The 54,272-nt window shown below is 57.2% G+C and carries 67 protein-coding genes and 2 pseudogenes (1 of these 69 running past the window's edge); 15 read left to right on the forward strand and 54 right to left on the reverse strand.

The genetic code is table 11. The annotated features are described in order from the left end of the window. From D3D01_RS25085 to D3D01_RS18935, 3 genes and pseudogenes are all read left to right on the forward strand, one after another. Positions 1–117 (forward strand): annotated as a pseudogene (locus D3D01_RS25085) (TrmB family transcriptional regulator); the annotation flags it as partial. Positions 118–343: 226 nt separating this feature from the next. After that, positions 344–562 carry a HalOD1 output domain-containing protein gene (locus tag D3D01_RS18930; RefSeq protein ID WP_233563501.1) on the forward strand — a complete coding sequence of 73 codons (219 nt, stop codon included), beginning with the start codon at positions 344–346 and terminating at the stop codon, positions 560–562. 269 nt (positions 563–831) lie between these two features. Continuing rightward, positions 832–1,185 (forward strand): helix-turn-helix transcriptional regulator, encoded by a 354-nt coding sequence (locus D3D01_RS18935; RefSeq protein ID WP_199725463.1) that lies wholly within the window; start codon positions 832–834, stop codon positions 1,183–1,185. A gap of 117 nt (positions 1,186–1,302) precedes the next feature. Here the strand turns inward: D3D01_RS18935 and D3D01_RS18940 are convergent, their stop codons facing one another. After that, positions 1,303–1,656, reverse strand: coding sequence for a hypothetical protein (locus D3D01_RS18940; RefSeq protein WP_233563503.1), 354 nt, complete (start codon positions 1,654–1,656; stop codon positions 1,303–1,305). A 312-nt stretch (positions 1,657–1,968) separates the two neighbouring features. After that, entirely contained in the window at positions 1,969–2,136 is a 168-nt protein-coding gene (locus D3D01_RS24240) for a hypothetical protein (protein WP_199725465.1), read from the reverse strand. Between the two features lie 206 nt (positions 2,137–2,342). Between D3D01_RS24240 and D3D01_RS18945 the strand changes: the two genes are divergently transcribed. The 3 genes from D3D01_RS18945 (at position 2,343) to D3D01_RS18955 (ending at position 4,970) form a co-directional block, all read left to right on the forward strand. Then, the gene (locus D3D01_RS18945) at positions 2,343–2,945 is read left to right on the forward strand and encodes a PaaI family thioesterase (RefSeq protein WP_121513329.1); all 603 of its coding nucleotides are present in this window, start codon (positions 2,343–2,345) and stop codon (positions 2,943–2,945) included. 72 nt (positions 2,946–3,017) lie between these two features. After that, entirely contained in the window at positions 3,018–3,929 is a 912-nt protein-coding gene (locus tag D3D01_RS18950) for an alpha/beta hydrolase (RefSeq protein WP_121513330.1), read from the forward strand. A gap of 108 nt (positions 3,930–4,037) precedes the next feature. Then, positions 4,038–4,970 (forward strand): ketopantoate reductase family protein, encoded by a 933-nt coding sequence (locus D3D01_RS18955; protein ID WP_121513331.1) that lies wholly within the window; start codon positions 4,038–4,040, stop codon positions 4,968–4,970. A gap of 122 nt (positions 4,971–5,092) precedes the next feature. Here the strand turns inward: D3D01_RS18955 and D3D01_RS18960 are convergent, their stop codons facing one another. From D3D01_RS18960 to D3D01_RS18970, 3 genes are all read right to left on the reverse strand, one after another. Beyond that, on the reverse strand, positions 5,093–5,500 hold the full coding sequence (locus D3D01_RS18960; protein ID WP_121513332.1) for a nuclear transport factor 2 family protein: 408 nt from the start codon (positions 5,498–5,500) through the stop codon (positions 5,093–5,095). A gap of 76 nt (positions 5,501–5,576) precedes the next feature. Then, positions 5,577–6,986, reverse strand: a complete 1,410-nt coding sequence (locus D3D01_RS18965) for an FAD-binding oxidoreductase (RefSeq protein ID WP_121513333.1) — start codon at positions 6,984–6,986, stop codon at positions 5,577–5,579. A 213-nt stretch (positions 6,987–7,199) separates the two neighbouring features. Then, a complete protein-coding gene (locus tag D3D01_RS18970) occupies positions 7,200–7,619 on the reverse strand; it encodes a nuclear transport factor 2 family protein (protein WP_121513334.1) in 420 nt (139 codons plus the stop codon). 241 nt (positions 7,620–7,860) lie between these two features. Here D3D01_RS18970 and D3D01_RS18975 point away from each other — a divergent pair, with 241 nt between their 5' ends. After that, complete coding sequence (locus D3D01_RS18975) at positions 7,861–8,169, forward strand: YbjQ family protein (protein ID WP_255410443.1); 309 nt, start codon at positions 7,861–7,863, stop codon at positions 8,167–8,169. 194 nt (positions 8,170–8,363) lie between these two features. Here D3D01_RS18975 and D3D01_RS18980 read toward each other — a convergent pair whose 3' ends face one another. Then, positions 8,364–8,849 (reverse strand): hypothetical protein, encoded by a 486-nt coding sequence (locus D3D01_RS18980; protein ID WP_121513335.1) that lies wholly within the window; start codon positions 8,847–8,849, stop codon positions 8,364–8,366. Beyond that, on the reverse strand, positions 8,842–9,714 hold the full coding sequence (locus D3D01_RS18985; RefSeq protein WP_121513336.1) for a ParA family protein: 873 nt from the start codon (positions 9,712–9,714) through the stop codon (positions 8,842–8,844). The genes D3D01_RS18980 and D3D01_RS18985 overlap by 8 nt, the downstream gene beginning before the upstream one ends. A gap of 493 nt (positions 9,715–10,207) precedes the next feature. On the opposite strand from D3D01_RS18985, the gene D3D01_RS18990 reads away from it, so the two are divergent. Further along, a complete protein-coding gene (locus tag D3D01_RS18990) occupies positions 10,208–10,882 on the forward strand; it encodes a helix-turn-helix domain-containing protein (RefSeq protein ID WP_121513337.1) in 675 nt (224 codons plus the stop codon). Then, positions 10,879–11,574 (forward strand): hypothetical protein, encoded by a 696-nt coding sequence (locus D3D01_RS18995; protein ID WP_121513338.1) that lies wholly within the window; start codon positions 10,879–10,881, stop codon positions 11,572–11,574. Before D3D01_RS18990 ends, D3D01_RS18995 begins: the two co-directional genes overlap by 4 nt. Positions 11,575–11,657: 83 nt before the next feature. Here D3D01_RS18995 and D3D01_RS19000 read toward each other — a convergent pair whose 3' ends face one another. The 4 genes from D3D01_RS19000 to D3D01_RS24245 form a co-directional block, all read right to left on the reverse strand. Further along, the gene (locus tag D3D01_RS19000) at positions 11,658–11,930 is read right to left on the reverse strand and encodes a hypothetical protein (protein ID WP_121513339.1); all 273 of its coding nucleotides are present in this window, start codon (positions 11,928–11,930) and stop codon (positions 11,658–11,660) included. 156 nt (positions 11,931–12,086) lie between these two features. Then, on the reverse strand, positions 12,087–12,521 hold the full coding sequence (locus D3D01_RS19005) for a TRAM domain-containing protein (protein WP_121513340.1): 435 nt from the start codon (positions 12,519–12,521) through the stop codon (positions 12,087–12,089). Between the two features lie 76 nt (positions 12,522–12,597). Next, complete coding sequence (locus D3D01_RS23545; RefSeq protein ID WP_147439954.1) at positions 12,598–13,059, reverse strand: hypothetical protein; 462 nt, start codon at positions 13,057–13,059, stop codon at positions 12,598–12,600. Beyond that, positions 13,052–13,345 (reverse strand): hypothetical protein, encoded by a 294-nt coding sequence (locus D3D01_RS24245; protein ID WP_199725475.1) that lies wholly within the window; start codon positions 13,343–13,345, stop codon positions 13,052–13,054. The genes D3D01_RS23545 and D3D01_RS24245 overlap by 8 nt, the downstream gene beginning before the upstream one ends. 90 nt (positions 13,346–13,435) lie before the next feature. Here D3D01_RS24245 and D3D01_RS24250 point away from each other — a divergent pair, with 90 nt between their 5' ends. Further along, positions 13,436–13,609 (forward strand): hypothetical protein, encoded by a 174-nt coding sequence (locus D3D01_RS24250; protein ID WP_199725477.1) that lies wholly within the window; start codon positions 13,436–13,438, stop codon positions 13,607–13,609. Between the two features lie 47 nt (positions 13,610–13,656). On the opposite strand, the gene D3D01_RS19015 is transcribed toward D3D01_RS24250, so the two are convergent. The 5 genes from D3D01_RS19015 to D3D01_RS19035 form a co-directional block, all read right to left on the reverse strand. Then, positions 13,657–15,021, reverse strand: coding sequence for a site-specific DNA-methyltransferase (locus tag D3D01_RS19015; protein ID WP_121513342.1), 1,365 nt, complete (start codon positions 15,019–15,021; stop codon positions 13,657–13,659). A 96-nt stretch (positions 15,022–15,117) separates the two neighbouring features. Further along, the gene (locus D3D01_RS19020) at positions 15,118–15,576 is read right to left on the reverse strand and encodes a hypothetical protein (RefSeq protein WP_121513343.1); all 459 of its coding nucleotides are present in this window, start codon (positions 15,574–15,576) and stop codon (positions 15,118–15,120) included. After that, complete coding sequence (locus tag D3D01_RS19025) at positions 15,573–17,573, reverse strand: AAA family ATPase (protein WP_121513344.1); 2,001 nt, start codon at positions 17,571–17,573, stop codon at positions 15,573–15,575. The genes D3D01_RS19020 and D3D01_RS19025 overlap by 4 nt, the downstream gene beginning before the upstream one ends. Beyond that, entirely contained in the window at positions 17,566–17,769 is a 204-nt protein-coding gene (locus D3D01_RS19030) for a hypothetical protein (RefSeq protein ID WP_121513345.1), read from the reverse strand. Before D3D01_RS19030 ends, D3D01_RS19025 begins: the two co-directional genes overlap by 8 nt. A gap of 44 nt (positions 17,770–17,813) precedes the next feature. Continuing rightward, positions 17,814–19,835: a DEAD/DEAH box helicase family protein gene (locus D3D01_RS19035; protein ID WP_121513346.1), complete on the reverse strand. Its 2,022-nt coding sequence runs from the start codon at positions 19,833–19,835 to the stop codon at positions 17,814–17,816. A gap of 119 nt (positions 19,836–19,954) precedes the next feature. Between D3D01_RS19035 and D3D01_RS25090 the strand changes: the two are divergent. Together D3D01_RS25090 and D3D01_RS19045 are read left to right on the forward strand one after the other, a co-directional pair. After that, positions 19,955–20,405, forward strand: a pseudogene (locus tag D3D01_RS25090) (DNA polymerase I); the annotation flags it as partial. A gap of 842 nt (positions 20,406–21,247) precedes the next feature. Continuing rightward, positions 21,248–22,747: a Cdc6/Cdc18 family protein gene (locus D3D01_RS19045; protein WP_199725479.1), complete on the forward strand. Its 1,500-nt coding sequence runs from the start codon at positions 21,248–21,250 to the stop codon at positions 22,745–22,747. A gap of 415 nt (positions 22,748–23,162) precedes the next feature. Here the strand turns inward: D3D01_RS19045 and D3D01_RS19050 are convergent, their stop codons facing one another. Further along, a complete protein-coding gene (locus D3D01_RS19050) occupies positions 23,163–23,489 on the reverse strand; it encodes a hypothetical protein (RefSeq protein WP_121513347.1) in 327 nt (108 codons plus the stop codon). Positions 23,490–23,627: 138 nt separating this feature from the next. On the opposite strand from D3D01_RS19050, the gene D3D01_RS19055 reads away from it, so the two are divergent. Further along, positions 23,628–24,551: a MarR family transcriptional regulator gene (locus D3D01_RS19055; RefSeq protein ID WP_121513348.1), complete on the forward strand. Its 924-nt coding sequence runs from the start codon at positions 23,628–23,630 to the stop codon at positions 24,549–24,551. Between the two features lie 37 nt (positions 24,552–24,588). On the opposite strand, the gene D3D01_RS19060 is transcribed toward D3D01_RS19055, so the two are convergent. The 3 genes from D3D01_RS19060 to D3D01_RS19070 form a co-directional block, all read right to left on the reverse strand. Beyond that, the gene (locus D3D01_RS19060; protein ID WP_121513349.1) at positions 24,589–25,023 is read right to left on the reverse strand and encodes a PIN domain-containing protein; all 435 of its coding nucleotides are present in this window, start codon (positions 25,021–25,023) and stop codon (positions 24,589–24,591) included. Continuing rightward, positions 25,024–25,275, reverse strand: a complete 252-nt coding sequence (locus tag D3D01_RS19065) for an AbrB/MazE/SpoVT family DNA-binding domain-containing protein (protein ID WP_121513350.1) — start codon at positions 25,273–25,275, stop codon at positions 25,024–25,026. It abuts the gene before it with no gap. 74 nt (positions 25,276–25,349) lie between these two features. After that, positions 25,350–26,171, reverse strand: coding sequence for a hypothetical protein (locus D3D01_RS19070; RefSeq protein WP_121513351.1), 822 nt, complete (start codon positions 26,169–26,171; stop codon positions 25,350–25,352). A 229-nt stretch (positions 26,172–26,400) separates the two neighbouring features. Between D3D01_RS19070 and D3D01_RS19075 the strand changes: the two genes are divergently transcribed. Beyond that, a complete protein-coding gene (locus D3D01_RS19075) occupies positions 26,401–27,072 on the forward strand; it encodes a helix-turn-helix domain-containing protein (RefSeq protein ID WP_121513352.1) in 672 nt (223 codons plus the stop codon). Continuing rightward, entirely contained in the window at positions 27,069–27,764 is a 696-nt protein-coding gene (locus tag D3D01_RS19080; protein ID WP_092893729.1) for a nucleotidyltransferase domain-containing protein, read from the forward strand. Before D3D01_RS19075 ends, D3D01_RS19080 begins: the two co-directional genes overlap by 4 nt. A 122-nt stretch (positions 27,765–27,886) precedes the next feature. Here the strand turns inward: D3D01_RS19080 and D3D01_RS19085 are convergent, their stop codons facing one another. From D3D01_RS19085 to D3D01_RS19255, 34 genes are all read right to left on the reverse strand, one after another. Beyond that, complete coding sequence (locus D3D01_RS19085; RefSeq protein ID WP_121513353.1) at positions 27,887–28,816, reverse strand: ArdC-like ssDNA-binding domain-containing protein; 930 nt, start codon at positions 28,814–28,816, stop codon at positions 27,887–27,889. A 410-nt stretch (positions 28,817–29,226) separates the two neighbouring features. After that, positions 29,227–29,574, reverse strand: a complete 348-nt coding sequence (locus D3D01_RS19095; protein ID WP_121513355.1) for a hypothetical protein — start codon at positions 29,572–29,574, stop codon at positions 29,227–29,229. A gap of 77 nt (positions 29,575–29,651) precedes the next feature. Beyond that, positions 29,652–30,653 (reverse strand): DUF6610 family protein, encoded by a 1,002-nt coding sequence (locus tag D3D01_RS19100; protein ID WP_121513356.1) that lies wholly within the window; start codon positions 30,651–30,653, stop codon positions 29,652–29,654. 158 nt (positions 30,654–30,811) lie between these two features. After that, on the reverse strand, positions 30,812–31,348 hold the full coding sequence (locus D3D01_RS19105) for a hypothetical protein (protein WP_121513357.1): 537 nt from the start codon (positions 31,346–31,348) through the stop codon (positions 30,812–30,814). After that, on the reverse strand, positions 31,345–31,500 hold the full coding sequence (locus tag D3D01_RS24255) for a hypothetical protein (protein ID WP_199725481.1): 156 nt from the start codon (positions 31,498–31,500) through the stop codon (positions 31,345–31,347). Before D3D01_RS24255 ends, D3D01_RS19105 begins: the two co-directional genes overlap by 4 nt. Continuing rightward, the gene (locus tag D3D01_RS19110) at positions 31,500–32,186 is read right to left on the reverse strand and encodes a DUF6166 domain-containing protein (RefSeq protein ID WP_121513358.1); all 687 of its coding nucleotides are present in this window, start codon (positions 32,184–32,186) and stop codon (positions 31,500–31,502) included. The genes D3D01_RS24255 and D3D01_RS19110 overlap by 1 nt, the downstream gene beginning before the upstream one ends. 156 nt (positions 32,187–32,342) lie before the next feature. Next, positions 32,343–32,642 (reverse strand): hypothetical protein, encoded by a 300-nt coding sequence (locus tag D3D01_RS19115; RefSeq protein WP_121513359.1) that lies wholly within the window; start codon positions 32,640–32,642, stop codon positions 32,343–32,345. Positions 32,643–32,695: 53 nt separating this feature from the next. Further along, entirely contained in the window at positions 32,696–32,917 is a 222-nt protein-coding gene (locus D3D01_RS19120) for a hypothetical protein (protein ID WP_121513360.1), read from the reverse strand. Positions 32,918–32,966: 49 nt separating this feature from the next. Next, positions 32,967–33,242 (reverse strand): hypothetical protein, encoded by a 276-nt coding sequence (locus tag D3D01_RS19125; protein WP_121513361.1) that lies wholly within the window; start codon positions 33,240–33,242, stop codon positions 32,967–32,969. A gap of 23 nt (positions 33,243–33,265) precedes the next feature. Then, complete coding sequence (locus tag D3D01_RS19130) at positions 33,266–33,667, reverse strand: DUF6166 domain-containing protein (RefSeq protein WP_094557577.1); 402 nt, start codon at positions 33,665–33,667, stop codon at positions 33,266–33,268. A gap of 79 nt (positions 33,668–33,746) precedes the next feature. Then, on the reverse strand, positions 33,747–34,142 hold the full coding sequence (locus D3D01_RS19135) for a hypothetical protein (RefSeq protein WP_121513362.1): 396 nt from the start codon (positions 34,140–34,142) through the stop codon (positions 33,747–33,749). A 77-nt stretch (positions 34,143–34,219) separates the two neighbouring features. Further along, entirely contained in the window at positions 34,220–34,585 is a 366-nt protein-coding gene (locus tag D3D01_RS19140) for a hypothetical protein (protein ID WP_121513363.1), read from the reverse strand. A gap of 3 nt (positions 34,586–34,588) precedes the next feature. Next, complete coding sequence (locus tag D3D01_RS19145; protein WP_121513414.1) at positions 34,589–35,080, reverse strand: hypothetical protein; 492 nt, start codon at positions 35,078–35,080, stop codon at positions 34,589–34,591. A gap of 193 nt (positions 35,081–35,273) precedes the next feature. Next, the gene (locus D3D01_RS19150; RefSeq protein ID WP_121513364.1) at positions 35,274–37,310 is read right to left on the reverse strand and encodes an AAA family ATPase; all 2,037 of its coding nucleotides are present in this window, start codon (positions 37,308–37,310) and stop codon (positions 35,274–35,276) included. Further along, a complete protein-coding gene (locus D3D01_RS19155; RefSeq protein ID WP_121513365.1) occupies positions 37,303–38,238 on the reverse strand; it encodes a hypothetical protein in 936 nt (311 codons plus the stop codon). The genes D3D01_RS19150 and D3D01_RS19155 overlap by 8 nt, the downstream gene beginning before the upstream one ends. Then, positions 38,238–38,744: a hypothetical protein gene (locus D3D01_RS19160; protein ID WP_121513366.1), complete on the reverse strand. Its 507-nt coding sequence runs from the start codon at positions 38,742–38,744 to the stop codon at positions 38,238–38,240. The genes D3D01_RS19155 and D3D01_RS19160 overlap by 1 nt, the downstream gene beginning before the upstream one ends. Beyond that, the gene (locus D3D01_RS19165) at positions 38,741–39,547 is read right to left on the reverse strand and encodes a hypothetical protein (RefSeq protein WP_121513367.1); all 807 of its coding nucleotides are present in this window, start codon (positions 39,545–39,547) and stop codon (positions 38,741–38,743) included. Before D3D01_RS19165 ends, D3D01_RS19160 begins: the two co-directional genes overlap by 4 nt. A gap of 60 nt (positions 39,548–39,607) precedes the next feature. Then, positions 39,608–40,030, reverse strand: a complete 423-nt coding sequence (locus tag D3D01_RS19170) for a hypothetical protein (RefSeq protein ID WP_121513368.1) — start codon at positions 40,028–40,030, stop codon at positions 39,608–39,610. Between the two features lie 75 nt (positions 40,031–40,105). After that, entirely contained in the window at positions 40,106–40,768 is a 663-nt protein-coding gene (locus D3D01_RS19175; protein WP_121513369.1) for a DUF6735 family protein, read from the reverse strand. 68 nt (positions 40,769–40,836) lie between these two features. Next, positions 40,837–41,217 carry a hypothetical protein gene (locus D3D01_RS19180; protein ID WP_121513370.1) on the reverse strand — a complete coding sequence of 127 codons (381 nt, stop codon included), beginning with the start codon at positions 41,215–41,217 and terminating at the stop codon, positions 40,837–40,839. A gap of 106 nt (positions 41,218–41,323) precedes the next feature. Then, positions 41,324–41,512 (reverse strand): hypothetical protein, encoded by a 189-nt coding sequence (locus D3D01_RS19185; protein WP_121513371.1) that lies wholly within the window; start codon positions 41,510–41,512, stop codon positions 41,324–41,326. Between the two features lie 141 nt (positions 41,513–41,653). After that, positions 41,654–42,541 carry a hypothetical protein gene (locus D3D01_RS19190; protein ID WP_121513372.1) on the reverse strand — a complete coding sequence of 296 codons (888 nt, stop codon included), beginning with the start codon at positions 42,539–42,541 and terminating at the stop codon, positions 41,654–41,656. Positions 42,542–42,640: 99 nt separating this feature from the next. Next, positions 42,641–43,567, reverse strand: a complete 927-nt coding sequence (locus D3D01_RS19195; RefSeq protein WP_121513373.1) for a transcription initiation factor IIB family protein — start codon at positions 43,565–43,567, stop codon at positions 42,641–42,643. A gap of 225 nt (positions 43,568–43,792) precedes the next feature. Next, complete coding sequence (locus D3D01_RS19200) at positions 43,793–44,656, reverse strand: DNA-binding protein (RefSeq protein ID WP_121513374.1); 864 nt, start codon at positions 44,654–44,656, stop codon at positions 43,793–43,795. A 666-nt stretch (positions 44,657–45,322) separates the two neighbouring features. After that, positions 45,323–45,652 (reverse strand): hypothetical protein, encoded by a 330-nt coding sequence (locus D3D01_RS19210; protein ID WP_121513376.1) that lies wholly within the window; start codon positions 45,650–45,652, stop codon positions 45,323–45,325. A gap of 31 nt (positions 45,653–45,683) precedes the next feature. Continuing rightward, a complete protein-coding gene (locus D3D01_RS19215) occupies positions 45,684–46,196 on the reverse strand; it encodes a hypothetical protein (RefSeq protein ID WP_121513377.1) in 513 nt (170 codons plus the stop codon). Continuing rightward, complete coding sequence (locus tag D3D01_RS19220) at positions 46,197–46,499, reverse strand: hypothetical protein (protein WP_092893815.1); 303 nt, start codon at positions 46,497–46,499, stop codon at positions 46,197–46,199. A gap of 71 nt (positions 46,500–46,570) precedes the next feature. After that, positions 46,571–46,897, reverse strand: coding sequence for a hypothetical protein (locus D3D01_RS19225; protein WP_121513378.1), 327 nt, complete (start codon positions 46,895–46,897; stop codon positions 46,571–46,573). Continuing rightward, positions 46,897–47,187: a hypothetical protein gene (locus D3D01_RS19230; RefSeq protein WP_121513379.1), complete on the reverse strand. Its 291-nt coding sequence runs from the start codon at positions 47,185–47,187 to the stop codon at positions 46,897–46,899. Before D3D01_RS19230 ends, D3D01_RS19225 begins: the two co-directional genes overlap by 1 nt. A gap of 194 nt (positions 47,188–47,381) precedes the next feature. Beyond that, positions 47,382–47,870, reverse strand: a complete 489-nt coding sequence (locus D3D01_RS19235; protein ID WP_218124110.1) for a hypothetical protein — start codon at positions 47,868–47,870, stop codon at positions 47,382–47,384. A gap of 126 nt (positions 47,871–47,996) precedes the next feature. Beyond that, positions 47,997–48,431 (reverse strand): hypothetical protein, encoded by a 435-nt coding sequence (locus D3D01_RS19240; protein ID WP_121513380.1) that lies wholly within the window; start codon positions 48,429–48,431, stop codon positions 47,997–47,999. Between the two features lie 8 nt (positions 48,432–48,439). After that, on the reverse strand, positions 48,440–48,973 hold the full coding sequence (locus tag D3D01_RS19245; protein ID WP_121513381.1) for a sugar-specific transcriptional regulator TrmB: 534 nt from the start codon (positions 48,971–48,973) through the stop codon (positions 48,440–48,442). Between the two features lie 213 nt (positions 48,974–49,186). Further along, a complete protein-coding gene (locus D3D01_RS24260; protein ID WP_199725483.1) occupies positions 49,187–50,446 on the reverse strand; it encodes a hypothetical protein in 1,260 nt (419 codons plus the stop codon). Between the two features lie 322 nt (positions 50,447–50,768). Next, positions 50,769–54,272, reverse strand: partial view of a primase-like DNA-binding domain-containing protein gene (locus D3D01_RS19255; protein WP_199725485.1) — the 3' portion only. It continues 834 nt past the right edge of the window; only the last 3,504 of its 4,338 coding nucleotides appear in the window; its start codon lies beyond the right edge, outside the window; the stop codon is at positions 50,769–50,771.

Consider the following 54,272-nt stretch of genomic DNA (forward strand, 5'->3'; position numbering starts at 1 on the left):
GAACCTCGTGACGAAACCGCCATCTGGGGCACGGGTCAGACGAACAGCCTCGTCGTTGTGCTGAAAGCGCTGTTCACCTGGCAGCTCGACAACAATCGCGAGTCGACCAATGAATAGTCACTCAGATTCTCACAACAATGCTATCAAGGTCCGGATCGTAGGGATGGAAACTGAAGCCACGGCGGTTTCCTCCGCTGTTACTTCGTCTGACGACAACCGGTGATGGAAAATGCACGACGATACAGATGAAGGAGGTGACGCGGATCCGACCGACCACCCCGAAAGCACAGATCCAAGCTCCACTACGGTTCGTCATAACTGGAGGAAATCGGGCCGCCCCAGTGTGGCGATCGTCGGAGCAGTTGCGGCGGCCACCAACCAGGAAACGACTGACCTGCCACCGTTACAGGAGACGATCGAAGCCGATGCACTCGATACGCTGCTCGATGGCCAGTCGTCGTCAGTCGCAGCCTCATTCCAGTACGCCGGTACTGACGTCTCAGTGACCGGGGACGGCAGCATCGAAGTCCGAGCTGATGGACAACCTCGGGAATCGCAGTGATACCGACAACTACGGAGTGATCGATGGGTGTGGTAGCTTTGTGGGAACTACAGTACATCAATTCGGCTATGATGTCAAATCACCCACAACCATATCCCTCTGCGGAACCTATCCATAGTACGGAACACAGCACACACTGTGCGTTTAGCCCACCGGTGAGGGCTGCTTGAAACGGGAGTACCCGTTCGCAGTCATCCATTTCTCTTCGCGCAACGGTTGCGCGGAACGCATCACCAAGTGACGCGTTTCGCAACAAGAGCCATCTACAAATGTCGAGCAAAAAAAACGAAGGGGCTGGCGGCACGCTGAATGAACTGTTCGAAATACTCAGCCACGAGTACCGGCGTCGCATCCTTCTGGCCGTTGCCCAACAGAACCCGCGGGACGAGGACGACATCACATCGGAGACAGTCGCGGGAGAGCACGATGACGATGGCGACGCGCTCGAACATGTAAAGACGGGACTTCACCACGTACATCTCCCAAAACTGGCCGACGCGGGTTTCATCGACTGGGATGGTGATTCCGGGACTATCACACGCGGCCCTCGGTTCGAGGAGATCGAGCCGCTTCTCAGATTGATGCACGACCATCAGGACGAATTGCCCGAAGACTGGCCGTAGGTTCTACCAAAGCCGACGAGTAGTGTCTGCGTCCGCTGAAGCAGGCGTGCTGTAGGACTATGACAATCTGATTGCTCCACCGATCGTCGGAGAGAACGCTCTCAAGATGATCTGGAATTAGGAGATGCTCGTTGAGGTGTCTTCTCGATGGTCCTCAATCACTTCAAGCAGGGAGAGAACGTCTTGGAACTCTCGGCCTCGATGTACGGTGCCCTGGTCGGTGTCGTATTCGACCACGTTTGCTTCCTGCAACTTCGGCAGGTGAATGTGGTGGAGCTCGATACCTCGATGTTCTACAGAACCGTTACCGTCTGGTTGGAGTGAATCCGCCCCTCGCAGGTGCTGTGTGAGTTGGTCGACAGTCGTCCCGTCGGGGGTGTCAGCCACCCGGCGGAGGATCTGTCGTCGCTGCTGGTTGGTCAGCAGCTCTAGTGCTGTCTCGGTCGCTATCCGCTGTTCTGAGTTGCTCATGAGTAGTCCCACCATGTCCAGTCGGGACATCGGCTCGCACGAACATGGACTAGATACTTCACAGACCTAACAGATACCCGTGTCGTTAACCCGGATCCTCAAAGCACACAGAGGATTCGAGGTGTAATTGGCTACTTCTGGGTCATAATAATCTCAAAACCGTATGAACTGAGAGCGCCGGTCTCAACTACTGGCAGCTGGTAGGGGCGTGACCGATACAGAGGATGGATGCAACAAGCCACCGCTCTTTGTTTCACACCTGGGAGATGAATCGGAGGACTGGAAGCATATGCAGATACGTTGTCTCGTGAACTACGCTTCCCGCTGATCCCACATGAGACCGAGTGCCGCTCCGAGCGCCATCCCGACTCCGATTCCGAGACCGATATTATCTATGGCTACACCCACGGCGACACCGAGAGCGAGGCCGACGCCGACACCAAGCGCAACTCCCTGTCCAGTTGTTTCGGAGTCAGACACGGTGGGAAGAGAGTGCCGTCGGGGGATAAGCTTACCTTCCGCCACCCACGTTCGGTCGTGCCAGTCTCCCGTGACCGACTCGCGCGCTGTATGCAGCAACGGCTTTTTGATCTACTCAGCATCTGTCGGAACCGGCGTGACCGATACAGAGTGTAGACGTATCGTTTGAGCATAGGGTTATCTCTACTCATACCGTACAGGGCGAAATGAGTGAGAAAAGAGGCCCAACAGTCACTATCGAGTTTGAGCAAAACGAGTACGACCGGCTCAGGGAGGTGACTGATTCGCCAGCCAAGTTGATCTACGACTCAGCGATCCGGCGACTCGAACTGGAGGAGTCGATTGCGTTCACTCGTGACGGGGGGTTCCAGGGTCCAGAGGGATTCAGCAAGATCATGGATCCAGAGTATCCGACATGGCCGCTTGGCAGCTTCCTCGGGATTGAACTCCGCTCAATGGGTGATGGTGAATCGAAGTGGGTGCTCGAAGCGGGCCCGGAACACGCTAATCCGATGGGAACGATTCACGGCGGGATACTCTGTGATCTTGGGGATGCAGCACTCAGCACAGCGTACATGAGTACCGTCGACCCGGACGAATCGTTCACTACGGTTGACCTGACTGTGAACTATCTCCGGCCCGTCTGGAGTGGCCGACTGAAGGCTGTCGGACAGGTCGTCCACAAAGGTCGAACGATCGGGCTCGCAGAGTGTGACATTACGACTGAAGAGGGGGATCTCGTGGCACGTCTCTCTGGAACGTGTATGACTCTCCAGAACGAATCCGCGAACCGGATCGCCCCTGCCTGACCAGAGCAGACCCCACACGAACGTCGGCAGTGACCAGTCAACTATTTCGCCAACCATCACGTATCGTGACAGATGAAACGCGACGTGACGTTCGAATCCGCGGGAGCAGAGCTGAGTGGTTGGTTCTACTCGCCAGACTCGTCGCCACCGTGGCCAGTCGTCGTTATGGCTCACGGGTTCTCCGCCACCAAACAAATGGTCGCAGATCGATATGCCGAGGTGTTCACCGAGACTGGTGTGGCAGTGTTGTTGTACGACCATCGGGGCTTTGGGGAGAGTGGTGGCGAACCGCGACAGCAGGTCAACCCCTGGGTGCAGGCACGTGGGTATCGTGACGCAATCGCGTTTGCGACCACGCTCAAGAACGTCGATCCCGCTCGCATTGCCGTGTGGGGCGATAGTTACAGTAGTGGCGCTGCACTGGTTGTGGCCGCGCTGGATACCCGTGTCGCGGCGCTGGTCATCCAAGTGCCGGCTCTCGGAGACGAGGTTCCTTCGGACGATCCTGATGGCTCCGCTCGTGAATCGATGAAGCAGATGGTTCGCACCGGGTCTGTCGAACCGGTTGCAGATGAGATTCGTGGTCCGATGCCTGTCGTCTGGGATGACCAAGATCGACGTCCATCAGCGCTGAAACCTGAGACAGCGTTTCGATGGTTCAACGGCTACGGAACTCGCCCGGACACCAACTGGACGAACGAGGTCACCATCGTCCGGCCGAAAAGCCCACAGTGGCAGCCTGGACTGTGCGCTACGGACGTTACTTGTCCAGCCTTGTTCGTGGTGTCTCCAGAAGACGAGATGCCTCGCTCTGCACCCACCGTGGCACGTGACGCCTACGAGAGGCTTTCAGGGCCGAAGGAGTGGGTGGAGATTCCGGGCGGTCACTTCGGGCTGTTGTATTACCCGAGTGAGACGTTCGACCGGGCGTCATCGGCCCAATCGAGATTCCTCGTTGAGACGATACTAGCAGAAAGTGACTGAACGCAAACCACAATCGGAGATAGCATTGCGAATGGTTAACACGAGTCGGGCCGAAGATGACGGAATGATAGTAGATAGCTGTGTATCCGTGACTCTAAACGAAGGGCGATGAAAATCGCGGTCTACGGGACAGGGGGCGTGGGTGGGTACTTCGGCGGTCGTCTCGCACAGGCCGGTGCCGATGTCCACCTCATTGCGCGAGGTGACCACCTCGACGCGCTCCGGGAGGATGGGCTTCGCGTCAACAGCGTCTACGGTGATTTCAGCATAGACGTGTCCGCAACGGACGATCCCGCAGACATCGGTTCGTGTGAGTACGTCTTGTTCACCGTGAAATCCTTCGACACCGCGGCGGCCGCCCGCGAGTTGTCCCCGCTCCTCGACGACGACACGGCGGTTATCTCACTCCAGAACGGCGTGGACAACGAAGGGAAAATCGCCGCCGAAATCGGACACGAGCATGTTATGGGGGGTGTCGCCTACATTTTCTCGACCATCGCCGAACCCGGCGTCATCGAGCACACGGGCGGACCGACAAGTTTCACTATTGGCGAGCTGGACGGCGTCCGCAGCGACCGTGCGGAACGCCTTCTGGAATGGTGTGACCGTGCCGATGAGATGGACGCGGAACTCTCGGAGGCGATTCGGACAGACCTCTGGAAGAAGACCGCGTTCATCTGTGCACACGCCGGGATGACCGCAGCGGTGCGACTCCCCCTCGGCGAGATCCGAAACCAGCAGGCATCATGGGAGATGTACCGACGAATCGTCGACGAGGTGTGCAGCGTCGGTCGGGCGACCGGTATCGAGTTACCCGAGAGAACCGCCACCGAGTGGGTGGAGTTCGCTGCCGATCTCGATGCTGAGTCCTATTCCTCGCTCCATTATGACATGACACATGGAAAGGCGATGGAGCTCGAAGCGCTTCACGGCGCGATCGTGCGACGCGGCCGGAAGGCTGAGGTTGAGGTCCCCATGAACGAAGCCGTGTATGCAGTTCTTCGACCGTGGGCCCAGCGGAACGAGCTGGGCCGAGAGTGACTCCTGAGTACTCAGTTGCCAGTTTTGTGGACAACCAGGGGATACGAGAGACGGTATCATGGAATCCGTTCACGGATCAACCGTTCGAGGACGCCAGCGCCGGAAGATGTCGGACGGACAAGCTAGTCTTCGCGCGCGGCGTTGAACAACGCGGTGTCAGCATACGATGTCCACTGAACGATCATTCCGCTCTCGAAATCGAAGACATGTGCGCCCGGGTATTCGACTGACCTTCCGGTCTTGGTATTGGTGCCGCTCCAAGTGAGAAGCACGACGACAGTATCACCGTCGGAGACGTATCGCTCTGGAACGACCGACACATCCTCCCATTCAGTTCCTATCCTGGAAAAGACGTTCTCAACGATCTCGTCGAATCCATGTTGCGTCCCGCCCCCGGCAATCCCCTGTGGTTCGTGTAACTCCACATCGGGATCCATGATGTTCCGTATGGCCTCCATATCGCGCTCAGCGAACGAATCGTAGAGCTTCTGTACTCTTTCAGTATTGGTCTTCTCTGTTTGTCTTGGCATGTAGAGTATCCTCTTTGCGATAGCCGGGAAATGGCCCGCAGTGCGTCAGGCTATCACGGTTACCGTCCCTGTGGTTTCAGACCGCTGGCTGTATGTTGTGGTTGAGATGGAACACGTTCTCCGGGTCCCACTCGGCCTTGACAGCAGCGAGTCGGTCGTACACTTCATTACCGAACGCATCGTGGACGCGCTGGTCGCTCTCGTCCTGGCTAATGAAGTTGACGTATGCACCACCGGTCGCGTGCGCCGTCAGGGCGTCGAACAGGTCACGCGCCCACGCGATGTGGGAGTCGTCCTCGTCCGCGTCGCGCCACCGTGACTGGATGTTCACCACCCACTCGGCATCCCGATGCTGATACGGGGTCGAGTCAGCCGGGCGACGCGATATCTCACGTCCGAGCGCCATCATACCGATCGTCGTCTCCGGGGAATCGATCGTGGAGGCGGACTCGCACATGATGTCGATAGCCTCGTCACTCATCTCCGCCAGGTAGTGTGCCTTCCAGTAGTTACGTGCCCCGGCATTCGTCGCCCCATCGAACATGGTCTGGAACATCGTGTACGGCTTTGGCCCGACAGCGTCGGCGATCGGTGCGCCGATCTCGCGGATCGGCGCGAGCACGCTCTCACCTGTCTCTACATCGCCAGCGTACATTACAACCACCATGAGCACGAGTTCACCATGCACCTCCTCGGGGAGGAACGGGGCAGGCGGGGCTTTGCGGATGGCCATCATGCACGCGACCTCGTCCGGTCCCCGGTCGATAGCTTCGGCAACCCCGCGCATCACTGTTGGAGCGTCCGTGATGCCGTAGACGACAGGCCCTGCGAGGACGGTCGGGTCGAGTTCGTGGAGGTCGAACTCGAAGGCCGTCACAACCCCGAAGTTGCCGCCGCCGCCGCGGAGTGCCCAAAACAGGTCGGGATTCTCGTGCTCGCTGGCCGTGACGAACCGTCCGTCGGCAGTCACGACCTCGACCGACCGGAGGCTGTCCACAGTAAGCCCGAACGTGCGTGACAGGTGTCCGAACCCTCCACCGAGGGTCAGGCCAGCGACACCGGTCGAGGACACGTACCCACCCGGGAGAACGAGACCGTGTGCTTGCGCTTCGACATCCACGTCGTGGAGGAGCGCACCAGGTTCGACCCATGCTGTCCGCTGCTCCGGATCGACGCGGACGGACTTCATCGCCGAGCAGTCGATCATCAGACCGTCGTCACAGACGGCGTTCCCGGCGACGTTGTGTCCGCCGCCGTGGATAGCGACCTCCAGCTCGTGATCGCGGGCGAACGCGACAGCCGCTATCACGTCACTCGCTCCGAGCGGTTGGGTGATGACCGCCGGGTGTTTGTCGATCATGGCATTCCAGATCGAACGCGCCTCATCGTATCCCTCGTCCGTCGGGACCAGTACGTCACCTCTGAACCCGGTTCTGAGTGCGTTGATATCGTCTTCCGAGACTCGTGGCTGTGCCATATTAGACATTATTATCCATTATAAATAGGGTGGCCAACCACATAGCCTCGTAGTGAGCCATGCTATCACGGTCATTGACCTGCGAATAGTGGGAGACATCAAGATTCGACTGCTCCGAACGCGCTTGCATCCCACGGATGCACCGCCTCTTGTTCGAACATCGAAAAAGGACCGACAGAATCTGGCTGATAGCTGACCGGGGTCCAACACACTGCCTCGCACTCAGTTCGTGCCGTCCTCTCCATCGACCTCGTAGACATCTTGCCACGTTTCCTCCCCGGCTTCGGATGGCTCCAGATAGACGCGACCGCGGGCCAACTGGCTGTCCTCCACATCGAAGATAATGACGCCCCACATATCCAGCGGTGTTCCATCAAGCTGTGTTCCCGAGTATCGGAACTCCGTCCAGACGGTGGCCCCGTCCTCCACCATGTTCAGGAGAGTCGCTTCAAAGTCCGGGGTCGTTCGGAAAACGGTCTCCCAGGTCTCGCGTACCTGATCATGACCGGTGAAGTTGCGCTCCGGGTGTACGGGTGTCTCCGTCTGATAGTCCGGTGCGATCCATTCCAGCATCCCTTCTGGGTCATGGTCGTTCTGTGCCTCGACAACGTGTTTGACAACAGTGCTTGGACTGGCTCCCATACCCGTCTAAACGGGAGGTGCGGAGATAACCGTTGGTAAGCGATCGCGGCATATCGCACGCCGTTTCTATCAGGTGTTGGTATTACCCACCGCTTATGAAGTAATAAACTCACAAAACGAGGTTGAAACACCAATAACTGTCCCTACAGTCGAAGATAACAACCCAATTCCGACATAATCGGCCGTATTGAGGTTTGGGCTACGCTAATCGGTGAATAGCATAATCAAGGTGCTACCCGGGGTGCGCGAATACGAGAGTGTCGCGGGTCACGAGGTCGTGGAGATGCTCGGTATCGCCCGGGATAACACTATCCGAGCACGGAATGTGGGACGCGATATCACCCAGGGGATTCGGAATCTCGCTGGCGGCGAACTCACGGCCTACTCGACGTTGCTTGCCGATGCCCGAGATCAGGCCATCGAGCGGATGGAAGCGGACGCACTCGAGATGGGAGCTGACGCCGTCGTGAACGTCCGGATGGAAACGTCCGAGGTTACCCAGGGTGTATCGGAAGTGATCGCCTACGGCACGGCTGTCAAACTCGCCTGAAAAACTGCCTGACGTTCTGCCCCGGCACGATCCATATGCATTGAGCGCACCGGTCTCAACTCCTGCGCGACCGCCGTTCGGACCCGGTTCTGAGAATAATCGCGAGACTGCAAGCAGATAGCTTGCTACACAATCTGCATAATGTACAATGCGCACGAAATTTGAATGGTGAGGAAAATCAGCCAAATCCAATGTTAGTCGTTCGTAGCTTGCTCGCTCAGCATCTCAACAACTTCCTGAACACGTTCCTCATCGGCTTCGATACCACGCTCCCGGAGGATCTGGAGGGCAACCTCATCACCGTGGTCCGCAATTACCCGGAGACACGCATCTTGAAACTCTCTTCCCTCAAACTCGGGAACATCAAACATAGAACACGCAGCAGTTACCGATGATCGCATCCGGGTGACGCCATCCCACGTGTCCTCCCGGACATAGAAGCCGTGCATATCGGTCTCATCAAAGGAGAAGGCCGGTCCACCGGTAGATTCGTCCACATCCTCCTCATCCTGCTCAGGAATGGACTCAGTCTCCGACTCTGTGTCCTCAGTAGTTATCTCTTCATCCGGTTGCGGTTCATCCTGGGCGTCAGTACGTTCGTCGTCATCCGATTCGGCTCCTTCCTCCGTTTGTTTGAGCTGTTCAGCGACGTCCCCGAAACGGTCGTCCTCATTAGGCATGGCTGTGTTCCTCCACGAGGTCCGCTAAGTGATCGAAATTCGGGATCTGGTCGCAATATTCGTCGAACTCTGAGACCGGCATTCCTTGCTTGAACGCGCGAGAAATCGCGGTCCGTTCGCGAATCCCTGGCTTCGGAATACTATCGATGGTGCGTTCCGAGTCATCGAGGGCATCGAAGATCTCCGGGTCCACACGAGCGTACTCAGGGACGAACGAACCGAACTCTCGGTTGAGATTTTCAACGAGGGTCCGATGTTCGTTGTGTTGCCCCATCGTTTCGCGAATCATATTCGGGGTAACTGCGAGGATATCTAACCCGATATTCTGCCGGATTGGGGAGATCTGGCGTTCAATCATCTTATTGAGGCCGTTGATCGAGCCAGCACGCGGGATTAGCGGAATTATGACGCGTTGGACGGCGATGAGGGCGTTATCGGAGAGTTTTCCACGGCCGCCTGCGGCATCAATTATCACGTAGTCGTATCCATTTTGAATGAGCGGATCGACGACGTTCCGCCGAAGTTTCACGTCTGCGAACCGTTCGTCCTTCAGCCTCGTCTCAACGTTCTCGAGCTCGTTGCTCGACGGGAGGAGGTGAACGCCGAAATCCGTCTCGATAAGCAGGTCTTCGGGGTCTTCACCGTCGATGAGGGCGTCACCGAGGTTAGCATCTCGGTCGTACGCATCGTCGTATCCCAACTGGGTCGTCATGTGCCCGTCCTTATCCAGATCCAATAGTACCGTCTCATGGCCACGAGCAGCGAGTCGATCAGCGATGTTGAGCGCGATCGTGGATTTCCCTACCCCTCCCTTGAGCAACGAGACAGCTGCTCCGGGGAGCCCTTCAAACTCGTCAGCACTCATAGCTCAGCACCCCCATGAGAGGCGGATTTTGTACATTTTGTAGGTAATGTACATTGGGTAGATGTTGAAGGTTGCGCGAGTTTTGTCGATAATGTAAGTTTCGCACTGGTCATACGCGGTCAATGAAGCTCGTCCAACTTAATTCTGTGTCAGACAGATTGCGTACGCTATCTACACAATCTACATTTTGTACATTTCGTAGATTGTTGGCACAACCTCAATTGTCATAATCACCGTCGACCCTACGCAATCTACATAATTTAGATTATCAGCATTTCATACGTATTCATCGCAATCTTTGCCACCCTCACGAATCAATGGAAGATGCCTAATTTGCATTATCTACATTATTCACATTATGTAAATTGGCTATGAGATCTACATTCTTCAGTCATTCAATGGAAGAGTCCCGAGTGATAGAACTCAGACAGAGCCGTTCTCCCCGCCCTCTAGTAAGACTTTTAACTGTTACCGGATTATTGGTAGCTGCCAGATGTACGAGGTGCTCGACGACACCGCGGCGCAGGTCATCCTCGCTATCGAGAGTGGTGACTCTATCCGCCGTGTCGCCCAACACCTCCACACACCGTACGAGACGGTGAGACAGGCCGTCAATCGGCTGGAAGACGCAGGCTACGTCACCTATGACGACGGTCTCACTGTCGTCGACGAGCGCGTACGCGACGCAGCACTCGAGCTCGTCGCTGCCAGCGCCGGCGTCAGTCCACCCTCCATCGAGGAAACATACGTCGTCCCACAGTTCAGTGACTGGCCGTTCGCGTTCACACGGATCGACGCCGTCTACGTGTGGACTCAGGGCGGCTACCAGGTCGGCCGCGAGCCCGACGACTATCCACTGTTCCTCGCTGTCCGTGAGCAGGACGTCGACGCCTGGGAGACATTTTTCGAGTGGTTCGACCTCCCGACCGCATTCGAACGACAGCTCCGAGACGAGTTGGACGGACCGCTGCAGATCGTCCTCGAACCATGCGTGTCACTCGATATCGAACACGTCGAGGGGTACCCGGTGATCCCGATAGCAGAGACAATCGAGTATATGCGCGAGAACTACGCCCAGTTCCAGTCGGCGCTCGCGATGCTCGACCGGATGTACGAGGACCTCGACCTCGGCGTCACGTATCGAGAGACCGAACGGGCGCAGCCATGAGCTTCAACAATCGAAGTGACGCACTCATCGAACTGCTCGAAGAGCTCACCCACGAGGGCCACGAGTACGTTCTCGTCGGTGGCTACGCAGTCTCAGCGTTCAACGCACGCTTCTCTACGGACCTCGATATCGTCGTCGCACCGGATTCCAAGGCCGAGTTCGTCCAATTCCTCGAACGGCGGGACTTCGAGGAAACGGACAGCCACGCTAAAGAGTGGTTCTACGACACCGAAGTGATCGAGTACGAGAAGCGGCTCACGCCGCAACAGCCGATCGGCTTCGATCTCCTGGTAAACGGACTCGGGTGTCGCCAGACGGAGGCACAGTGGTCGTTCGACTACCTGTACGACCACAGCCACCAACAGGAGGTGAGCGGAGGCACAGTGACGACGACGGCTAGAGTCATCGATGGGGCAGTCCTCGTCGCGGCAAAGCTCCACAGTGGCCGAGAAACGGATCTTCGAGACATCCTGGCAGTGGCTGAAGAGATCGACCTCAACGCTGTCACACCCCACCTACGGCGAGGGGACGACGATGCGCTCCGGGAGCAACTTGAGCGTGGTCTGGAGATCTTGGAGAGCGAAGAACTCAAACACGGATTTCGGAGTGACTTCGGGGCCTCAGCTGTCTCAGAAGAAACGGTCACTGCCCTTCAAGAGTATCTGTCTTCGCAGATTGACCTCCTGAGCTGAAGCGGTCGGGACCTCGTAGATCGGAAGTGAAGATAGGGGCCTTCGGCGTGCCTGCAGTCTGTCAAAAAATTGGAGGGGCGGTGTCAGTCGACCGTCGCTAACACACGGACGTCCGTAGCTGAGTGTCGTTCCCGTTCAGTACGAGCACCGTGCTCGCGGAGGAACTCATCAATACGGTCGGCAAGGGACTCCGCATCCTCCCTATCGACGTGGACGATCAGCGTCGGACGCTCCTTATCGCTGTTCTCAATCACGAGCGAGACATCCTTGAACTCGTCCGGCTGTCTATACGCCTCGAACTCATCGGCGACCTGGTCGGCTAGGTCGTCGAGTACCTCAATCGGTTCCTTTGTCATAGATTGAATTTCGACCTTGGAAGGTTGTGCCATTACGAACGGTGGAGAAGACATGACGTGACTTTCAGAACCACCTCCATCATACAAACTCAAACGGAGCCTTCTCACACCGATGGTTTACCGAGAAGAAGACCGATCCACAGAAGGGACAACAGGTTAGAGTGCTCGCGGATCGCTATCGACGATGCTCGCAAACGCGACGTTCTCCTGAACTTGTTCGATTTCGACTGTTGGTTCGTCACCGGGTTGAGCGCCGGGAACGATCACGACGTACCCACGTTCGACTTTTGCAATACCGTCTCCCTGATCGCCGACAGTTTCGATTGTTACGTCGCGCACTTCGCCCTCATCCACGGGCGGCTCCGAGGAGGATTGGTTCTTAATCTCCCGAGAAGGAGGCTGTTGTGACTCTGGTTGCATCGACGACGCTGTCGAGACTTGGGACTCTATAATGGCCACTCGATACGTTTCGTTTGTTGACAACGCTTCATGATCGACTTCACTCGAGGGGACTTCTACTACGTATCTTCCATCCTCTTCTTCGATCGGAGCACTAAACAGGGAACAAAGGGGGCTGGGGATCTCGACCATTTCTAGTTAGATGAGCTTCCACGGTAATAATTAGCTTCTGTGATGACCACCGCCCCCTGGTCCAGATTGGGAGACGTTAGGGAAATAAATCGGCGAGAGCGGTCTCTTCGACCTGCTCACCGTCAGTAATGTGGATAATCACTTCGTCTTCAGACGAATAATCTTTGAGAACCTGAAGACAGCGTCCACAAGGGGATGACATCTCTTCATCCGCGACTGCAACACCTACAATTGGTTGCTTAGTGCTGTCAAACCCTTTCCAGACTGCAAGTTCGAGAGGATGTACATCATGAGATATCCCTTTCGTTAGTCGAGTTCCAGCCCAGACAGAGCCATCCTCAGTTCGGACTGCTACCCCAACATCTGATTCATCTTTGGCCTCAAACGCTTTTTCCCGCAGAGACTCCCAGCGTGTTTCTTCATCTTGTTCATCCCCACTTGAAGGAATACCGAGCTGATCAGGGGTTAGCCGTCGTATTTTAGTCGGTGTACGGTGGGTGTTTCTGATTCCCAGCTGTGTTTGGGTGTGCTCAGTCATAGGTGACAAATGACTCCTCCGTTATTTCTGAATCACTAGTTCTGTACAAGTGGGAGAAAGCTTCTCCACCAAATTCGTAGCCAAATTCTTCAATGAATGTCTCAACAAGAGTATAAGCAGAAGGATCGTCCACCTCAAATCCATAGTCGCGGAACAGATACGCAGACAAAGATTCTGCGGGGATTTGGTTGTCATCACAAAGATGGTGGCGGGCAAGCTGCCAATGACGATCTTCAATTCCCCATTTCGAATTATGTCCTCCTTTCTCAACTTCGGCGATTTGCATAAGTGGGGCAGTTGATCGAAGGGAGGAAGGAGCATATGTACCGGCGACGTTCTTATTATACCAGAGAGAACTCAGCGACGGGTTTGTTGATTGATTGAAGGGGACAAAATAGGGCTTGTCCGAATCATCCTCCCCGACACGGAGGTAATCGTCGAAAAATTCGTTATAGGGAAAGGAGAGTCCAGTGTTCCGATTATCGAGCCCGGATTGTTGCTGGAGACAAAGATATCCAGGAAACATCCGGTGGATAGGGGCATCGACTAACCGGTGGAGACAATCTCGTACGACTTCAGGTTTCAGGACGTATCTCGTCATTTGTATGTGGACAGTGCTTGGTCCTGTTGGAAGTTGGAAATATCTAAGTCTGTCCCAAATCCATTATATCCGAGACTGTTCGCAACTTGGATGGTGGTTCCAGAGCCAGCAAATGGGTCAAAGACAGTTCCCCTATTCCAATCAGGATCCTCGCACTCACAGCTCGTCCACCCGACAGTAGTCCACTCAGGGAAAGTGAACTCACGGAAGTAACCACCTAGAATTTCTTTTGCCTTCTTAGCACGACGTTGAACATCTTCATCGTTTGCTCCTGCACCAACTTGGAATTCCTCTGCTTTCCCCACGTCAGAAATCCCGACAGCCTGAATGGCTCGGATATGGTCCTCTGTCAATTCGTCGTGATTATGGTAAATTTCCAATGCCCGCTCTGCTTGCGGACGATCCGTATTGAGCTCTGTTAATCCTCGCTTCGTATCCCGACGTCTAGGCTCATTACACTCGGAACAGATTGAAGGAGGACAGGCAAGCGTGATTGCCCTCCGCACTAGGTCCCGTGGGAAAGGAGCAAGGTGATCTCCAGTATTCCGATCATGAGAGATCCGCCATACGTCTCCCGGGTTAGATCCATTTCCGTATAACTCTGAATAGCCGTGCAAGTCATAGAAATAATTATCTTTGTCTTGGACTAGATGGAATATTGGCTCATGCCGTGGAACAAGCCGGTCTTGGGCTGAAGACGGGATTCCATTATCCTTAGCCCACTGAATTTCGTTCCGAATAGTCCATCCCGCCTCTTGAGCAGCTCTTGCAAACCGACCAGGGATTCCCTGAAGGCTTTTATTATGGTATGTGTCGCCGATGTTAAGGAATACAGACCCAGTAGGCCGCAGAAACACTTTCCAGTGCTCTAGTGCATCGATCAGGTGCTCGATATAGGTATCCGGGTCAGGCTCCTGTCCCAGCTGGTCTTTGGTCCCATAGTCCCGCTTTTGCCAATAAGGGGGAGAAGTGACGATGAGATCGACGGAATTCTTGCCGAGATCGATCGCATTCTCTTGATTTTCACTTCCTCCATCTTTGGGATGGATTTTCGCTGCGTCGGCCTCGACGACATTCCACCAAGGCTCAGTATCAGCAGGAAATTCGCCTTGTCCTTCTTTCAGTTTCTCCAAGTCAGGAGCAGGGTGATCAAAGTACTCCTCTAAATCACCGACTAGATTGACCGCAGCTTTCGGGTTGTCAAGGAGATAATCATACAGATCATCAACACTACTAGCCTCCCCGACTTCGTCCACGAAGTCCGTAAGAGAGGTAGAATTGTTTTGATGACTGATGTGCTGAGCTATAATTTCTATTACACCTCGAACTTCCTCGTCAACCTCAGATAGATTCTCATCCATGAATCAGATCCCTCCGACAGAGTGGGGGTTGCATCGTTGTTACGTTTGTTTCTCGGGGTGCTACTAGTGGACTTCGCAATAATATTCGACGACGACTCACGGTTCGTCGTCCTCCTCTGGCTGATACTGCTCCTTGACCTCGAGAGCCAGTTCCCGCCGTGGTTCGTCATCTGCCGGACCAAATACTCGGCCGTGTAGCAATTCGATTCCCGCATTAGCGTACTCTTCTGCGATCTCATAGACCATCCGCTGGTCACGAAGAACTCGAACATCTCTCTCTTCACTCACTGCCACAGCCTCGATAACAGCCTGCTGGCGTTCCGATAGACTCGCACGCCCGAAAAACGCGCCCTTTTCGTTCTTTATCGTTTCAGGCATTGTGTTCTCTCTCCCATATCCAAGTGCAAACATGAACAGATCGTGATTCTCAGCTTGATAGAAGGGAGAATCCTCAGATTCCTGCAACGCCTCAAACATTTCTCGCCGTTCGCTATCTATATGGACGTCACGCCGGGGTTCACGTTCCTCGTAGCTGTCTTCGGTATCTTGACTCATCGGTCGGTCACCTGTGTTACACCGTTTTGGAATTCAAGATGGTACTCATTCGCAACCTCGTTGGAAATGTACGCCCTGACGTCTTCACTATACTCGACGTCAGTCATGAGGAACGTGACCTGGGTATCATTCAGGTAGTCAGGTACGTTCTGCGCGATAAGCTGTTTCGGCTCGCTAGATATCCGTCCCAAGGGTGTATCGATGACAACAGGGGCGGAGAATCCGCTGATTTTGGAAAGTGCAGCCATGAACGAGAGAGCAAGCACTTGTCGTTCGCCAGCAGAAAGTGAACCCAGATTCTTTCGACCGTCCGGACCGTAGAGGCGCACCTCATACTCTTCAGTGAGGACTACCTCATAGTCTTCATCTTTCCAAATAAGATCGTTATAGTATCGTTCGAGCCGTTGTTCAGTTTCTGTCCGAACCTGCTCCAGAATCTCTCCTTTGATCTCAGAGAGCTTGTCAGTCGCACTGTCGATGAACTCACTCTGTCTCACAAGCAGGTCATGTTCGTCCTGCTCTCGCATTGCCTGTTTCCACTCCTCTCGACGCTCATCAACGACATCTTCTTGTTGTTCAATTTTCCCGTTCAGCTCCCCAACTTCACGTTCCATCTTACTGATCCGACCTTGGATATCCCGACGGCGTTGCTCTAGTTCCTGGGCGCGTTCATTATCGATGATATCTTCGTCTTCAAGCTGGGCAGAGATGTTGGCCAGTTCTGTCTCGTTCTCGTCGATAGCTGTCCGTGTATCCTCTAGCTCGCTGAGGTCAGCTAGGAGATCCTCAATAAGCGATTCGCCATCACGGAGTGCTCGCTCCATCCGGAGTCGACCCTCAATTGCGTCTTGGCTTTCACTAGTTTGCTCTTCCAACAGGCCCTCAATGTGTTCTCGTGAAGAGTCACATTCAGCCAAGTCAGCCCCACAAACACACGTATTCCGAGAAAGAATCCCTCGTAGTAATTCCTCTGTTAGCCCAGGGACACCGTTTTGTGACGATTCGTACTCTTCCAGTTCAGAAACAGCATATCGGAGGGCATCAGCGTTGTATGCAATCCCGCCTGCTCGGGCGAGTGATGCCCCTACAGCCTCTTTCGCATCTACAAGCTCCTCTTCTTGTTCATCCAAGCGTTCTTCCAGATAGACACGGCGCTGCTGCATCTCCCGAACGTCATCGTCTGCACTACCCGCAAGCTCATCATAGATGTCATCTATTTTGCCCTCAGCGGTGCTGATCTCGTCCTCTAAGTCATCCCGCTTTTGTTTGAGCCGTTCTAGCTCTTGTGAGGCTTCTTCCTTCCGTTCTTGGAGTTCTTGTATATCACCGCCCAGCTCGGAGGATTCACTCTCAAAGTCCCGCTGTACCTTCCCTAAATGACTAACAGCACTATTCAGAAGTTCAATATGAGATACATCGAGCACAGCTGCCCGTACGTGGTCGGTGTATCCAGTTTGGAAGAACTCATCTAGCTGTTCACCATCGAACAGGAAATATTCGTGGACGTGGGTTGGAAGAATCTCGCGAAGAATATTTTCAGGGTTCGGGTTCGGTCGCCAGTCATTCCCGCCAAACCGCTGGCGTAGCCGAAGGTCACCTATAGAGCTGTTAAATTGTCGTTCCTCGCGGTCTCCTTCCGCAGCATCTTCTTGACGAGCTGTCGAGAAAGTTCGTCGGAAGGCGTACTCGGGTTCACCTTTACCCAGCTTGATCTCGATGTGCCCTTGTATCGATTCACCAGGTTCCAATTCCTTCAGCCGCTTCTTGTTGACAAGCGGGTCCGACTCGAGGCCCTCGTCATCGTTCGAATCAGTATGGGTTTCTTCCCCGTAGAAACACAGCGTAATCGCGTTCAGAATGTTTGACTTGCCAGATCCATTCTGCCCCTCAATCACGTTGATGTGCTTCTCAGACGTAGTCTCTAAGGGGATAGTTTGATTTCCTTCATATTGTCGGTAATCCTCTATTTCGAGTTCGAATATCTGAACGTTATTCATTGTCGAATTCCTGCAGTGATTCGTTCCCGACAAAATTGTCCACGAGTTCTTTATACTGCTCAGCGTACTCGGCTCGCGGCTCTTTCAGAATGTCCCGTTCATGCTCCAAAACCCCGCGTAAGAAGGCCCGAAGATCGTCATCCTCAACCTCGTCAACACGGTCAAGGATCAACGAATGTACCTCGGAGTCATTCATGCGATACTGCAACCATATCTACAAACGCTTATCAATGTATCTTCTCAGATACCATATGCGATACGAACGTCTTCGATCTTGTTGCGAGCTTCATATTCGTTTTCCGCTGTTTCAGCAAATTCCTCGAATCGACGAAGTTCCTTCTCAAGGATGTATTGTTCAGACATCGCAATATCCTCGTCTGGCTCAAGGGTTGGAACCACGAGTAGATCATAGATGTCCGCTCGATCCTTACCGGGGGCTTGCCGAAGAACTCTACCTCGGCGCTGGATAAATTGCATCGGGTTCCCGGTATTAGCCATCAAGATTGCTGTCCTGGTAGCTGGAACGTCAACACCTTCGTCTAGACACCGCATTGCCACAAGCGCCTCGTATTCACCCTCTCCAAACCGGGTAAGTAACTCCTCGCGCAAATCATCACCCTCCTCATGGGTAAATCGGTGATGCATTACCCCGAATTCGTTCAGAATCGACCCGACTGTGTCTATCTGTTCTGAGTTTGTATAGACTAGAAGGTGCTTGATATCATCTAAACTTCGGAGGATATCTCGGAGGACATCATACTTGTTGATCGCTTCTTTAACGATTTCTGCGCGTTGTGATTGGAGAATATTTGTTGTCTCCTCATCCGCATCTTCAGAGTATCTTGATGCGACTACAGACTGAGTCATTTGACGATAGTCCTCCAGCTCGTCTTCATCCATTTCAACAACAATGGGATGATACCGATATGGGGTCAGATACTGCGGGATGGCGTCTTCTAACGGGTACTCGTATATGACCCCGTCAAAATAGTCAAGCAGGTGGTTAGAACCTTCTTCATCATAATAGCGCTCCGGTGTCGCTGATAGCCCAATCCTCGTGTCATAGGAATCAAGAAGCCCTTTTCGCCTGCCCTCGGAACCTAGGCCGTGTACTTCGTCCCCGATGAGGATTGTATCCCGAGAAAGCTGACTCACTTTCTCTCGAAAGTGCTCTCCGGAGAACGTTTGATGAGTTGTAATCAGGCATTCGTAGTTCTTGATTCCGAGTTCTAAATTTGAAACCGCTCGAGAGAGATCGTTTTTCCAGTCCGGATTAGCTGAGTGATAGACAAATTTTGGTTGGTCAAGCCCGAACGTTTCCATCTCCTGGGCCCACTGCCGCGCGAGGTGTTTCTGAGGGACAGCAATTACACAAAGGAGTGGATCATCTACGGTATCTGTGTATTCATCAAGCGCCGCTAGAGCTGTGAACGTCTTGCCTGTTCCAGTTGCCATCTGGAATAGGCCATTGTTGTCATTCTCGAACCAAGCATCAACAGCGTCCCGTTGATAATCTCGGAGAACAATTTCAGATTCTGTGGTGGCGACTGATTCTGGCGGTTCATAAGGTCGATTGTTATTATCTCGGAGTTCAGCGATTCCCTCCTTAACTCCCTCTGGGATTGTATGGACCCCAACATTCTCATCTTCGTCTTCCCAAAGATTCTCAAACCGCTTTTCTTGCATATTCACCCCCTCGTTATCACGGTCGCTAATCCAATCGCAGTCGATGGTATATGCTTCGTAATTCCGGAGAGCCTGTTCGCTATCATTCTGGGAACCATGGAAAGCAACACGATTCCCATACCAGTCATAGAATACTCCAAATTTATCGTGAAAATCACCCGACAACTTCTTTGAAGGAACAGCCAGCTTGATTTCGAGTAAACCGTCGGCGATCATCCACGCGATCGCATTGCGAGTTTCATACTCCAGGTCATACCGCAGATCAGAAATCGTGCTATCTAGCGAGTTTCGGAGTACCTCATCCGATTTAGCACGGTTACCCCTCTTAAGAGCCTCCCAGTCATCTTCTTCCAAGATAGGACTCATTATCCACTGGGCTGTACCGCCATTTTCAGCAAGTTCCGCTATTCCCCGTGCTGCAGATCGGACCCAATTTGTAGTGAAGTATCCGACACCACGTCGATAGATCTTAGCTCGTGAGAGAAGAGGGATATAGAAATCCTCCATGAGGTCATCAGAAGAGGTGTCGATGACCCTAGGGAGTTCCAAATCTGTGAAATCGCTCTCAGGCTCCATCTTAAAATAGATAATGTGGCAGAGGTTCAAAAGCGTATATACCGTCTTTCCCGGATTCGGACTTGAACTATGAACACCAAGATCGACCAGCTTTGAGAATGAGTATCGTTTCCGGAAATGAGGAGGACTGTCTCGACCGGCTCGATACCACACGGTCACCGGACGCGGTACTCGGGCGTCTGAAACGAGTAATCGACGAGCTGTAGACGGGTACCGTAGCAGTGGAACGGCTCGTTGAGCGGATCACGTCTCCAAGCCGCTGAAAGGCTACTCACAGAACACCCAGTTCGGGGAGATCGAGCCAGCCGACGTACCCGGAGAAATCGAATACGTGGTTGTCGACGACGAGAAAATGTCGCGAGAACGGGTTCTGTTGGCACACGAGGTAGTCGGATCGTACGATCCCTCGTACTACGAAACGCAGTTGGTCCGAGCTGTCGAGAGCATACTGGCACCTCTTGACTGGATTCGGAACATATTCGACGAGAGATCAACGGAACACGTGTAGTCGGTATCATGGACTGGACCTGGCGAACCCCCTCCCCCCTTTTTCGAGTTGTAAACTCGTGACGGCAGGAGGGGGTGAACAGCAAGAGGGACTGCAAAATAGCTGATTGTGGCAGATACACACGATAGAGAGAGTGAGCACCTCATCTTCTAACTTGTAACTAGAAATGAGAAGGTTTATGTTGTACGTTATCTTACCACAACCGCACTAGAGACAAAGAAAACAAATCGTCTAGCTGCAGCTAGACGATTGAGATCTCTGGAGTAGATGACCTCTTCATCTCGTCCGTGGTTCTGATCCGGTGAACTATCACGTCTCATCGCCTCTACGCCAACTTCTGTTAACTCAACGCTCGTTACATGGCGTCTGGTGTGGCCTGTTCCCATCGACTTACAACTCGAAAAAGGGGGGAGGGGGTGAACCATTCGAGATCACCAAAGCGGCTTCGCCAGCAATCATGTCCGAAACCCGGTATTACTCTCATTCGTGAACAGGTCCTACGAGCATCGTTCTTTCGCTACTATTCTGGTGCTTACTACTCGAAAACGGGGAGTGTGAGTAAGACCGTATCACCCGAAGCATCATTCACAAAATCCAGATTATGTGGATTTTGCTTCGAGACTCACTTCTCCTTATAACGTGAGGGTGGGAGTATCGAACCAGGTGTGTTACCGCCCCAACGTCTTACAACTCGAAAACGGGGGGTCCGGGTCATCGAGGAAGATCGACGACAGCGAGCTTCGTCGAACCGTTACAACTCGACAACGGAGGGTGATAGATTCCGAAGACGGTATCTGACTCATACTGAAGATACGGGTCTGTAGTTGTTAGATGGCCTGTTTTCGCCCGGTTACAACTCCACAAGGGTCCATATTTTTATACCCAGAGTTCGAGGGGGTTCATAATGGGACGAGAGGGACGTAGAGCAGGATCGAATAATCCGGAAGGTGAGGAGGATCGTCAATCTTCTGCTGCTGATCCTGAAACTCCTGAATCGACGGATGAGGAGGTGGCGTCTCCTGGCACGTCACAAACGACCTTCGAAAACGGATCAGATCCCGCTGATTCGTCTCAAGAAGCAACTAACGGCGACGGTGGCGGCATCTCAATTCGTGATCGGCTCCAAACCGAGTCGTCCGGTGGCGTTTTCGCGAACAAAGACCTCGTCCGGTCAGATACTATCATCGACGAGGATCGTATCGTCGGTCGTGACGACCAGCTGGGCCGTGTCGTCGACAATCTAAAACCGGTCCTCCAGAATGAAGGGATCCCGGATATGCTCCTGAGCGGGCCATCTGGAACGGGGAAATCGCTCATCATTCATGCAGTCTGCAAACAGATCGTCGAACTGTGTGAATCCCAAGGCAAGACCTTCGGGGTCATTTCAATCAACTGCGAGGGGCCAAAGACCGCAGATCGGGCTGTCTATCGGTTAGTCAAAGCTGCTGCCGACGACCTCGGCGTTGATCCTGGTGTTCCCCAAACCGGCGTCTCAACGGATCAGAAGCTCGAGCGACTGTACGAACTCATGCGAGAGTATTACGATGGTGTCATCTTCATTCTCGATGAGATCGATATGCTCGAGGGACCGTATCAGGAAGCAGAGTACAATTCTCTCATCTACCAGCTTTCACGGGCTCGCAAACTCGCCGACTTTGATGGTCCCATCTCGCTCACGACGATCACGAACTACGCTGATTTCATGAAGGATCTCAACAGCCGCGCACAGAGTTCTTACAACCCTGACGACATCTTCTTCGACGATTACGATGCGAACCAGCTCCGCAGTATTCTCCGCAACCGGCGGGACGCCTTCAAGCCAGACTCACTTGCAGATGACGTTGTTCCGCTTGTTGCTGCGTTCGGCTCCCAAACACACGGGGATGCACGGAAAGCGATTGACCTCCTCAGATGGGCTGGTGAATTAGCCGAGCGGCGTGGGGCTGACACGGTTATCGAGACTGATGTCCGTGATGCTCAGGAAAAATACACCGAAAACCGCAAGCTCCGCCATATCAGCGGCATTTCGACTCAAAAGAAACTCTCCATCTACGCTGTAGCGGCCACTGCCCACTACGCAAGAGAACATCCTGAGTGGATCCCTGCTGGACCTGCGTTCAAGACGTACCAATTCATTGCCGATACGATGGATGCGGACCAGTACAGCCGTGAGACGTTCGTAAATCACGTCACAGAGCAGAGTACGTACGGTGTACTGGACTTCGAGCGTCGGGGCAAGGGGCGAGGCAGAGGAGTGCATATGTATTTCTCCCTCTCCGAGGATCCGGAAACGATCATGGAGACGATCCGTGAGGATTCCCGGTTCGAAGATCTAGCTCACGAAGAGGCGACTATCAGCGCGGTTGTCCGCGAACGGCTGAAGCAGTTCCGGAGTAAGAACTGATCTCGCCCGTATTCTCCCCGCACTTACTTCTCGAAAACGGGGGGTGTTCGTATCCCGCGCGATGCGTTACAACTCGAAAATGGGGGGTGTCATTCGTCGGGATGTCTCGTTACTACTCGAAAACGGGGGGTGGGTGAGCCAAGAGATTTGACGTGCCGGTCGATGTACTGTACTTTCCCCTTTCCCTCTCCCATTTACAACTCGAAAACGGGGGGTGTGTCCTACGATTTCTTTGTCGTCGGTACCATCGATGATGCGGAAACGGTGGAGAAACGACGGAAACGTGGGGTGGATGTCCTCTCCCTTCGGGTTTCACTCGTCCGGGTTGACCGGACCCATTCACACTCTGGGGGGGTGTCGTCTGCTACGTCTCTAATGGTACTGAAAAGAACATCAGGCTACAGTTCAATCTCGTCTACTCGTCGGGATTCACCGGCCCTTTGTACTTCGATGTCACCGAATCTCCTTCCCGCCACTGCCAGTAGTAGTAGCGGTTGTCGTTGATTTCCTTGATAGTGATCGTCGCCTTCGCCGGCACGTCGTCTGGGAGGTCATCGGGGCGCTCCTCGACGTCGGCGTCATCCGCCTCTTCCTCCTCGAGACGAGCTTCACGCTCCTTGTATTCGGCCAACGCCTCGGCGTAGCTGGCAACGTCCCGAAGATGCTCCGATGTGGCTTCGTTGAGCGTGTTGACGATCTCCGTTGGGAGATTCGCCGGTGGGGTCGGGGGTTCGTAGGACATTGGCTGCTCTCGTGTTAACCAACGCTACCCGCGACTCCATAGTTTTGTTGGTTAAGACGATGGAGACGGTTCTCACAACGGCTGTCTGTAACACTACTCGAAACTTCTTTATATACAAGTTTCGTACTATGTTACACCGTGCTCCGGCGCATCGAACTCGAGGTCCTCGCCACGGTCGACCGCGGCGACACGATCTCCGAGCTCGCGACGAAGCTCAACCACAGCGAGAGTTACCTCTCTCGTGCTGTCGCCGAACTCGTCGAGAAGGGGCTCGTCTACACGGAACGCGACGGGCGGCGAAAACGGGTCGTCCCGTCGGATGCTCGTGCCGTCGAACGCTACCAGGATCTTGTCCGCCAGCACTCCCATATCGACTTCCCCGAGCTACTGACCGGCAAGGCACTCGAGGTGCTGTACTACCTCGACCAGCCGCGAACCGTCTCCGAGATCGCCGACCGGAGCGACAACTACCGCAACACGGTCAACCGTGTTCTCAAGCGGTTTCGTGACCTCGGGCTGGTCGGGACGGACGACGGCCGCTATGACTTTAATGCAAACTTCGACCGCCTCCACGCGTTCGCCCGTGAACTCGCACACCATCTGCATCGCCAACGCCTCGAAGCCGTTGCCCCGAAGGGCACGATTCTCTGGGAGGACTACGACGAATTCCTCGCGCAGGCCGAGACGGAGATCGACGCGGAGGCGTTCCACGAAACCGGCCTCGTTCGATTCGCTGTCTTCGACCTCCAGTTCCTGCTCACCGGCCATCGCTACTACGTCTACTCCGAGGAACTTGACGAAGTCTCGCTGGCGGAGCTCTGTTGTCACACCCTCTTGATTGACGACGGTAGCCGCCACCGCTCGTACTGTCTCCTCCTGCTCAGCCACGTCGACGTCGACGAGGCGGACCTCCGAGAGCAGGCGGCGAAGTATGGGCTCGAAGACGAAATCGACGCCTTGCTCCGCTACCTCGAGACGCACGGCGAGGTCGACGACGACCGGCTCCCGGAGTGGGACGAGTTCCAGGAGCTGGCGGCTGACTACGAGGTGGGACTTTCCTGAGACCGAACGTTGTCGCCAGCCGTGGCGGCTGCCAGGGTTAGTTCGGGTCGTAGGGATTCGTTGCTGTCTCGAGCCGATAGACATCCTCGACAGCGTCAAAATCGTCGTCAAACGCATACAGGTAGCCGAGCCCCTCGGTTTGCATATACGCGATAATGCAGGCGTCGACGAAGGAGAGCGGTTCGTGTTGGCGAAAGAGGGCCTTCCCGGTCGCGAGGGCGTCGGTGGTGAGGGAATCGATGTGGAAGCGGGCGTTTTCTTCAATGCGATCGAGGAGATCGACGGCTGCGTCGTGGCCGGCGTGGGTCGTGAGGCCGTTGAGCGTTTCCGCGAGCACGTAGTCGAGGACGACTGCCTCCGGGAGCGCTCCATTGTCAATGCCGTGGAGCACGGGAAGCGCGGCATCGTGGGATCCATCCCGCCGGTATGCGGCGGCAAAGAGGACTGTCGTATCGATCAGTGTACGGGGCATTTACTCGACGTCGACGCCCCAGGCGTCGTGATCGCTCGTGACATCGGTCGGCTCCTCACCAGCGTAGCCGTCGAAGTCGGCGAACGTGCCCGTTTGCTGTTGGATCACGTGGACCCGAATGCTCCCGTCGTCCTCGAGCTGCCAACGGAGCTGATCGCCATCATCGATATTGAGTTCACGCCGAATCCGGGCGGGGATGTTTGCCTGGTTTCCAGACACCTTGCTTTCGGCGTCGATTCTGTCGCTGCTCATACCTCACGGTAGGTGACCGGCCGTGAAAAGTCTAGTGTGCCGCCACACTACCACGCACTCCAGAAGATATCGTTCTAGTTCGAGGGTGCTGGAAGGCGCCCATCCGGACGTGGAACACGACCCTGTTTGATCTCGTGATCGACGCGACGCAGATGCTTGCAGCCGCCTTCGGGTGAGCGCTGCTGCCAGTCGGGACAGGAACACGACTCGTCGACGACGTCAACTTCGTACCGGTTCCCAGATGCGGACTGTACTTCGTAGCGGCCACCTTTCGAGAGGAGTGAGACGTCCATCGCTTCGGCGACGGCACGCTTCGTGCGAGGCTCGAGATCGTTCTGCGACTGTGTGTTCTCGTCGACGACCAGTCGGTCGCGAACGTCGCCCGTTCGGCCACCGTCGGGAGCGACGGCTTCCGCAGGGCCACTAAGCCGCTCGTGGAGTACTTCCTCCACCGGATGGCCTTCCGGCCAGAGGTAATGGACCTCGCGGCGCTCGCGATGGTCATAGGAGCCGCACGCGGCTGCGCTCCCAGTCCAGACACGCCACGCCCCGAGTGCTGCCATCACGTCGACGATGACTCGCGGAACAGCCTCGTGCTTGTCGGGGTAAAACATCCGAAAGCGAGTACATTCCGCCTGCGGCGGAACCGTCTCCCACCACTCGACGTCGTCGTCCCAGCTCTCGCACATCGCCTTATCCTCCCCGTATCCAACGGTCAGGCCGTCGATCTGCGGTATCTCCACCGATGTCTCGTCAGCCTCGTCTTCGAGCAGCCGAAGGACGGCGTACCGGAGATACTCGTGATTCGGATTGTCTGAAGATTGGGCGACCTGCTCGTGGTGCTCTGCGACTCGCTCTGCCTCGTCGAGAACGGTCGTTAGATATTGGTCGGTCATGGGTCGGTGGAGACGGAAGTGCGCCTCCGCCCCTCGGCGGGCGCTGAAAAAACTTAACCAACAAATACCGATCAATCGTATCCTCTGTTGGTTAACCCCTCTCTGCTCGAATGCTGAGCCGGATCGGACTACCGGAGCTAAGAATAGTATATCTGTATAGCGATAACGTCATAGGGAATACGGGGGACAAGACTAATACCGTTAGATGCGATACCGATAACTAACGATGATGGAGTACGTCGACGAGACCGCGGCGAAGATCATGGTCGCGGCCCGGCCGGGTGACTCGATCCGGCGAATCGCCCAGAAGATCGACGGCTCCTACTCGTGGGTCTACGACTGGATCGAGCGGTTGGAGGACGCAGGCTTCATCCGGCGTGAAGACGGCGTCTACATCGAGAAGTACGCTGTCAGGGATCGCTACTACGATCTCGTCGCGGCCATTTCTCGCGCTGTCCCCCCCTCGATCGACGACGGCTACGTCATTCCACACTTCGCCGGGATGCCCTTTGCGTACACGAAAATCGACGGCGTCTACGTCTGGACCCACGGCGGCTATCAGATCGCTCGCGGCCACGACGATTATCCGATCTTCATCCAGGTCGCCGACCAGGACGTCGAACGGTGGACGGCGTTCTTCGACGAGTTCGGGATTCCGAGCCGGATCGAAGAGCGGCCGGATGCGACCGACTCCGACGCGGCCGTCTCGTACGTGTTGTTCCCGACGAGTGGGGGCATCACTCGCGAGTGGGTCGACGGCAATCCGGTTATTCCGTTGGACGAGACGATCGAGCACATGTTGGAGTACCGGGTGAACTACGAGCCGGCGTTGGAGATGATCGCCGACGAGTACGACCGCGATATCGACGCGTCCCACGAGGATCCGCGTCTCAATGCATGAGCCTCGGTGAACGCGAAGACGAACTACTGGATACGCTGGAGGCAGTCATCGACGCTGACCTGCCGTACGTGCTCGTCGGTGGGTGGGCGATCGCGGCGTTCAATCAACGCTTCACCACGGACGTCGACGTCGTCATTCCGGCCCAAGCGGTCGACGACTACACGGACCTTCTCACCGACCGCGGCTACGAGAAAACGGCCGATGTCGAGCGAAACGAACTCTACGAGGGCCGGACTATCCGGTTTACGAAAGATATCGGGAATCCGGTTCAGTTCGACGCGATGGTGGACGCGCTGGGCTGTCGCCAGACGGAAGCTGAATGGTCGTATCGCTATCTGGCCCAGCACTCTGTCACCGAGGAACTGCGAACCGGGCGCCCGGTAACAGCCAGGATTCCGGAACGGGAGTTGCTGTTCGCGGTGAAACTCCACAGTGGCCGCAAGGCGGATTCCCGGGATCTGGTAGTGCTTGCTGCTGGCGCGGATTTCGACCGGATCGCGACTCATCTGCATCGCGGGGAGTCCGAGAAGCTCGCTGGTCGCATCGAGACTGTCCTCAACCGCCTCACGTCGGAGGATTTCGCAGATGCATTCAAAGGAGTCTTCGAACAGCAAACGGTTCCCGAACAGGATATCGATGCCGTCGTTGAGTTCCTTCGTGACCAGCAGCGCCGAATCGATTCTGAACGATAACATCGACTGTCGATGGGTATGTCTTGGGACCGATCGAAACACGCAGGGTCGGACGCCGAACGAATTAACCAACAGAGTGGGATAGTACCCTCCGGCGTTGGTTAACAGCCGGGAAGGGGTGTTCAGCCCTCTACAACTGTGTCGATGATCTCCTGAGCGGTCGAACTGATCCGGCCGAGACGCTCCTGAATGCTCTCCGCATCGTCGTCCTGCCACGCGGCAAGATAGAACGCTGAACCGCTCGTATCCAGGTCGAAATACCGGCCGACGATGTACGCAACGGCTTCCGCTTCGACCTCGCGTTTTGCGCGCTCGGGCTCGTCGTCGCCATCGAAATGAAGCAGCGCGTGGGCGTACTCGTGAATCAGCGTCACGGCGAGATCGGCCTGATTCGAGCGAGCTTTCGCTTCGACGACGGGTTGGCACTCGTGGAGAGTCCGGTGTTTGCAGACGCCTTTCGCGTCGCCATGCTCCCACTCAGCAGCGTCGACGACGCGGACGTCGATATCGAGCGTAGCTGCCGCATCAAGGAGCGCTGGCACCAGGTCGTCGGCGTTACCAGTGGCCTCGGTTTCCAACTCGGGGAGCGGTTCGCCCTCGGTTTGAGACACATCGAAGACTGCCGTTGGTTTGAATCCAACCAGTCCTTTGGACCACTCCTCGGCCGGCGTCTCGTCATAGTCACAGTCGCTTTGCTCGTGGTAACTCGGCGAATTCTCGCACTCAGGGCACTGCTTCGTAATAATGGGTGCCCAGATCCAGATCGCCTGTTCGCCCTCTTGGACGTGCCGGTCGAACTCCGATCTCCACGTATTGTAGCCCGCCACGCGGGTCGCCTCGGGACATTGGAGCTTGATCAAGAGGGTGTTGCGATGGGAGTAGTCGTGGAATCGGGACTGGACATCGAGCCACTCCTGGAACTGTTGGCTAGCTTTTGCCTCACCGACGTCTGCAATGAGCTCGTCGATCCAGTCTTCGATGGTACTGTGCATCTCGTCGTGTCGGGTGTCGGTCTCCTCGAACGAGACCTCCGACTCACTGGTTGTCAGCATGGATTGCATCACATCGAGTACGACGATGTCTCCGAGAAGTCAGGACGCGCCGCACCCCTCGGGGGCGCACAATAAACATCGGCGCGACTTCGGGGGTTTAGATCGGGGCTGCTATCGGAGGCTAGGATTAACAACCAGTGCGACACAAGCACAGGGAGGATGGGTCTCGTCGAAACGCTCCGCGGGATCGTTGGGACTCGTATGTCCATGACATCCACCCTGTATGAGTGCCGACACTGCGGAACGACCCTTTCCGAGGACGCTGAAACGTGTCCGACCTATGGTGGAGAAGACGTTGCATGCTACCGGTTCTAAGTACACGTCCTCCTATCTGGACAAGTTGCGGTCAGCTCTGTTTCTGTTCGAGATAGTACCCGGTCAAGCACCCCGTAGTGTGAATGGGGGACCGGTTATCGAAGCGCTGCCTTCTCGTCAGCGAACCCGATCGTGACGAGATATTCGAGGAACGCATCGAACTGGTTGACATCACTGGGTGTGTCCGTCGCGAGATGTCGCACCCACTCGATGGCCCACTGGAACGCGGGATCGGTCCCGCCCTTGCCATGTATATACCACCAGCGAGCGGCCTTCAGGACGACGAGCGGATTCGTCGGCGGTTGCTCGCTTGCGAGTCCACGAGTGACCGACCGGATTTCCTCGGGTACCTCAGCGGGGTCGACCTCGCTTGATTGGGTGTTCGATACGTCGACTGGAATGTCGTCGATCGAGACGTTGTTCGGACGCTGTTGTTGACTCACGGAAAATCACCATCTCTGAGGACTCTCTGGATCGAGCCCTCGCCCTCTCTGGAGGGCACGAAAAACAGCTCGCTGCGTCACGCCGGCGGGAGGTAGACGCTCTGCTCGCCGGCGATTTCCTCAAGGTTATTTCGATGGCGGTGGGCAAAGTAGCAGTCGTAACTGCAGTATCCACAGACTGCGCCGGTATCATACTCGGCGACGAATGGACCGCGCCGAGTCGTCCAGACGTTCGCTTCGCATTCGGTACACGCAGCACCATCGAGATCCCCCGGCGATGGCCCCTCATACTCGATCTCGAAGGAGTCGTCCTGTGGTGTCGATTCGGGCCAAACACCTTGAGCCTGCCAGAATTCCTTGAGACGGGCGAGACTGTGGCGGACCGTCTTGCGAACCGTGACGTGGTCGGTGTCGCGACCGCTGTCGTCCCAACCATCCGCAGTCCAGAATTCCCCGAACTGTGCCCCGCGATGTAGGCCGTTCCAATCGAGACCGACAATGTCGGCCGGTGGGTCGTCTGTGAGTGTCGGTCGGGTCAGTTGCTCGATGACGTCGAGCTGTTTCTGCGGGCTTCCACCGAGGATATGAACACGACGGCCCCGCCAGTTGGTCGGCTCGGAGAACTCGTGGGCCAATCGGTCGGCATACCCTCGTGAGTAGCCGAGCACGAGGGCGTCGGGAATCATGTCGATCACCTTGCGGCACTTGGGGACGATGACGAGGTCTGCATCGGGATAGCTCGCCTGTATCTCGCGTGCGGCGGCCACGTATCTATCGACGTCGTCGGGATCGTACACGTCCCCAATCACGCCGACCTTGGGTTCGTGTTCGAAAAACTGGGCGACGTATCGATCCAGATCGGGATTCCGAAAGTCGTTATCCAACATCCCGACGGGGATGTCCAAATGCTTGAACTGAGTCTGCTGATATCCGCAGTCCTCTCGGAACCCGGGTAGGTAGCCGAGCCTGTAGGCATCCAGAGAGAACGGCGCTCGATGAAGGAACGCCACGCTGTCGGCTTGTCTGGCAGCGGCAATCTCGCGTTCAGTGCTGCTGCTGGGGCTGATATCGAGCGACATGAATGTGGTCTGCGAGGGCGAATCCGCCCGCCCTGCACCCTCTCAGAGGGGCAATAAACGGAGCCGGGGTCCGCTATTAACCAACATTAAATCCCAGAACTCGCACTTTGTTGGTTAATTATCTGGACGGCTTCGGTACCTGCCCAGGATTTTCCAACTCACTCGTCGGTGTGGCGTCGACGGCGCACCTGTTCCGGATTTGGCACCCATGGATGGTCGTCCCAGCAGTGGAGGGCGTGCTCTTGTGCCGTGTCGAACAGCGCCTCACACGACCCACACTCGTAGGCGGTCTCGGGCCAGCGTTCCGTGACGAACATCGCTGTCACCGTCGACCTGACTGGATCTGGGGCAGCCGACCGCTGAACATAATCATAGCCGATCACTGTCCGTCGACGAAGCGCCGACTGCGCCAGCCGTTCGGGCCGGTCTGCTGGGAGATACACCCAGCGGACGAACGCCTCTTCTGAGTCCTTCGCCGAGGGTTGAAGGATGAACCACCGGTTATGATCGTCGCGGAAGAGATACCGGTCTGTTCCCCGATTTTGGAGATAGAACGGATCGCCGCGCCCGGCAATCACCCGCAGACCGATGGACGGGGAAATTGGGGTGAGGAGTCGCTCTTCCAGCGTGAGCGAGCGGGACTTACCAGCTGAATTCTCGGTCTCGAAGTCGTCAAGCGTCGCTTCGCCAGTCATGATTCGCCGGAATTCGTCTCGTCTGTGTCTTTCCCAGCTGTTCGCTCGTGCCGGTCGTTGTATCGCTCGAGTTCTCGGCCGATGCACTCCAGCGCCGTGACAGCGCGTTCGATGAGCTGGTACGTTGCTCGCGAAAGTCGGAATTTCTCCATCAGTTGGCCTCCTCTGGCTCGACGAGGTCGTTACTCTCAGCGACGAGTGCCTGAACAGCTGAGGCAGGGTCGTTCTCGACCGGAAGTGTTCGATGGTCAAGCGGGGCGGGATACGCCCGGTCCCCCTGGGCACAAAGTATGATCAACCACTCTTCGCTCCCTTCGGCGAGGACGACGTAGTGGTCGATATCTCGACGTTGGAAGACCGTCCGATCTGTCCGGCTCACCGCACTCCAATTCGCCGGTAGTGACGATGACGGCGTCCCACCATCTGGCGTGAGTGCTTGGTACTCTTCGAATTCGACGAGTGCCGCCTCGATATCCTCCCCGGTGAGGTGCCAGCAGTCGGCCGGGCCATCACACACCAACTGACTGACCACATCGTCGCGGAACTGGATGTGGTGTTGCTGGGCGACGGTTTCGTTGTCGGTGTAATCGAGGAGGAGCGCACAGGCGAGCTGTGCCGGTCCGCTCCCAACGTAGCCCCAGTCGAATCCCGCCGGGCTATGCCGCACGAGACCGAGACTTCGATTTGGGGAGAGGCGTTCGTGTGCGGTGAGGTTCAGGACCACTGGCGTTCCATCGACACGCATTCCGACGTACTCAACGCAGTCTGCACTCGCCTGCCATCGCTCACTCGCATCCTGTACGACTGCTCGTGGATCGGTAGTCGAATTCGTCTCCATCGGTTGCATGCGGGCGTTCGGATTCCCCGCACCCCTGCTGGGGGTCGAAAAACTACAACCGGCTATTAGGCCCTCAGCGTCGCTTCAAAATTAGAACTCAGACTATTATAGTTCAGACTACAATATTTCGACGGATAACTAATCAATAGGGGCAGTCTATTCTTCGAAGAGACAGCGAGCGGCTGCATCGTCGCCAGCGAGGGTTTGCTGATCCTCGTCCGTATCAGCGAAGAGGGTTGACTGATCTCCCTCTGATGTTTGCTCCACTTCGGGTCGATCGTCGACGCCGAACTTACTCGCCTCGGGCTGGTCAAGACGCGAATCTCGGTCGCGATGATCCACGTCAGCGCCGAAATCCTCGAGTGAGGTCTCGACGCTCGTTTCGGTTACTTCGAGTTGGCCATCGTCACCGAACGCGGTCTGTCGTTGAATCTCGATCTCTGGTCGATCGCTCATCTCATTCGAGCCTCCACCCACCGAGGCTCCGACAGACACCTCCGAGTGCTGCGTCAATCGTCTTCTGCGCGGATTTCGCTGGCCCGCTGTTCAAGCCGGCGGAGGATTTGGACCCGTTGCTGATTCGCGTTCTCGTAGGCGACGCAGGCTCGAAGCGTCTCCATATCGTTGATCGTCACGATACCAGCGTTGATGAGTCGCGTATTCGATGGCTCGAGCCGTTGTTCTGGCGAAAGCTCGCTTGCGTCTGTTGTTTGACCGTCTGGATTGCTCACTGATAATCGCCTCCGCCACTGCTGAGGCGACAAAAAACAGCCCTCGTTGTTACCCGTCTTCTTCGGGTTGGATTTGGCGAGCGTCCTCTGCGAGATCGTGGATGTATTCTCTGAGGGTTTCCATGTCCTCGCGAGCGTCTTCGAGGGTCTTGCCTTTCGCTTTCGCGATTACCTCGTCCTGATCTCTGGTACCGGTTCCACGCTTGAGCTTTACGGTGAGGGAGACGCCGACGTCACTGCGTTCGACGTACTCCGTTCGTGTCGTCTGTTCGCTCGATTCAGCCGATTCGCCATCCGCACGAGATGGTTGGGTATGTTCTGACATGGGTTACTTTCGGTGATTGATATTCAGATGGACGGTGCGGCCGGCTCGCCGGGTGTTTCGTGAAGGACTGCGTCGATCTCGGGCCCGGTGAGTCGCCAGCTTCCAGCAGACCCAGCACAGTCCAGGTGGCTCACGACCTCGGTTTTGAATGCCTGGTAGTGATCGAGGGCGAACGCCTCGTCTCCCGTGTAGTCGAGGAGGAGTGCGAGCGCGAGTTGCGCCGGACCACTACCACCATATCCCCATTCGAATCCCGAGGGACTGTGATTCACCAGCGCGAGACTCCGCTCTGGTGTGAGCCGTTCTTGGCCGGGACGTTTCTCAACGATAGCCTGCCCACTCTGCCGATACCCGACGTAGGCGATGTCGCAGTCGCTCGCTGGGCGTGTCTGTTCAATCGGATGTGTGTCGCTAGGTCTACTCATCGGTCTGTTCGGGAGCTACTCGTTCGAGCACCCCCGCACCCCTCAGGGGGTGAAAAACAGCCACAGGGACTGCTTTCCCCTACGCGAGATGGGAGATATCGGCTGGTTCGTCGACATCATCGAACTCGCCTCGTTCGACCGGCTGCCAGTCATCACCGGGTGCTGGACTCCACCAGTCAACCTTGTAGGCACCTGGTGCGCCGAGGATCTTCACCCGTGCCGACCCATCGGGTAGGTCGCGACGGAGCTTCTCGTCGACGTGGAGGTTCCACGTTGAGTGGGTGTCGAAGCAGGCGAGCACGGCCTCCTCGTAGCCGCGTGTCTCTCGGGATTCTTGGAGTTCGACCTGCGTGTTGCAGTTCTTGCAGAACACTCCCTCAAAGGGAATGTGACTGAATACCTCGTGCCCGCAGACGGGACACCAGAGGAACTCGAACAGTGCTTCTCTGTGGCGGTCGATGACTTCCAGACTCATCTGTGGATCTGGCCCGATTGAGACGGGCCACCCATTCCGGCCCAAAATAAACGTCACCGTAGACCCGCACCAATCAATCAGCGCTCGGCGCCGTACACGATTCTCGAGGATGCTTCGTACCCACAGCTCCGACACTCGAACCAACGCTGAACCTTCGCGCCGTCAGCCGTTTTTCTGCCGATTGCCACATCGCTGTTCGGACACTTGGGACAACTCAGTTCGGGCGCTGGCCGTTCCCGGAGCTCGTCACGGAACGATTTCGCGTCTTTTGTCTCGTACCCCCGCGACCACACCGGGTAGCCGTCGACGAGGATTGCGCCACGCCACTTGTAGCGGTACGAATCTGGTGCTCGGTGTAAGACCGCCCGAGCGCCGGTCTCGGTATTCCGGTATGCGAGTGTAGGCGTGCGGCTCTCGCGCTTCCAATTTGTGATTCGACCCATCTGTTAGAAGTGGACGTCGGCGGGCACGATCCAGAGCTCCTCGCTCTCCTCCAGCACTCGATCCAGCTGCTCACGGTGACGGATCCCGTTCGCATATTCGTTGTACAGGAAGATCGTTGGCCCGTCGTAGGCGCCGACCTGGTGGAAGGCGTGCCGAGCGAGATCTTCGTCGCGCATGATCTCCTCATCGGAAAGTTCGTCAAGTGCTTCCCTCACCCGGTCGAGGTTGCGCTCGAACTCCTCTTTCGTCGCCTCCCAGCCACGCTCAAGCAGGTCTTGGCCGTCATCGGAGTCGACGGGGGCTGCAGTCGGCAACTCCCCCCATCGTGCCTTCCCCGCAACGGACGTGTCTTCCTCATCGAAAGTCACGTGGTAGTCGAAGACGGCGCCGGCATGTGGGTCGGCGCCGACTAGGCGGTCGAACACTGTCTTTCCGGTGGCCAGTGCGTCGTCGTGGGTCGATTCTTCTACCAGAGCGTAAATCACCATGTGCATCTCGAACACCTCGAAGCGCCGACGCACCGGGAGTCGTTGCTCGCTCCTGCTGCGCCGGCACCCATCGCCGGCGCTCGAAAAACCCATCTCGAACTACGTGCGTTTCAGAATTTTCCGCACGCTCAACGGATGGACTGCTCCCAGATTGCTACCTTTGTTTTGGCTGTTAAATCCCTATGAACGGTGGTCTAAGTCAGAAATCCTCAATCTGATATTTCTCATTCAGCGCTGAACGATCCGATAACGCTGAATCTGTCACCGTCACAATCACCTGATACTCCGGCAATTCTTCTGGCAACGCCAATACAAAGTTTGTAATATCGGGTGCATTTCCTGTGTCCGGGATATCGAAATATGGAGAGTCAAATATGAACATCCGGATCGGCAGCGTGTTCGACTGCTCTGCCAGCTGCTTCAAGACGGCCGTATGGAACAGTAAGGCCAGAATCTTCCCCTCGTTCGAGTACTCGTTATGCCGATCGGACGGGACATCATTCCCGTCCTCGATCACGACGGTGAAATCGTAGCCCCCCTGTGGATTGAACACAACATTCTGGGCATCGGCAAACCGACCGTGTTCGAAGTAGGAGAGAAGGTCATTCATCTCCTCCCGTAAGTTGTTCTTGAGATCAGTTCGCTCTTCCTCAATATGCCGACGAACGATCCGCTCGAAAGTTTGCAACGCTTGTCGTTTCTCCACCTTCTCACGGCGGCGTTCGTACGCCCCTTCTAAATCTTCAATACGTTCAGTAGTGTCGTCAAGTTCGTCCTCCTTGGCATTGATCTCCACTTGGACCGATGTCGCATCCCGCTCCAGCGAAGATATTTGTGTTTCCAATTCATCCCGTCGGTCGATTAACTGGGTGACATCGCTCTCCGCGATCTGTGATTCTATCGTTTCCAGCTGTTCTTGATGATCTTGGATCCGTGACTCAAGAAGATCTAGTTCCCCCTCGAGTTTTCGTTCCCGGGATCGCAGCTCGGTCAGTTGCTCTTCCACCTCTTCGCGTTCTATGGCCGATTCACGTACGTCCCGCTCGGTGGCCGTTTCAATCCTCTTGTCTGGGACCTCCTTACGACACAGCGGACAATCTCCATCATTCAACAGCCGGCGGCGTTGCGAATCATCGACATCGTTTGTACAGATTGGGCACCGTTCCGGGATGCTCATCATCTCCTGCAGGTTCTGAGCTGTTGAATGAACCTCTTCCCCCATCTCCATCTCCTCATATCGCTCGATACTCAGCCGGGTTTCCCGCAAATCACCGCGTGTCTCCCGTTTTTCGGACTCCAAGTTGTTTATTTGCCGTTGCAGCCGCAGCTTCTCTGACTCCAGCTGTTCCAGCTCATTATCCTGTTCTAGCGTTTCATTGATAGAGCGAAGTTCCGCTCGACGATCCGCTAATTTTGTTTCAATCTCCTTCTTGTTCTCCTGCAATTCGGCCAGCCGTTCCGTCAATTTCTTCTCTCGGCTCTGGGCGATTTTAAGCTCTTCTGCGGCTGTTTCTTCTTCTTCGGTCAGCTCATACTTCTCAGATCGCCGTTTCTTGCTCTGGTTGATCGCAGCGGCTAGGTTAATGCCGAACAGAAGGTCAATGAAATCCTCTTTGTCCTGCCAGCGGAGGAACTTCTTGTACTCTGGCGCCATCAAGCAGAACAATGAGAAAATGTTGTACCGACCAAACTCCCGGGATTCAACCGGCCAGATACCGAACGCCTCGGAAACATCCTGCTGTGTGTTCCGGGCTTGGAAGGGGATGTCATCCTCCGACGATGGATCTGTATTCAGCTTTGGCCGATCGTCACCTGAATACCCGCGGCCGTCCCGGTTTAAAAGCCGTTGAACCAAATAGTGGTTCGTATCGACCGACCAATTCCCGGTTGTTTCTAGCGAATCCTGCTCGGACTGGATCGGATCGGTCAGTGTAATTCGTTGTTTTTCCTGACGGCCGAACAGGTTAAACCGAATTGCCTCAAGGATCGCAGTCTTGCCCTGATCATTTGGGCCGTAGAGAGCTGTATCAGTGTCATCTAGCCGGACCACCCGGTCATCCAGATTTCGGAACTGTTGCGCTCGAATCCGCCGTATCGTTACCCTATCAACGGGAAACTCCGGTTCGTGGTAGTTCGCTTCGAGCAGCTGGCGGCACTCGTCAATCTGATCCGGCTCTATGTCCTCTGCCTCCAACGCCTCAATGATACTCACAATGATCTCCTCACGCTCAGGCATGTGCGAACTCCCCCGTTAACTCGTCTAAGAACTCGATTTCGTTCGCTTTGAATTTTCTCCGCGGGCCGACGAGGAGTTCTGCTCCAGTGGAGGCCTTCTGGAGACGGTCCCCCTCACTAATATATTGAACAAAGTCATCATGCGTCATGTGGGCGATTTCGTCGATTACCGTTTGCTGGGCATAGTTCCAAGATGAGAGCATCATACTATCGGCGTGTTCGATCCGGTCGTAGAACTCGTTCACCATGATTTCGCCCGCAGGCGCTAATTCGACACCATAGCGGCGTTCGTGTTCTCCGACCTCCCCCGTCCCCTTCTGACCGATAACAGGTTCCTCAATTAGTTGCCAGGCGAACAAGCGGTTCTTATCTTCGTAGACGTCGGACGAGAAGGGGCCGGAGCTACGTTTCGTGAAGCGGTAACGGTATCCAGTACGGTCAAGCATTCCGAGATCGCCTTCTAATTCCCCGATGGCAGCGTAGTCATCTTGTTGCGCGATCCTACGGTTCACGAGGTAGACCAGCTTCTGTAGGCGGTACCGCGATTCAATCATTCCAGTGTCGGACCGGTCGCCGTAATCCTTCACCAGCTTCAGTAGCATTGCGAAGTCAATGAGCTCGTCAATCCGGAACCGGAGCTCGTTCCACGTTTTCACCAATTCGTCGCTGGCGACCGTCCCGTCGTGGAATGCAGCCAGTTGCTCCTCCGAGAGCCCGAAACTGCTGAGGGTTGAGATGACGCGGTCGTCCGAGAACACCTCTCGATTCAGGAACGAGTAGTACTCCTCTCCGAATTCCTCAAACTCGCTCCTAGTCGCCATGGCCTCGCCGTAGACTTCGGTGATGGTCCGGACGTATTCCTGCCGTTGCTCGGGATCCAATTCGAACCGGTCAACTGCGCGTTCGAGGACTTTCCATTCGTTCGGCATCAGGGCACCCCCAGTTCATCACAAACCTCGTTGTTCCACTCGATCACCTTTTTCGTCCCACCTGAACAGGCCGGATTCGCCGTGTTCAGGTGGCCCAGCGCGTACGCCACGAGGTATTCCTTTGATGGAGCGACGGAAACTCGTGGATAGCGAGATCCAACCGTTTCCGCCTTGTCAGATCCGTTGACGCAGAGAATAACCTCGCCTTCATTTGGGTAACTCCGCGTCTCAAGATAGTGCTTGAGATGAGGATACGGTTCGTTTTCAAGGCATTCCTGCCAATGGATGATCCAGACGCTGTTCTGAATCAATTTGTCTCGGTCTACGAGGTTGTCTAGTGAGTGGAAGTATTCCTGGATCAGGAGCTTGTCGCCGTGGATTCCGTCCCGGATCTCCTGCACGATGTCGGTGAAGTCTTGGCCGTAGCAGCCGCCGCTCTTGGTGAGAATCAGTAGATTTTCTTCGTGCGGGACGGCATCTTGTGGCGAGTTATACCGGGTAATCATTTCTGTTCTCCAGCGATAATCCGGAGCCTTCGTTGGATCGATTCCAGTTTTTGATGCTCCTGCTCCAAACGTTCATTCTTGTTCTCTCCTTGTCCTTTGATAATGGTTTCCTTCGACAGTTCACTGTGCGTCTCAAAATCGTCTCTCCATGCCTCGAAATCACGTCGTAGCTGTCTCCCGTGAACCGTCTTTGCGTTCGATAACAGTTCTGATAAATCGTTCATCCGATCAGTGAATTCATCATATGCGTCTTGCTTGGCGTGGCTACGATCGTCCTCGTTGACCCATGCGAGGGAGTCTTGCCACGCTGTGACTGTCCCAGTGATAGTCTCGCGGTCGGGTTGTTTGTCAACGACCCGTGCGTGGTACCCGACGGCGAGTAAGGCGGCGAATAGGGTAGTGAGCATTACGGAGAAGACGTAATCCAGACGGTCGATACCAGTTCTACCGGTTGTGGCGAGAATGAGGAGGAGGTAGCCAAATGTGATGACAACGCCTGATGCGGCGATGTAGCCAAGGATGGAAATGGCGAGGCGACGCACTTGTTGGAGTGGTGGGGAAAAGGTGCGTTTCCTCATTTTGGCTGTGAACATGATGAGGATGCCAAGGAAGATGACAGAAGTAGCGGCGTAGACGCCAATGAAGAAATTGGGGTTTGATATTTGGAGGAGGAGGGAGCTGGAGAACTGGAAGGTAAGAAAGACGGAGGCGAATTCAAGGAGAAGAACTTGAAGGAACAGATGGATCCCGTGACCGAATGTTATGTGATCGATGAGGCGTTGGATTGTCCGCTGAGCCTCCATATGGATTCCATGGATGCACCTGGCATATAAAAAAGTGGACCTGCCCCAGAGTTTCCTTTCTCAGGCCTCCTCCACTCGTTCGACAGTGATGGTCAGGTCGCCCGATTCGTAGTCGGCCTCGAAGTCGACGGTGAACGCATCCGAGTCGTACGCGGCGTGGTAGGCACGGTGTTGTTCGAGCGACCCCGTCGCCTTGAAGTGGAAGAACGCAGCTGCAGTGTAGGGCTTGCTCTGGGTCTCGATTTGCGTCTCGACAGAGGCCGGGAGCGCGATTTGTGGTGTGTCCGTGTCGATACTCGCAGCGAACGCCTTCGCTTCCTCAACGCTCGCCTGCGAATGTGCGGGCGTCTCGCCGGTGAGCACGTTTACCGGCGTCTCGGTATCGTCGGTAAACAGGACATCGTGGAAGGTGCGTGTCCCGAGGACTGAGTCGGGATCTAACTCGCAATCGTGGAATGGATCGTCGTCTGGTTTCTCGGGCATCAAATCACGAGCCTACGGTGGGGCTCAGTCCTTTCTGCCCCAGAAAAACCACCATCTGCTTCGACGCAAATCGCCCTACGAGCGGCTGAGTGTCGCGTCCGGAGACGGTGCTTCACCGCTCGGGATGCGCAACTCTTGGCACTTCCCGATCCACTCGCCGAGCTTCTGCTTGAGGTACTGGCGAGCCGTCGACTGGGTGAACACACCCTTGTCGACCATATCGCCAACGACGTCTTTGAGGGCTGTGAACTGCCCCTTCAGATGTCCGTCGCCGACCGGCTCGCCGTCGTGCCACCGAACGGTCGCGAGCGCGCCGTTCCCGACCGTCTCGCCGTGGTCGATTGTCTCCGAATCGTACTGCAGCCCGAACCACAGCGTCCGATAGGCGGTCACCTCGAAGGTGGGTGACACCACGAAGAACGCCTCGTGGTGGAGATAGTCGAGGTGGTCCGCGACGATCTCGTCGAGGGTAAGCCCGGTGGCGCGGGGCTTCGGCTCGACGACCGTCGACGGGCGGTCTTCGCCGGCGAGGTAGCCGTCGATGGCATCTGCCTCGAGGCCATCGGCCAGCTCTGCGAGAAGCTGTTTCGCCCACTTGGAGTCGGTGTCGTCGCCACCGAACGGGGTTTCAGCCGAGATTCGGTGTTTGAGCTTGAGATTCGCTGCACCCCAATGAGAGTAGTGGAGCGTGTACTGTCCGTCAGTTCGTTCGTACGCAACGAGTGCGCGGTGGCCCATTGAACAATCACCTTGCAGGACGACCCACGACTGGATCGCCCCGCACCCCTCCCGGGGGACGAACAACGCTACTCGTCGATCAGATCGGGGGAACTGAGGTCCACGTACAGCACCTCACCGTCGCGGATGACGTACCGTTTCGCCAGCACGGGAAACCGGCACTTGGTAAATCCGGCTGTCTGAATGTCGAATTCTTCGTCCGGTTCGAGATACTCCGCGAGCGACTGGAGGAACTCGTGGGTGACGATGCCACCGTCGTAGTCAGGAAGCCCGTTCTCACGAGCCTCGTACACTTCGAAGCTGTCGTAGCCCCAGATGATCAGTTCGCCGTCGTCGTCCACCTCCCAGTTGAGCGTCCCGAAGCAGTGGTTCTCACAGAGCTGGCGGACGGCCTGTGGGTCTGTTACGAGCGCGCCGGTCGATGTCGTTGCGGCTTGGAGTGTTGCCATGGGTTGTTCTTGGGAGCGGTCTCACGCCCCCGCACCCCTTCAGGGGGCGAACAACCGCTCACGCTGTGACGGCCACAGGACGCTGCGTTGCCGACGCGTCGAGCTGTCAGGATTCTCTGTTGACGTCACCGTCCCTCGTCGGATTCGGTTGGGTGAGAAAATCCACCTGCTTGAGGAGCGTCGTCGCGGTGCTAATTCGCTCTCGATCAGCGGGCTCCAATTGGTCGATGTCGATACTGGTGAGGCTGCTGAGCGCGCGGTGGAGTCGATAGCCGGGGGTGTCTCGTGGGTCCATCTGTGCGCCTCCGCAAATTTGCGGCGCGAAAAACACCTGCGAGCTGTCAGCAGGGCAGTCCGAGGGTAATCACGAACTGGTCTCCAGTTAACCAACAGAACGAATCGATATTGGGATTCGTTGGTTAAACTGGCACCGTCTCTATTGACCGGCTTCGGGTTCAGGCCCATAGCGAGATGTCCCGCATCGCTGACACTCCCACATGGGCTGCCCGGTCCACTCGTCATCGTGGACAGTCTCGAATTCGCGAAATCGATGCTTAGTCTCCCGACCACACTCCCGACACTCGAGGTGAGTTCTGTTTGGGCGCTCGCGTCGTGGCTGTTCGGTATCGGTCTTGTCAACGGATTCCTGGAGCGCAATCGCTGGCACCAGCCAGAGGTCGTCGTCTGCGTCCTCACGGAGGCTTGCAAGACGAGCTTCGGTGCGAACCTCGCTCCCGGTTTCCTCGTAGAGAAACGTCGCGTGCTCGCCGTCGTGACGGGACTGGGTCGTCTCTGTCCACGCCGTCCGCTCACGAGCAGCCGCGAGCAGCTGATTACCACATTCAGACGTGACTCGTGTCGCCGAGGGGAGCGAGGGCCACTGATCGACAAGCTGTGGGGCCGGTTCCTCGTCGAGATCGTAGATTAGCTTGCAGTCATCGACTACTGGGTCACCATCTGCCTTCGCGAGGAGGGTGGCCGCAGCAGATCCCTTCCCGACGGCGCCGTAGAACGTCGACGCCTCGACGAGCAGCTGGATGACGTGGAGGAGAGTCCGTTCGGCATTCGCTGTGTCCTGGTCGTCGGCTCCTTCGAGATGGTTCGTGAGACAGAACCGGCACTTCGACTGGCCAGCGGGGATTGACGCTCCACAGGAAGCGCACTCGGTCTCATCTGCTGTCGGGTCGTCTGGATAGTCCGTGTCGACGCCACCAGAGCGTTGCCGCCGGGGCTCGCCACTACTACTGGCGAGTTGGTCGTCGGGAACGTGGGTCGCTTCGCCGAGCGGTCGGAGGGCTTCGTAGTCGGCGTACTGGTCGGTCATAGAGTGTTCTGGCCGTATCATGCTTCGTCTTCGGATTTAAACAATGGCTCTCACATCAATCAGACAACAAAATACAACCGAAAATCAGCAGTGTGGACGTTAGACAGCCAGTTCGTCTAGTGTGTCGCGGTGGGTCCGTACGGTAACCACCGAGACGTTCGCAACGTCAGCGATGTCTGACTGGGTGAGCCACCGCCCGTCTTCGCGTCCGGCCTTGTACAGACAGGCTGCAGCGAACCCGGATGGTCGAACCCCCGTGGTTGCTCCGGTCGATTCGGATGCTTCTGCCAGCTGCCGAGCCCGCTGCCGGATTTGATCGGAGACGTCGAGCTCAGACGCCAACTGCGGAACGAACGCACTGGGCGTCACCGGCTGGGCCGGCAGGCCAAGTTCCGTATTCAGCGTCGTGTATGCGTTCGTCACCCGCGATTGCTCGACGCGCGCCGACTCGGTGATGTCGTCGAGCGTTCGTGGTCGTCCGTTACACCGACACGCGCCGTAGACGCTCGCGGCGGCCATCGCCTCGATCGACCGGCTCTGCAGGAGGTCCTCGTTCTGAGCACTCCGGAAGAGCTGGCAGGCCTGGTCACGAAGCGTCTCGGACAGTTCGAGCGCACTACTGATCCGGCGGACTTCACTAAGCCCGTGTGCGAGGTTGCGTTCAGCTTTCGATTGAAACCTTCCACGGGTCTGTTCACGCCGCATCCGAGCGAGCCGCCGTCGCTTCTGTCCTGAGAGTTCGTTCCCGTTCGCATCGGTCCCGCGGCCGATCTCCGTCGACAACCCTCGATCGTGCCGCGCCGCCGTCAACGGAGCGCCCGTGCGCTCCCGTTCGTCTTCGTCGAACCCTCGCCACTCTGGCCCGTGGTCGATCCGCTGCTCGTCGATGACGAGCCCACACTCCTCGCAGACGGTCTCGACTGAATTGGTGGTGACCCACCCGTCGCACTCGGGACACTGATTCGATTTCGTGTCGGATTGGACGTCTTCGTCGAAGCCAGTTTCGTAGATGTCTCTGATTGCCATGAATACACACGAGGGGACGCACGCGAATCGCGTCTCTCGGAATGCCCCTCACCCATCACGGGGCAAATACACACCACACGGGACGTCGCTGACACCGATGGACTGCGGTGGCGAAAGCCCGGCCGCGCAACGGCGCGCAGCGCCGTGAGCAGCCCGGACCGTGGAGGTGGTGGGAGGTGGCGGTGACCGCTACACACCAGCAAAAAAAGGGGCGTGTTGCCCCGGCTATTCCCACCAGCGGCCGCGCTCTGGGAATTCGATCCGACTCCAGCCCGTGATGGCGAGACTGCACCGGCCCTGGTACCAGTTCTTCTTGACCGCTCTGAACCTGACCGTCTGCCCCTCTCGAACCACCGTTTTCCCGCTCTTCTCCCAGACCGTGAATTTTGTTCGCCCGCTCTCGTCCTCGATGAGTCCGACTTGTTGGATCGAGTTGTCACTTGGAGTCCAGAGCTCGGTGATTTCACCCTGGACCGTCACTTCTCCCACTGGGACGTCCGGCACATCCGCGATGGGCACGATTGCACCGGGGACCGCCTTCTGCTCCTCCAACGTCTCCAGCACCGCCTTGGTCACGTCCTGGCCGCGCTGCACCTTCTCGGCCAGCTGCTTCGCGGCAACTGCTCTCGACCAGCCACCCTGCACTTCGTCGCTGATCCGCATTGCTTGCTCGTTGACCGCCGCGAGTTCCTCCTGCGTCAGCTTCTCTCGGGGATCCGTGCGCTCCACCGGTTCGGGTTCGTCCCGGCCACACTGCTCGACGACGACCTCTCGCGTCCGCTTCGCGCGTCCCTCCTGCTGACTGAGTTCCGCCTGGGCACTGATGTGCTCCAGCTCGGCTTCCCGGGCCTCGATGCGCTCCTCCTGTTCGAGAGTCTTCCCGAACATGTGATCCGGGCCTTCCTCGACCCGCGCATCTGGGTGGTTGGAATCGACTTTCGCCTGCACTTCCATGTCGACCGTCGCCCGGAACTCCGGGGTCTCGTCGACGACTTCGAATCCGTCCTCGTCGACCTCGACGTCATCGTGTTTCTCGAAAGCCTGTTCATCGACCGAAACCTCATTACCGAAGACGTTCTTACTCGACATTGGAGTTAGTACAGCTCCGAAGGCGCTCACGCGCCCGACACCGCGATGCTACAACATCGCGGATTTCCTCGACGACAACGACCGACAGACTCGTCTGCGCGCTCTCGCTCGCGCCTTCGCGAGCGCCCTGTGGGCGCGAGCGAGAGCGCGCCCGAGGCGGACGACCATCCAGCACCGCGCGCCGACCCGCCCGGAGCGAGCGGCCAGCGGGATATGCCCGCTCGTGTCCGGCCCGATGTGCGGGTCCGTGTCCAGGGCGACTGTCGCCGAGAACGCGCGCCGCGGTGTGGCGCGCGACAGCGCAGGCGGCACAAAGCGCTGGAACGCGAAAGCCCGCAAGGGGCGCAACCGACGGGGATACCCGCTGGCGCCGAGGGCACATCCATTTTAGCCCGGAACGGGCGCGGGCGGTGCGGAGAGCGCCCGCACGCCCGGAATGGTCGGTCGCGAGCGACGCGGAGGGCGGAACGCGGCGAGCGGGGCGGGCCATAACGGACACACCTGTCTAGCCGGCCGCGACACTCGGCGATCCAGCTACCGTCCTGGTGGACTCAGAAAGGGCGAGGCCGCCTCGGCCGTCCCCCGACCCCGCAAGCACCGCAGGCACGAGGCGCGCAGCGGTGGTCGCGGGATGCCGAGCGGCCGAGGGCTTTCAGAAACTGTATTTCAATCGTCGTGCTGCGCGTTCAATTCTGTAAGGAACTGGCCGGCTGCTGTCCCGATACGAACACCGTCGACGTTACGCATCTCGAGGTCATGCGTGGCAGTCCGAAAGGGGTGGTGGTCGACGAGAACGCGATGGATAACAGTTCGGACAGGGCCGGTCCCGTACCTGTCGACGACAGTCGCCATCATCTCGTCGAGATGTGCATCCCGGTGCTCCGTCCGGGGATGCTGTGCGCGTTCGAGCACGAGTTCGACTACATCGTCAACTGATGCGTGCTCGGGATTCTTCGTTCGTTCACGAACGTCGTAGAGAGCGTCGTTATCAGGCATTCCAAATCACTTCGAAGGATCCTCCACGGTGTTAGGGCTCTTCGAGCAACGAGCGAGCTCGCTGCACGTAACTGTTCGCGCCCCAGCTACGGGCGTCACTGATCGCATCGAGGAGCAGCCGCGCGTCGGCAGCTGATAGGTGTTCAGTTCGAACGAGCACCGAGAGTAGTGTCGGTGTCGTGACGAGCCGGGTATCAGCGAGTGAGGCGTGGATCAAGCCAAGTTGGTTGAACTCGTCACAGAGGAAGAGCGCAGCATCGAGATTATTCGCGAGCGTCACCGCCGCGTTTTCACCGTCATCGAGTGGAAACTCGGCGTCGAGATCGACTGACTGTGTCGTGAATGACTCTGCTTGGTCGAGGACGGCGGACGCGGCGTGTCCATGGACGTCATCGTAGGAGGCGATCTCTTGGAGTTCATCGATGACCGCTGTTGGGACGACGACTTCGTACCGGGAGAGACAGAGTGCGAGTGGATCGGGGTCGTCGTCAGTAACGATCCCGAGACTCACGAGGGCGGAGGCGTCTGCGATAAGCCGCGACATCTATGCGTCGGCGACCTCGTCGATGAAGTCCTCGTCCAACTGCTGTTTCAACACGCGGAGGTTTGCCGCCTCCTCGGCGCCGACGAGTGCTTTGAGTTGCTCGAAGGTGATCTCGTCGTCGTAATAGGCGGCGGCGATCTCTTGGGTGAGGGCGTCGTCGTGAGCGGCGTCTTGGAGGTACTCCCGAAGCGCGGTCACGAGAACGTCTGTTCGGTCTTCCCCGAGGACTGCGGCCAGTGCGTCGGCCCGGTCGATGAGCCGATCAGGGGCCCGAAACTGCACGCGCTTCTTATCGGTGCTCATGATGTGTACATTGTGAGCCAACGCACTTAGCCGTTTTCGTGTGTACGATGTGAGTCTCACTCGGCCAAGCGTCACTCGGCCACGAGGTGCTCTGTGAGGTCACGCGTCCAGTACGTCGCGAGCCCACCAGGGCTACAGCGAGCACACAGTTGGAGCGGCCCCTCAAGATGGCCGAGTTCGACGCGGAACCGGGTAAGTGCCGCGAGGGCGTCGACGACCAGTCCGCACCCGTCGCAGGCGTGGTGGTCGCACTCGTCGGGATCCGGCCCCGACTGGATCGCACAGTCGACGCAGATGGGGTGAGTAACCCGATCATCCTGACCCCACGTATGCGCCTCGCCAGCCTCGGCGCCGGGCGGAGTGTCGCAGAATGCACACCCCGTGAGCGTCTGCTGCATTACTCGGCCTCCTCGTCGGCATCGCAGGCGGCCGTCCAGCCACGATGGAACACGGCGAGCTGGGTGATCGACTCGAAGGGCTTGCTACTGGGCTCGTGGACGAGAATGCGTCGGTCAGGGATCGGCGCCACCACATCGTCCTCGACGAGCTCGCCAACGAGACGGCGGGCAGTCGCCTCGTCGATGTCCGCCGTCGAGACCCGGGACGCATCCCGGTCCTGTGCAACGAGTTCGGTTTCGAGCCGGTCGTAGTCGCTTGTCGTGTCGTCGATGGTATCTTGACCAGACATAGGAATCACGCTTCTGCACGCGCTTCGAGCGCGCCTCACGCCTCCAGGCGCCGATAGACACACCTGCGGTGCGGGCACGATGTCCTACGTCAGCGATCTACCTCCAGCTAGCCTCGTTCCTGGTTGGAAGAGAGCTTGACGCTACTCCAACACCTACTGTGAGCCCCCCTTTGCTGTCGGTCCCCGTCGGTTTGTTAGAGTGCGATCACGAGCCCGGTCACAAGCGTCACGAGTCCGAGTGCCAGCCACGTCGTCCGTGCTGCAAGGCGCTGCCAAACCCGCCTCCCCAGCTGGCGGAGTTGATCACGGAGGGCTGCCCGCCGTTCCGTTTCGAGGACCGCGACTTCGTCGTAGTAATCGCGGCGCTCTGCGGGAAGCGTCCGGAGTGTCGTCTGGCACTCACTGCAGGTGTATTCGAACTCTGCACGGACATGCTGGCGGCGGAATTCTTGCTCGCCGCCCTCGTCGTAGCCGGTGACCTCGTACACGAGGAGTTTTGAGACGAAGCGACGGTTCCCACACTCCGGACATTGGTCCATCCTGAGCGTTGGTGTTCCATCCTCGCTGCTCGTATCGTCTGGCCAGGATGTCTGTGGCTCTGTGTCCTCGGTCTCTCGGGGTGGGCTCGTGTGGTTTTCTGACGGCGATGCACTCGCTGTCTCGGAGTTACTAAACGTAGACATGGATTCACCTGTGACCGCGCTCAGTTGACACCAGGCTGGACACCACGGCGGCTCTCGTGTGGTGCCCATCGGGCTGAGCGCCGTCACCCTTGGTCGGCGCGATAAACGCCACTGCGGGGGAGTCGTCTAGTCGTCCCACAGTACTGCGATCCGGTCTTCGATCTCGTCGAGGACGAGTCGCAGGACATCACGATGATCGGTCGGCCAGGAGTCATCGTCACCGGGCGTCGGGGCGGTGGGTGGGGGATGGAAGTGGTCGCGCGTATTGTGGGGGTTCGGATGCCGATCCCATCGGCATTCCCAGGTGTGCTCCGAATGAACCTCTCGATAGTGGATTGTGAAGTCGTCGTTCGTGTACCAGCGGACAGTCAGGGTTGCGTCGTCGACGGGTGCTGGGTAGTACGATGAGGCAAAGACGACCTGAAGCCCGAGATGGCCGCTTGCATCCGTGATGACCGCTTCGGAGACCTGCCTCGTCGCTTGGAGCCGTGTCTGAAGGAACTCGAGGATTGGGCGATCGATGGGGGCCGGGCTCCCGCCATCGCCTGTCGGTGGCACCATCGAGCGGGCTACCCGGATGCCTGTTCGCGTTCGCTACCCGTGCGTTGCTGGCGCGCCCGTTCGTAGCGGTCTCGCTCTTCGCGGGCGGTCGCCCAGTCGCCGAGGTCGCTGTACACGTCGTCGATGGTTCGCTCGTCGCTGCCTTCCGCGGCGGTAACGGCGTCGACGGCAGCCGGTGACGCGGCGTCGTACGCCTCCTCATACTCGGTGATGCGCGTCGTGAGTTCACGAACGCGATTCTGCAGGTCCTCGACGGAGTGGTCGGCTGCGAGCTGGTTGATGCGTCGCCACTCGAAATACGCGTCATTGCGTTCGTACGTGGCTGGATGGCCATCGTGTTGGGTGACGATGCCGAGGTCGTCGAACCACCCCAGATACTTCCGGGCGGTCTTGGGGTCACAGTCGGCGGTGTCGGCGATCGCGCTCGCCGTCGTCGGCTCGCGGGTCTGCAGGATGGTGCCGTAGATGCGTTGTTCGACGTCGTCGCTGCTGAACGGCTCCTCGAAGGGGGGCGGCCCATCGGGGGCGTCTGTCTCGGACATATTCAGGATTGCAGCGCGAAGGATATATTTCTTACTTCGAGGAATAGTTTCCTGAAGTACAGTCTCCCCCCCGTAGCCCCCGTTTTGCGGCGAGATTGAGCGTAGTTAACCAACAAATAGCGCGATATAGCGAGTCTGTTGGTTAATCTTCTCGGCTCGCAGAATCAGAACGCTCGAGAGAGGTTTTCGGTTGGCGGTGAAGCGGCGCCGCTACTAAGATTGGCCACCGAAGAATCGACTCAACAGAGAGGATGGCTCTGAGTCATCACCGGTCTCGATCGCAGTACCGGAGTCTTCCTCGTGGGATTGCGCAGTCTCCTGATTACGGGCTGCGAGTTCGTCGGTGAGGCGCTCGATCTCTGTTTCGAGGGTTTCGATCCGCTCAGTCTTCTGTTCGAGTGTTGCCTCGAGTTCGTCGACGCGCTTACTCAACAAGCGGTTTTTCTCCGCCAGATACGCACGACTCCGGTTTGCCTCGTCAGGCGTCCCGCCAGTTGCGACCCTGTCAGGTGTGCCGTGGGGATCTTCGGTATCGCCGCCGGCGTCCGGGTCGTAGAACTCCGACGTGGTCGCAATCGCTCGCTCGATGGTCTTCTCCCCGTACGTCGACCCGTCAGCGTAGTGGACCTCGTCCCACTTCTCCCGCATCAATCCCGACTGGCGGAACAACTGTTCCATCTGCGTCCGGTCGCCGCCGGTCCAAAACGCTAGCAGACAACACAGCGCCATGTCGGCCTCGGACTGGCTGTCGTAGCCGGCCGTATTCCCGTTCCAGAGCCGCTCGAACTTCTCGCCGTTCGACGCACTCATTGCTTTCTCCAGGAGGTCCTCGTCGTCGAGGTCGACGTCAACGGCGGCTGCACCGGTCGTCGGTGACTCGTCGTCGACGCCACCACGCTGCTCAAACTCGGAGGCTGTGTCACGCTCGGTATCCTGGACGTACTCGCGGTGAATCGCTGTGAGTGCGTCCTGTCGGCGTGCAACGCGAGTGGGTGTCCGCTCGACGTGGTCGCCAGTGACGGTGAAAAAGCGTGCCGTGTCGTACAGTTCGACGCTCCCGCGCCGGTTCCGCCCGTCGGGGAGTGTGCCGGTAATCAAGACGTGATAGCCGGTACCGGACGGCGACACCTCCGTATAGGAGTCGAGTCGCTTGATGATGTCCAGCGCCGTATCGTCGATGTCGTCGGTCTCGGGATCGCGACAGTCGTCCAGATCGACGCCGACGATGGGGTCGTCGTCGGTAAACACGAACCCGACGCCATCGGCGTGCTCCGTCTCGGTGTAGTCGAGTGCTGCCTCGAAACTCGCCCAGGTCTCCGACTCTGTTGCTGACGCGAACCCCCCAGCCCCTGGCGTCACCGGAATCTTCGTCGGTTTGCCGTCCCGCTCTGTCTCCCGCCAGCACACCCACTGGTCGCGGTCGCGTAACGTCCCCGGAATCGCCTCCGGCTCGTCGATCATAGGTTCACTCATCCTCACGTAGCACCTCGCATGGCTCTCACTGGCTCTGAGCCAGCACAGAACTCACTCTGCTGTACGTCGCGATCCAATCCCTTGGTCCCAACGGGGACCCCCCGTTCTATCCTAGTTGGTTGTTGGGTGGAACACTCACTATGGCTGGTTGCAAACCGCTGGACGTGAGCGTGTTCCACCCATTGAGGATTTGGGTGGAACATGCCGCCGTCGGGTGATTTCCGACCTTCGAGTTTGATTGGATGAGGTCATGATTCAGCTTGGGTGGAACAGGTCTCAAGAAGTCCCGATGATATCGGGAATTGGACCGTGTACGTCCATTTCATGGCCGAAAGTCCTCTTCAGACCGGATGCGGACACCAGTGTAATGCGGGACGGGTTCCCCGTCGATTCGCTTCTTCGTGGAGTCCACCTTGATGTGGGTGTTGAGCTTCCGGGTGAACCAACTCTTATTCAGCGGATCGTCGATGCCGTGTGCCTCTGCCCAGTCGTTGTAGAGACCGAATACATCGTCTTTCGGCACGGCTTCATCCGCGTCTTCGACGAGATATTCGTCGACAAACGCTTCGAACGACGGTGGCGATTGGTCTTCCTCGACTTTCTCATCGGCCTGGTCGGTCTGACTGGGTGGTTCGTCAGCGGCCGCTGATTCAGGCGATGCGGGACGGAATGCCCCGTCAGTGATTGCCGAGAGTGGCCGCTTCTCACCGTCTTCATACACGACCGATTTCGCCTCATCGTGAAGGATAAGGATGCCGTACGTCGAACGTGTGTAGTCTGGTACGGGGAGGTCGGCTTGGGGGACGAATGGCTTCTTGACACGTACCCAGTCGTCCTCGAACGCCGATTTCGTCTCGTAGATGTGTTGCTCACCGTGCTCGTATACGACGTACTCGTCGGCAGCGTGGTCGTAGCTGTAGATGGCTGGAACACGATCTTTCGAGAGTGTTCCAAGCGATGGGAGGCGGATGTGTTCCGTCCCGCTGGTATCACGAAGGACGATCTCGTCGCCATCACGCTGCCAGATGTTCTGGGTCCCGTTCTCGTCGTCGGTCGCCGGGCGGACGGCCGTCACTCCACCTTCTTCGGTTGCCCCGCCGTTGAACGTGAGATTCGAGTCAGTCGTGTAGAACCGTGTCTCACCATTCTGGAGGGTACGGACGGGTGGTGTGAGAATGCCGTCAACGCGCTTGGCCCACTCAGTTTCGTCGTTTCCTGGGCGAACGACAAACAGCGGGATATCCCCTGCTTCTTGGGCTTTCCGGAGATTCGTGAGCACCTTTGCGGGATTCTCGGGTGTCGTCGTTTCGACTTCGATGGCGAATCGGTCGTCAACGTCGGGATGACTCGCCCTCGCGTCAGGTTTCTCGCTGCCATCCTGTGCGAGGATCGAGACGGTGAAACCGAGTGCGGTGAGCTCTTCTTCGATTTGGCGGAGTGCTGCGTCGTGGGCACTCCCACCAGCGGCCTGCACGCTACCAGTATCGGGTGTCGCGACCTCTTCGCCGGCGTCAGTGAGCCGGATGCGGAGCTCGTCGGCGTCGATATCGACGGTCGTATCGAGGTATCGTGATCGTTCTCGAATGTCCGCGAGTGCATCATACGATGGCGGCTCGGCGTCGACGTCGTCGAAGAGCCGTCTGAGTTCGTCGTCAACTGCTTCAACGGCCACCCAGCCGTTCTCCTCGCGGCACCCCTCTCGAAGCTGCAGACTCCGAACCACCTCCGCAATCGCGACATCCAGGTCATCGCTCCCGATATCGAGCACCTCGTGTCCGTCGGTCGGTGTTCTCGTTGTTGAGGCGTCTGTTGCGGCCGGCACACCGTGTTCGTCACTGATGTGCTCGTGCATCGAGGAGAGCGTCTCGGTGAACTGCTCCTCTTCACGCTCAGTGAGCGGGGATTCGCTCTCGGGGTGGCCCGGTGGAATCGGGAGTGGTTCGAGGCTGAACGGATACGGCCCCGTTTCACCGAACGTCGGGCTCGGCAGGCTGGCGATCCACTCCCCTCGTGGCAACGAACGAATCCGATTGGCGAAATCCGCGGGGTCCATCTCTTCGTGGGCCATCGCTCGCGCCAGTTCCCGGTCGACGTTGATTTTCCCGATGAGCGAACTGCCGATGTTGTTCAGAGCGTTCAAGTAGATTTTCCGCCCGCCTTCGGCCTCCATCTGTTCGGGGAACTGCATCGACAGGCCAACAGAGAGCCGGAATCCCCGGCCTTTCTCGAGGAGATCGTTCATGATGTCGGAGACCACAACCGATGCTGCCTCGTCGACGAGCAAGTTCACGACGTAGTCGTCCGAGTGCTGGGAGAGCGCCTGTTTGCGGTCCTTGAGGGCTGCATCGAGATTGGTCAGGATCACACCGGTCATGATCCGGGCGGCATCGTCGCGGAGGTCACCGAGGTCGAAGAGGATGACCGTATCCTCGTCGAGGACATCCCGAAAGTCGAACTGGTTCTCGGTATTGTTGAAGATCTGCCGCAGGTGCGTATCCTGTGAAATGTACGCAAGGCGGTTTCCGACACCGCCCATCACGTTCGCGAAGGTGTTCGGATCTAACTGGAGCTGCCGTCGAATCGTCCGGGTGACTTCCTCGTCGCTCGACCGTGGAGCGTCGCCGATGTTTTCGTTCGGTGGCCCGGCCTCCCAGAGCTGGTCGACGACGTGTTCGAGCTGTCGGTGAGCGAAGTAATCCGTCGACGCTCGGTATAGCCCGTTTTCACGCCCGTATTCCTCGTCGAACAGTGCCTTGATGAGTGTCTTGATGAGAGTTGGGGCCACAGTCGCCCGCTCGTAGCGGTCGGTTCCCATCACGAGCTTCAAAATCTCTTCGTAGTGGTCGGCCTTCCGTTGGACGGCGTCTTCGCGGCGCCGTCCGCTCTCCATCGACGGTTCGAGATCGAAAAACGAGAACCCGGGGAGGACGTCCGGAATCGGGAAGTGGACGACGTTCTCTTCGAGGTCGGTCATTCCGAACCGACGCGCGTGAGCCCGCATGTAATTCTGGGCCATATCGTCGTTCTTCGGGATGATGAGGATCGTCGGCCCCTCGGTGTTGTCGTACAGCGACAGCAGATCGTTGATCAGGGCTTTCGACTTCCCAGAGCCGGTTGTTCCGAACCGGCCGTAATGAGTGGGCAGCAGTCCGGGTGGAATGTGTGTCGGCACGTCTTCGGCCTCGCCGGTGTCGTCGAGGGCATACCCGATTGCCATCCCGTCTCGGAACTCATTCATGAGGTCCTGGTGCGGACGGGGCAACGGATTCCGACTCTGCTGTTCCGCACGCGTCCCCCGTGTCCCCTCGACAGTAAGCTGTTCCGAGGAGGGGACGAGGACGAAGTGCGCGAGTTCTCGACCACTCAGGACGAACTCCGGTCGGGTCTTTCCACGGCCAGTCGTGATCTCACGATCCAAGAGCCGCTGCAGCGCCGCTCGTGCGTTCCGTTCTTTCGTGGCTGCCCGGAAGCCGCTGTCGCGTAATCGTTCGGCCGTAACCTGGTAGTATGGCCCGTCAAGCGGGTCGAATACTGGGACCAGTGATTGCATTCGCTCACCGAGATCATCGTGACCGCCACCACCGGATGGAATCCCGATTGCTCGGATGTTCGCGGTGAACGACCGCTTCGGATTTTTCGCCTCGATTGCTGTGACACGTTTTGCAACCGCGTCGCTCAGCTGGTTTCTGTCCCGGCTATCCGACTGATCGTCGAGTTCGAAGAGGGAGCCAATAATCTCCTGTGCGAGTGTGTCCCGTCCGTCGATGACGTCCTCCTTGCGAAGGTCGGCATCGGACTGCCAGCTCTCGCGTCGCTGGAAGACGAC

Origin of the sequence: Haloarcula sp. Atlit-7R (genome assembly GCF_003666065.1) — an archaeon.
Classification (GTDB): domain Archaea; phylum Halobacteriota; class Halobacteria; order Halobacteriales; family Haloarculaceae; genus Haloarcula; species Haloarcula taiwanensis.

Coding starts and splice junctions, on each gene's coding strand:
- D3D01_RS18935 (WP_199725463.1), top strand. CDS start 832: ATGTCGAGCAAAAAAAACGAAGGGGCTGGCGGCACGCTGAATGAACTG.
- D3D01_RS18940 (WP_233563503.1), bottom strand. CDS start 1,656: ATGAGCAACTCAGAACAGCGGATAGCGACCGAGACAGCACTAGAGCTG.
- D3D01_RS18945 (WP_121513329.1), top strand. CDS start 2,343: ATGAGTGAGAAAAGAGGCCCAACAGTCACTATCGAGTTTGAGCAAAAC.
- D3D01_RS18950 (WP_121513330.1), top strand. CDS start 3,018: ATGAAACGCGACGTGACGTTCGAATCCGCGGGAGCAGAGCTGAGTGGT.
- D3D01_RS18955 (WP_121513331.1), top strand. CDS start 4,038: ATGAAAATCGCGGTCTACGGGACAGGGGGCGTGGGTGGGTACTTCGGC.
- D3D01_RS18960 (WP_121513332.1), bottom strand. CDS start 5,500: ATGCCAAGACAAACAGAGAAGACCAATACTGAAAGAGTACAGAAGCTC.
- D3D01_RS18965 (WP_121513333.1), bottom strand. CDS start 6,986: ATGTCTAATATGGCACAGCCACGAGTCTCGGAAGACGATATCAACGCA.
- D3D01_RS18970 (WP_121513334.1), bottom strand. CDS start 7,619: ATGGGAGCCAGTCCAAGCACTGTTGTCAAACACGTTGTCGAGGCACAG.
- D3D01_RS18980 (WP_121513335.1), bottom strand. CDS start 8,849: ATGCCTAATGAGGACGACCGTTTCGGGGACGTCGCTGAACAGCTCAAA.
- D3D01_RS18985 (WP_121513336.1), bottom strand. CDS start 9,714: ATGAGTGCTGACGAGTTTGAAGGGCTCCCCGGAGCAGCTGTCTCGTTG.
- D3D01_RS18990 (WP_121513337.1), top strand. CDS start 10,208: ATGTACGAGGTGCTCGACGACACCGCGGCGCAGGTCATCCTCGCTATC.
- D3D01_RS18995 (WP_121513338.1), top strand. CDS start 10,879: ATGAGCTTCAACAATCGAAGTGACGCACTCATCGAACTGCTCGAAGAG.
- D3D01_RS19000 (WP_121513339.1), bottom strand. CDS start 11,930: ATGACAAAGGAACCGATTGAGGTACTCGACGACCTAGCCGACCAGGTC.
- D3D01_RS19005 (WP_121513340.1), bottom strand. CDS start 12,521: ATGGTCGAGATCCCCAGCCCCCTTTGTTCCCTGTTTAGTGCTCCGATC.
- D3D01_RS23545 (WP_147439954.1), bottom strand. CDS start 13,059: ATGACTGAGCACACCCAAACACAGCTGGGAATCAGAAACACCCACCGT.
- D3D01_RS24245 (WP_199725475.1), bottom strand. CDS start 13,345: ATGCAAATCGCCGAAGTTGAGAAAGGAGGACATAATTCGAAATGGGGA.
- D3D01_RS19015 (WP_121513342.1), bottom strand. CDS start 15,021: ATGGATGAGAATCTATCTGAGGTTGACGAGGAAGTTCGAGGTGTAATA.
- D3D01_RS19020 (WP_121513343.1), bottom strand. CDS start 15,576: ATGAGTCAAGATACCGAAGACAGCTACGAGGAACGTGAACCCCGGCGT.
- D3D01_RS19025 (WP_121513344.1), bottom strand. CDS start 17,573: ATGAATAACGTTCAGATATTCGAACTCGAAATAGAGGATTACCGACAA.
- D3D01_RS19030 (WP_121513345.1), bottom strand. CDS start 17,769: ATGAATGACTCCGAGGTACATTCGTTGATCCTTGACCGTGTTGACGAG.
- D3D01_RS19035 (WP_121513346.1), bottom strand. CDS start 19,835: ATGGAGCCTGAGAGCGATTTCACAGATTTGGAACTCCCTAGGGTCATC.
- D3D01_RS19045 (WP_199725479.1), top strand. CDS start 21,248: ATGGGACGAGAGGGACGTAGAGCAGGATCGAATAATCCGGAAGGTGAG.
- D3D01_RS19050 (WP_121513347.1), bottom strand. CDS start 23,489: ATGTCCTACGAACCCCCGACCCCACCGGCGAATCTCCCAACGGAGATC.
- D3D01_RS19060 (WP_121513349.1), bottom strand. CDS start 25,023: ATGCCCCGTACACTGATCGATACGACAGTCCTCTTTGCCGCCGCATAC.
- D3D01_RS19065 (WP_121513350.1), bottom strand. CDS start 25,275: ATGAGCAGCGACAGAATCGACGCCGAAAGCAAGGTGTCTGGAAACCAG.
- D3D01_RS19070 (WP_121513351.1), bottom strand. CDS start 26,171: ATGACCGACCAATATCTAACGACCGTTCTCGACGAGGCAGAGCGAGTC.
- D3D01_RS19075 (WP_121513352.1), top strand. CDS start 26,401: ATGGAGTACGTCGACGAGACCGCGGCGAAGATCATGGTCGCGGCCCGG.
- D3D01_RS19080 (WP_092893729.1), top strand. CDS start 27,069: ATGAGCCTCGGTGAACGCGAAGACGAACTACTGGATACGCTGGAGGCA.
- D3D01_RS19085 (WP_121513353.1), bottom strand. CDS start 28,816: ATGCTGACAACCAGTGAGTCGGAGGTCTCGTTCGAGGAGACCGACACC.
- D3D01_RS19100 (WP_121513356.1), bottom strand. CDS start 30,653: ATGTCGCTCGATATCAGCCCCAGCAGCAGCACTGAACGCGAGATTGCC.
- D3D01_RS19105 (WP_121513357.1), bottom strand. CDS start 31,348: ATGACTGGCGAAGCGACGCTTGACGACTTCGAGACCGAGAATTCAGCT.
- D3D01_RS24255 (WP_199725481.1), bottom strand. CDS start 31,500: ATGGAGAAATTCCGACTTTCGCGAGCAACGTACCAGCTCATCGAACGC.
- D3D01_RS19110 (WP_121513358.1), bottom strand. CDS start 32,186: ATGGAGACGAATTCGACTACCGATCCACGAGCAGTCGTACAGGATGCG.
- D3D01_RS19115 (WP_121513359.1), bottom strand. CDS start 32,642: ATGAGCGATCGACCAGAGATCGAGATTCAACGACAGACCGCGTTCGGT.
- D3D01_RS19125 (WP_121513361.1), bottom strand. CDS start 33,242: ATGTCAGAACATACCCAACCATCTCGTGCGGATGGCGAATCGGCTGAA.
- D3D01_RS19130 (WP_094557577.1), bottom strand. CDS start 33,667: ATGAGTAGACCTAGCGACACACATCCGATTGAACAGACACGCCCAGCG.
- D3D01_RS19135 (WP_121513362.1), bottom strand. CDS start 34,142: ATGAGTCTGGAAGTCATCGACCGCCACAGAGAAGCACTGTTCGAGTTC.
- D3D01_RS19140 (WP_121513363.1), bottom strand. CDS start 34,585: ATGGGTCGAATCACAAATTGGAAGCGCGAGAGCCGCACGCCTACACTC.
- D3D01_RS19145 (WP_121513414.1), bottom strand. CDS start 35,080: ATGCACATGGTGATTTACGCTCTGGTAGAAGAATCGACCCACGACGAC.
- D3D01_RS19150 (WP_121513364.1), bottom strand. CDS start 37,310: ATGCCTGAGCGTGAGGAGATCATTGTGAGTATCATTGAGGCGTTGGAG.
- D3D01_RS19155 (WP_121513365.1), bottom strand. CDS start 38,238: ATGCCGAACGAATGGAAAGTCCTCGAACGCGCAGTTGACCGGTTCGAA.
- D3D01_RS19160 (WP_121513366.1), bottom strand. CDS start 38,744: ATGATTACCCGGTATAACTCGCCACAAGATGCCGTCCCGCACGAAGAA.
- D3D01_RS19165 (WP_121513367.1), bottom strand. CDS start 39,547: ATGGAGGCTCAGCGGACAATCCAACGCCTCATCGATCACATAACATTC.
- D3D01_RS19170 (WP_121513368.1), bottom strand. CDS start 40,030: ATGCCCGAGAAACCAGACGACGATCCATTCCACGATTGCGAGTTAGAT.
- D3D01_RS19175 (WP_121513369.1), bottom strand. CDS start 40,768: ATGGGCCACCGCGCACTCGTTGCGTACGAACGAACTGACGGACAGTAC.
- D3D01_RS19180 (WP_121513370.1), bottom strand. CDS start 41,217: ATGGCAACACTCCAAGCCGCAACGACATCGACCGGCGCGCTCGTAACA.
- D3D01_RS19185 (WP_121513371.1), bottom strand. CDS start 41,512: ATGGACCCACGAGACACCCCCGGCTATCGACTCCACCGCGCGCTCAGC.
- D3D01_RS19190 (WP_121513372.1), bottom strand. CDS start 42,541: ATGACCGACCAGTACGCCGACTACGAAGCCCTCCGACCGCTCGGCGAA.
- D3D01_RS19195 (WP_121513373.1), bottom strand. CDS start 43,567: ATGGCAATCAGAGACATCTACGAAACTGGCTTCGACGAAGACGTCCAA.
- D3D01_RS19200 (WP_121513374.1), bottom strand. CDS start 44,656: ATGTCGAGTAAGAACGTCTTCGGTAATGAGGTTTCGGTCGATGAACAG.
- D3D01_RS19210 (WP_121513376.1), bottom strand. CDS start 45,652: ATGCCTGATAACGACGCTCTCTACGACGTTCGTGAACGAACGAAGAAT.
- D3D01_RS19215 (WP_121513377.1), bottom strand. CDS start 46,196: ATGTCGCGGCTTATCGCAGACGCCTCCGCCCTCGTGAGTCTCGGGATC.
- D3D01_RS19220 (WP_092893815.1), bottom strand. CDS start 46,499: ATGAGCACCGATAAGAAGCGCGTGCAGTTTCGGGCCCCTGATCGGCTC.
- D3D01_RS19225 (WP_121513378.1), bottom strand. CDS start 46,897: ATGCAGCAGACGCTCACGGGGTGTGCATTCTGCGACACTCCGCCCGGC.
- D3D01_RS19230 (WP_121513379.1), bottom strand. CDS start 47,187: ATGTCTGGTCAAGATACCATCGACGACACGACAAGCGACTACGACCGG.
- D3D01_RS19235 (WP_218124110.1), bottom strand. CDS start 47,870: ATGTCTACGTTTAGTAACTCCGAGACAGCGAGTGCATCGCCGTCAGAA.
- D3D01_RS19240 (WP_121513380.1), bottom strand. CDS start 48,431: ATGGTGCCACCGACAGGCGATGGCGGGAGCCCGGCCCCCATCGATCGC.
- D3D01_RS19245 (WP_121513381.1), bottom strand. CDS start 48,973: ATGTCCGAGACAGACGCCCCCGATGGGCCGCCCCCCTTCGAGGAGCCG.
- D3D01_RS24260 (WP_199725483.1), bottom strand. CDS start 50,446: ATGAGTGAACCTATGATCGACGAGCCGGAGGCGATTCCGGGGACGTTA.